The 57671-nt window shown below is 70.0% G+C and carries 43 protein-coding genes (1 of these 43 running past the window's edge); 26 read left to right on the top strand and 17 right to left on the bottom strand.

What is annotated here, in order from left to right; translation table 11 throughout:
- Positions 1–194 precede the first annotated feature (194 nt).
- From HUA78_RS25560 to HUA78_RS25605, 10 genes are all read left to right on the top strand, one after another.
- On the top strand, positions 195–419 hold the full coding sequence (locus HUA78_RS25560; protein ID WP_254623894.1) for a hypothetical protein: 225 nt from the start codon (positions 195–197) through the stop codon (positions 417–419).
- 138 nt (positions 420–557) lie between these two features.
- A complete protein-coding gene (locus tag HUA78_RS25565; protein WP_254623895.1) occupies positions 558–2696 on the top strand; it encodes a TonB-dependent receptor domain-containing protein in 2139 nt (712 codons plus the stop codon).
- A 27-nt stretch (positions 2697–2723) separates the two neighbouring features.
- Positions 2724–3446 carry an HmuY family protein gene (locus HUA78_RS25570; RefSeq protein WP_174454723.1) on the top strand — a complete coding sequence of 241 codons (723 nt, stop codon included), beginning with the start codon at positions 2724–2726 and terminating at the stop codon, positions 3444–3446.
- Between the two features lie 32 nt (positions 3447–3478).
- Positions 3479–4570, top strand: coding sequence for a hemin-degrading factor (locus tag HUA78_RS25575; protein WP_174462958.1), 1092 nt, complete (start codon positions 3479–3481; stop codon positions 4568–4570).
- Complete coding sequence (locus HUA78_RS25580) at positions 4567–5484, top strand: hemin ABC transporter substrate-binding protein (RefSeq protein ID WP_174466104.1); 918 nt, start codon at positions 4567–4569, stop codon at positions 5482–5484. The genes HUA78_RS25575 and HUA78_RS25580 overlap by 4 nt, the downstream gene beginning before the upstream one ends.
- Positions 5481–6578 carry an iron ABC transporter permease gene (locus HUA78_RS25585; protein WP_174477355.1) on the top strand — a complete coding sequence of 366 codons (1098 nt, stop codon included), beginning with the start codon at positions 5481–5483 and terminating at the stop codon, positions 6576–6578. The genes HUA78_RS25580 and HUA78_RS25585 overlap by 4 nt, the downstream gene beginning before the upstream one ends.
- A complete protein-coding gene (locus HUA78_RS25590) occupies positions 6575–7378 on the top strand; it encodes a heme ABC transporter ATP-binding protein (protein WP_174477356.1) in 804 nt (267 codons plus the stop codon). Before HUA78_RS25585 ends, HUA78_RS25590 begins: the two co-directional genes overlap by 4 nt.
- Positions 7379–7682: 304 nt before the next feature.
- Complete coding sequence (locus HUA78_RS25595; protein ID WP_254623896.1) at positions 7683–9350, top strand: hypothetical protein; 1668 nt, start codon at positions 7683–7685, stop codon at positions 9348–9350.
- Positions 9351–9830: 480 nt separating this feature from the next.
- Entirely contained in the window at positions 9831–10391 is a 561-nt protein-coding gene (locus HUA78_RS25600; RefSeq protein ID WP_174477357.1) for a hypothetical protein, read from the top strand.
- 455 nt (positions 10392–10846) lie between these two features.
- Entirely contained in the window at positions 10847–11695 is an 849-nt protein-coding gene (locus tag HUA78_RS25605) for an EamA family transporter (RefSeq protein WP_254623897.1), read from the top strand.
- A 63-nt stretch (positions 11696–11758) separates the two neighbouring features.
- On the opposite strand, the gene HUA78_RS25610 is transcribed toward HUA78_RS25605, so the two are convergent.
- From HUA78_RS25610 to HUA78_RS25645, 8 genes are read right to left on the bottom strand one after another with little or no spacing between them, the layout of a single operon-like run.
- Positions 11759–13678 carry a tetratricopeptide repeat protein gene (locus tag HUA78_RS25610; protein WP_174454729.1) on the bottom strand — a complete coding sequence of 640 codons (1920 nt, stop codon included), beginning with the start codon at positions 13676–13678 and terminating at the stop codon, positions 11759–11761.
- The gene (locus tag HUA78_RS25615) at positions 13678–14316 is read right to left on the bottom strand and encodes a hypothetical protein (RefSeq protein ID WP_141641922.1); all 639 of its coding nucleotides are present in this window, start codon (positions 14314–14316) and stop codon (positions 13678–13680) included. Before HUA78_RS25615 ends, HUA78_RS25610 begins: the two co-directional genes overlap by 1 nt.
- Positions 14313–14831 carry a hypothetical protein gene (locus HUA78_RS25620; protein WP_174454730.1) on the bottom strand — a complete coding sequence of 173 codons (519 nt, stop codon included), beginning with the start codon at positions 14829–14831 and terminating at the stop codon, positions 14313–14315. Before HUA78_RS25620 ends, HUA78_RS25615 begins: the two co-directional genes overlap by 4 nt.
- On the bottom strand, positions 14828–18103 hold the full coding sequence (locus HUA78_RS25625) for a tetratricopeptide repeat protein (RefSeq protein ID WP_174454731.1): 3276 nt from the start codon (positions 18101–18103) through the stop codon (positions 14828–14830). Before HUA78_RS25625 ends, HUA78_RS25620 begins: the two co-directional genes overlap by 4 nt.
- Positions 18100–19761: a hypothetical protein gene (locus tag HUA78_RS25630; protein ID WP_174477358.1), complete on the bottom strand. Its 1662-nt coding sequence runs from the start codon at positions 19759–19761 to the stop codon at positions 18100–18102. The genes HUA78_RS25625 and HUA78_RS25630 overlap by 4 nt, the downstream gene beginning before the upstream one ends.
- Entirely contained in the window at positions 19758–20393 is a 636-nt protein-coding gene (locus tag HUA78_RS25635) for an outer membrane beta-barrel domain-containing protein (RefSeq protein ID WP_141641918.1), read from the bottom strand. Before HUA78_RS25635 ends, HUA78_RS25630 begins: the two co-directional genes overlap by 4 nt.
- Before the next feature lie 53 nt (positions 20394–20446).
- Entirely contained in the window at positions 20447–22657 is a 2211-nt protein-coding gene (locus tag HUA78_RS25640; RefSeq protein WP_174477359.1) for an AgmX/PglI C-terminal domain-containing protein, read from the bottom strand.
- A 39-nt stretch (positions 22658–22696) separates the two neighbouring features.
- Positions 22697–23074 (bottom strand): hypothetical protein, encoded by a 378-nt coding sequence (locus HUA78_RS25645; RefSeq protein ID WP_246137093.1) that lies wholly within the window; start codon positions 23072–23074, stop codon positions 22697–22699.
- Between the two features lie 318 nt (positions 23075–23392).
- Between HUA78_RS25645 and HUA78_RS25650 the strand changes: the two genes are divergently transcribed.
- From HUA78_RS25650 to HUA78_RS25675, 6 genes are all read left to right on the top strand, one after another.
- A complete protein-coding gene (locus HUA78_RS25650) occupies positions 23393–25693 on the top strand; it encodes an MtsA protein (RefSeq protein WP_174477412.1) in 2301 nt (766 codons plus the stop codon).
- Between the two features lie 143 nt (positions 25694–25836).
- On the top strand, positions 25837–27432 hold the full coding sequence (locus tag HUA78_RS25655) for a thrombospondin type 3 repeat-containing protein (RefSeq protein WP_174477360.1): 1596 nt from the start codon (positions 25837–25839) through the stop codon (positions 27430–27432).
- Positions 27433–27602: 170 nt separating this feature from the next.
- Positions 27603–28928: a thrombospondin type 3 repeat-containing protein gene (locus HUA78_RS25660; protein ID WP_174477361.1), complete on the top strand. Its 1326-nt coding sequence runs from the start codon at positions 27603–27605 to the stop codon at positions 28926–28928.
- Between the two features lie 34 nt (positions 28929–28962).
- A complete protein-coding gene (locus tag HUA78_RS25665) occupies positions 28963–30951 on the top strand; it encodes a vWA domain-containing protein (RefSeq protein ID WP_174454737.1) in 1989 nt (662 codons plus the stop codon).
- The gene (locus tag HUA78_RS25670; RefSeq protein ID WP_174454738.1) at positions 30948–32696 is read left to right on the top strand and encodes a VWA domain-containing protein; all 1749 of its coding nucleotides are present in this window, start codon (positions 30948–30950) and stop codon (positions 32694–32696) included. The genes HUA78_RS25665 and HUA78_RS25670 overlap by 4 nt, the downstream gene beginning before the upstream one ends.
- A 14-nt stretch (positions 32697–32710) precedes the next feature.
- On the top strand, positions 32711–35116 hold the full coding sequence (locus tag HUA78_RS25675; RefSeq protein WP_174477362.1) for a hypothetical protein: 2406 nt from the start codon (positions 32711–32713) through the stop codon (positions 35114–35116).
- A gap of 334 nt (positions 35117–35450) precedes the next feature.
- Here the strand turns inward: HUA78_RS25675 and HUA78_RS25680 are convergent, their stop codons facing one another.
- Positions 35451–35888: a hypothetical protein gene (locus HUA78_RS25680; RefSeq protein ID WP_174462949.1), complete on the bottom strand. Its 438-nt coding sequence runs from the start codon at positions 35886–35888 to the stop codon at positions 35451–35453.
- Positions 35889–35936: 48 nt separating this feature from the next.
- Between HUA78_RS25680 and HUA78_RS25685 the strand changes: the two genes are divergently transcribed.
- Positions 35937–36425, top strand: coding sequence for a hypothetical protein (locus HUA78_RS25685; protein WP_246137092.1), 489 nt, complete (start codon positions 35937–35939; stop codon positions 36423–36425).
- Here HUA78_RS25685 and HUA78_RS25690 read toward each other — a convergent pair.
- On the bottom strand, positions 36422–38092 hold the full coding sequence (locus HUA78_RS25690; protein ID WP_174477363.1) for a GMC family oxidoreductase: 1671 nt from the start codon (positions 38090–38092) through the stop codon (positions 36422–36424). The two genes, HUA78_RS25685 and HUA78_RS25690, sit on opposite strands and share 4 nt — an antisense overlap.
- Positions 38089–38796 (bottom strand): gluconate 2-dehydrogenase subunit 3 family protein, encoded by a 708-nt coding sequence (locus tag HUA78_RS25695; RefSeq protein WP_246137091.1) that lies wholly within the window; start codon positions 38794–38796, stop codon positions 38089–38091. Before HUA78_RS25695 ends, HUA78_RS25690 begins: the two co-directional genes overlap by 4 nt.
- 81 nt (positions 38797–38877) lie before the next feature.
- Here HUA78_RS25695 and HUA78_RS25700 point away from each other — a divergent pair, with 81 nt between their 5' ends.
- Together HUA78_RS25700 and HUA78_RS25705 are read left to right on the top strand one after the other, a co-directional pair.
- The gene (locus HUA78_RS25700; protein WP_174477364.1) at positions 38878–40242 is read left to right on the top strand and encodes a hypothetical protein; all 1365 of its coding nucleotides are present in this window, start codon (positions 38878–38880) and stop codon (positions 40240–40242) included.
- Positions 40239–40793 carry a hypothetical protein gene (locus tag HUA78_RS25705; RefSeq protein ID WP_141641906.1) on the top strand — a complete coding sequence of 185 codons (555 nt, stop codon included), beginning with the start codon at positions 40239–40241 and terminating at the stop codon, positions 40791–40793. The genes HUA78_RS25700 and HUA78_RS25705 overlap by 4 nt, the downstream gene beginning before the upstream one ends.
- A 77-nt stretch (positions 40794–40870) precedes the next feature.
- Here HUA78_RS25705 and HUA78_RS25710 read toward each other — a convergent pair whose 3' ends face one another.
- Positions 40871–41515 (bottom strand): DUF3332 domain-containing protein, encoded by a 645-nt coding sequence (locus HUA78_RS25710; RefSeq protein ID WP_174454869.1) that lies wholly within the window; start codon positions 41513–41515, stop codon positions 40871–40873.
- Between the two features lie 96 nt (positions 41516–41611).
- Between HUA78_RS25710 and HUA78_RS25715 the strand changes: the two genes are divergently transcribed.
- Entirely contained in the window at positions 41612–42487 is an 876-nt protein-coding gene (locus HUA78_RS25715; RefSeq protein WP_254623898.1) for a M15 family metallopeptidase, read from the top strand.
- Positions 42488–42490: 3 nt separating this feature from the next.
- Here the strand turns inward: HUA78_RS25715 and HUA78_RS25720 are convergent, their stop codons facing one another.
- Positions 42491–43855 (bottom strand): sigma 54-interacting transcriptional regulator, encoded by a 1365-nt coding sequence (locus HUA78_RS25720; protein WP_174454871.1) that lies wholly within the window; start codon positions 43853–43855, stop codon positions 42491–42493.
- 128 nt (positions 43856–43983) lie between these two features.
- Between HUA78_RS25720 and HUA78_RS25725 the strand changes: the two genes are divergently transcribed.
- A complete protein-coding gene (locus HUA78_RS25725) occupies positions 43984–46674 on the top strand; it encodes an amidohydrolase family protein (protein WP_174477365.1) in 2691 nt (896 codons plus the stop codon).
- Positions 46675–46754: 80 nt separating this feature from the next.
- Here the strand turns inward: HUA78_RS25725 and HUA78_RS25730 are convergent, their stop codons facing one another.
- Entirely contained in the window at positions 46755–48335 is a 1581-nt protein-coding gene (locus HUA78_RS25730; RefSeq protein ID WP_254623899.1) for a hypothetical protein, read from the bottom strand.
- Between the two features lie 237 nt (positions 48336–48572).
- Here HUA78_RS25730 and HUA78_RS25735 point away from each other — a divergent pair, with 237 nt between their 5' ends.
- Complete coding sequence (locus tag HUA78_RS25735) at positions 48573–49271, top strand: bifunctional 2-polyprenyl-6-hydroxyphenol methylase/3-demethylubiquinol 3-O-methyltransferase UbiG (protein ID WP_174477366.1); 699 nt, start codon at positions 48573–48575, stop codon at positions 49269–49271.
- 15 nt (positions 49272–49286) lie between these two features.
- Here HUA78_RS25735 and HUA78_RS25740 read toward each other — a convergent pair whose 3' ends face one another.
- Complete coding sequence (locus HUA78_RS25740) at positions 49287–49979, bottom strand: response regulator transcription factor (RefSeq protein WP_141649042.1); 693 nt, start codon at positions 49977–49979, stop codon at positions 49287–49289.
- A complete protein-coding gene (locus HUA78_RS25745) occupies positions 49976–51508 on the bottom strand; it encodes a cell wall metabolism sensor histidine kinase WalK (RefSeq protein WP_141649041.1) in 1533 nt (510 codons plus the stop codon). Before HUA78_RS25745 ends, HUA78_RS25740 begins: the two co-directional genes overlap by 4 nt.
- A 259-nt stretch (positions 51509–51767) precedes the next feature.
- Here HUA78_RS25745 and HUA78_RS25750 point away from each other — a divergent pair, with 259 nt between their 5' ends.
- Positions 51768–53762: a c-type cytochrome gene (locus HUA78_RS25750; RefSeq protein WP_174477367.1), complete on the top strand. Its 1995-nt coding sequence runs from the start codon at positions 51768–51770 to the stop codon at positions 53760–53762.
- Positions 53763–53769: 7 nt separating this feature from the next.
- On the opposite strand, the gene HUA78_RS25755 is transcribed toward HUA78_RS25750, so the two are convergent.
- Positions 53770–54345 carry a hypothetical protein gene (locus tag HUA78_RS25755; RefSeq protein ID WP_174454746.1) on the bottom strand — a complete coding sequence of 192 codons (576 nt, stop codon included), beginning with the start codon at positions 54343–54345 and terminating at the stop codon, positions 53770–53772.
- A 186-nt stretch (positions 54346–54531) separates the two neighbouring features.
- Here HUA78_RS25755 and HUA78_RS25760 point away from each other — a divergent pair, with 186 nt between their 5' ends.
- The 3 genes from HUA78_RS25760 to HUA78_RS25770 form a co-directional block, all read left to right on the top strand.
- Entirely contained in the window at positions 54532–55470 is a 939-nt protein-coding gene (locus HUA78_RS25760; protein WP_174454747.1) for a hypothetical protein, read from the top strand.
- A 54-nt stretch (positions 55471–55524) separates the two neighbouring features.
- On the top strand, positions 55525–56526 hold the full coding sequence (locus HUA78_RS25765) for an NAD(P)H-dependent glycerol-3-phosphate dehydrogenase (RefSeq protein ID WP_141649486.1): 1002 nt from the start codon (positions 55525–55527) through the stop codon (positions 56524–56526).
- A gap of 77 nt (positions 56527–56603) precedes the next feature.
- A protein-coding gene (locus HUA78_RS25770; RefSeq protein WP_174466043.1) for an MFS transporter crosses the window boundary here: on the top strand, positions 56604–57671 show its 5' portion. The gene runs 171 nt beyond the window's last position; only the first 1068 of its 1239 coding nucleotides appear in the window; the start codon lies at positions 56604–56606; its stop codon lies off the right edge, out of view.

Consider the following 57671-nt stretch of genomic DNA (forward strand, 5'->3'; position numbering starts at 1 on the left):
GGGGCTCATCCGGCGCAGCGCCGGACAGGCCCGCAGCATTGAACTGCTGCTGGCCCCGGAACTTCTGCCCGTCCTACGCTGAGTCGCTCAAAACCAATCGGTCAGAACCTCTGTGCCGAGGTACTAGCAGTCCGCTTCCTGGCCGCCCCTGTACACCCCAGGACACTGCCCGTCTGAATGGTTTGACTTTGATAATGAGTATCAATATCGTCCGTCGCGTTTCAGACAGCGGAGCGGTGATGAGCGACGGGTGCCAGCAGGGCGGTGGAGCGGACGAGCTGCGGTGCCTGTGCGGGAGTCTGCTGGCGAGGTTGGTGCCGGAGGGTGTGGAGCTGAAGTGCCGTCGTTGCCACCGCACGCGAGTGGTGCCGCTGGAGCGACCGCCGGGTGGTGGGAGCGCGCCGAACACGGGCGGCTGAGCAGGTGGGAGTGCCCGGGCGTGACCAGGCCCGGCGTGTATCGAGAGTTGACTGAGGCCAGAGGCCCTTGAGCCCAGCGCCCCGCGGGGATTCCATCCGGAAGTGGAGTCCCACCGGCCATGAGCCGGAGGACGTTGAATGCGTGGGAGTTGGTGTCTCCTCGTGCTGGCCTGCGCCGCCCCCCAGGTGGCGTGGGGCCGCGCGTCGCCCGAACTGGCGCAGGCCGCGGCCCCGGGTGAAGCGGTGTCCGCCGAGGCGGAGCAGCCTTCTCCCGCGTCGAATCCGTCCCTGAATGAGCAAGCGCCTGTCGCGGCCGAGCCTGTCTCCGCCGAGTCGAGCGCTTCCGAGGATGCGGCAAAAGTGTCGAAGCAGGCCGAGGTCGTCGCGGGTCCAGGGGCCTCGACGACCTCGGCATCTTCGACACCCGCCGAGACCTCGCAAGACGAGGTGCCGGTGGCGCGCACCGTGGTGACGGCGTCGCGCACCCAGGAGCGCCTGGGTGAGACGCCCGTGGCCACCGAGGTCATCACCCGCGCGGACATCGTCGCGAGCGGCGCGCGGGATGCGTCGGAGTTGCTCGCAGCGCATCCAGGCCTGGAGGTGGTGCAGACCTTCGCCGGAGCGTCGCTCCAGGTGCAGGGCCTGGGGCCCGAGTACGTGCTGGTGCTGGTGGATGGAGAGCGCGTCGCGGGCCGTGTCGCCGGCAGCGTGGACCTGTCCCGCCTGTCGCTCGAGGACGTGGAGCAGGTGGAGATCGTCAAGGGGCCGTCATCGGTCCTCTACGGCAGTGACGCCGTGGGCGGCGTGGTGAACTTCATCACGCGACGGGCTCGCAAGCCGCTCGGCGGTGAGCTGCGCGTGGCCTATGGCGAGTTGGAGCGGCTGGACCTGGATGCGACGGGCGAGGCGCGAGGCGAGAGCTGGGGCTTGCGGCTCAGCGGTGGCTTGCAGCGCCGTGCGTCCTACGATTTGGAGCCCGCGGACGTCGGCACCACGGGCAGCAGCCTGGAGGGCTTCGACGTCTCCGCCAGCGGAGACCTGAAGGGCGAAGGTCCCCTGTCACTGGAAGGGTCCGCCGGCTTCTCCCGACGCACCCAGCGCGGCGTCGACCTGGGCGTCGCGGGCGCGGTGTTCGACAGGGCGAGCCGCGACACGTCCATCAACTCGCGGCTGGCGCCGTCCTGGAAGCTGAACAGCGGCGCGACGCTCCGGGTGGAGGGTTCGTATTCCCACTTCCAGCGTCGCTACCTGAGAGACCAGCGCCGCGCCTCCGCGCTGGACACGGTGGAGGACACGCGCGAGCAGCAGGGCCGACTGGGCACGCAGCTCGACGCGCGCGTGGGCGAACGTCACGCGTTCGTCGTCGGCGCGGAGCTCCTGGGCGAGTGGCTGGTGGCGGACCGGCTGGAGACGGGCGAGGGTGACCGGGGCCGCGCGTCGCTCTACGCGCAGGACAGCTGGACGCTGGCCACGGGTCCCAAGCTGGTGGTCGTCCCGGGCGCGCGCGTGGACGTGGACACGCAGTTCGGCACGGCCGTCACGCCTCGGCTCGCGGCGAAGGTGGACCCGCTGTCCTGGCTCACCGTGCGAGGCAGCTACGGCTGGGGCTACCGGGCACCGGGCTTCCAGGAGCTGCTGCTGGACTTCGAGAACCCCAGCGTCGGCTACTCGGTGCGCGGCAATCCGGACCTGAAGCCGGAGCGCTCGCGCAGCTTCAGTGTGTCCACGGAGGTTCGGCCGTCGGATGCCTCGCTCATCTGGGTGAGCGCGTATCAGCACGCGTTGCGCGACATGATTGGCACCACGCTCCAGCAGGGCGGAGAGCAGCAGCTCTTCACCTACGTCAACGTGGCGCGTGCGCGCGTGCGTGGCGGTGAGCTGGGCTTGCGCCAGCGCTTCCCGTGGCGCCTGTCCGGCGAGATGGCCTACACGCTCACCGACGGACACGACGAGGAGCTGGACCGGGCGCTGGAAGGTCAGGTGCTCCACCGGCTCACCGCGCAGGCCACGTGGCGTCACCGCGAGTGGGGCCTGGAGACGTGGGTCCGCGCGGCGCTCGTGGGCAAGCGTCCCTTCTATCCGGATACGGATGGTGACGGCGTCGCCAATCCCTACAAGTCGGAGGCCTACGTCACGGTGGACGCCCGCATCGCCTGGAGGGCGCGCGAGTCGCTCCAGTTCTTCGTGCTCGGCTCCAACCTCGCCGACGCGGGCAATCCCACGGACCTGCCCATTCCGCCACGCACCTTCCAGGCCGGCCTCTCGTTCCGGCTGTGAGTCACCCCAAACCTTCAAGGAGCCTGAATGTCCCGCCCCACCTTCTTCTCCGTGTCTCGTTTCGGCCGCGCCGCCGCGGTCCTGTGCCTGTCTGGCCTGCTGTCCGCCTGCGGTGACGACCTGGTCCCCACGCCTGGGGACGACGATGACAACACGCCGGAGCAGCCGGGCGTCGAGGTGCCGGCGAACGGCACGCACGTGCGCCACGTGGGCAACACGGACGGCTCCATCACCACCGTCGTCGACGCCACGAGCAAGACGGATTGGGTGGGCCTGGACCTGGACACCGGCCTGCAGGTGAGCGCGAGCGCGGACGCGACGTGGGACCTGTCGTTCCAGCGCTTTGGCATCCGCTCGCGCGGCGGCGTGAATGGCACGGGTGGCGTGGAGGTGGCGGTGCTGCCCTCGCAGGACTTCGCCCAGCTCACCCAGGCGCCCGCGGGCGGCTACTCGGTCGACGCGGATGACGGCGACGACGAGGGCGTGGACCCGGACACCGTCTTCCAGGCCAACGGCGCCTGGTACGCCTACGACGTGTCGACGCACAAGCTGTCCCCGCGCGCGCAGGTGTACGTCGTGCGCTCCGACTCGAAGGCGTACTTCAAGGTGGAGATGTTGTCCTACTACGACGACGCCGGAACGCCCGCGATGCTCAAGCTGCGCTGGACGAAGGTGACGGCGCCCGTCTCGGCTGGCGCGCTCGAGGATGGCGTCTCTCCCAGCGGTCTCCCTGTCGAAGCGTCTCACTGAAGTCGAAGTCTTCCTTTCCCCTGGTGTCTGCCATGATTTCCCAACCTGTTTCGCCGGCGTCTTCTCTCGAGCCCACCGCCCTCCGTCAGCGCTGGCAGTCGCTGCGCGAGGAACAGCCGCGCACCCGTATTCGTGACGCGGCGGAGCAACTTGGCGTGAGCGAGGCGCAGTTGCTCGCCACCGGTGTGGGTGAAGACGTCGTCCGGTTGGACCTGCGCCTCGACACGTTGTTGCCGCGCCTGGAGTCGCTGGGCAAGGTGATGACGCTCACGCGCAACGAGAGCGCCGTGCACGAGAAGCGCGGCCTGTACCGCAACGTCGAGGTGAACGGCGCCGTCGCGCTGGTGCTGGACGAGAACATCGACCTGCGGCTGTTCCTCACGCGCTGGCGCTTCGGCTTCGCGTTCCGAGAGGTCCGTCCGGAGGGCACGCGGCGCAGCCTGCACTTCTTCGACGGCACGGGCATGGCCGTTCACAAGGTCTACCTGGAGGACGAGTCCGGCGTCAGCGCGTTCGAGCGACTGGTGGAGGACTACACCCACGCGGAGCAGTCGCGCGGGGTGCCGGTGGAGGCGGCCACCGCGGCGGAGGCTCCCCGGCCCGATGGCGACATCGACGTGGAGGGTCTGGTGTCCGGCTGGCGCGCGCTCCAGGACACGCACGACTTCTTCCCGCTGCTGCGCCGCTTCAAGGTGGCGCGGACCCAGGCGCTCCGGCTGGTGGGGAACGAGCTGACCACGCCCGTGGCGACCTCCTCGCTGACGTGGGTGCTGGAGAAGGTGGCGGCCTCGGGCCTGCCCATCATGGTGTTCGTCGGCAACCCGGGTGCCATCCAGATTCACACCGGCCCCGTGCACACCGTGCGCGCCATGGGCCCGTGGATGAACGTGTTGGACCCGAGCTTCAACCTGCACCTGCGCACGGACCACGTCCACACGGCCTGGATTGTCCGCAAGCCCACGCGTGACGGCGTCGTCACCTCGCTGGAGCTGTTCGACGCGGCCGGTGAGAACATCGCGCTGCTCTTCGGCAAGCGGAAGCCCGGCATCCCCGAGCAGCCTGAATGGCGGGCGCTGATGGAGGAGCTTATCGCCGCGCTGCCCGCGACCGGGGTGGCGTCATGAATCGCGTGACAGTGCTCCTGGCCGCGCTGCTGCTGTCGCGGTCCGCGCTGGCTGCTGCTCCGGCCGCACCCTCCGCCGCGAAGGCGGCACCTGCTCCCGTCGCGGCGAAGACGGCCCCGGTCCCCGCCGCGCCCAAGCTGGTGACGGTGGGGCCCGCTGTCACCGAGACGGTGTTCGCGCTCGGCGCGGGAGCGCAGGTGGTGGGCGTGGACGACACCAGTCTGGCGCTGCCCGTGGCCCGGAGCCGGCCCAAGGTGGGTTACCAGCGCGCGCTGGCCGCGGAGCCCCTGCTCGCGCTCGGCGCGGCGTGGCTGCTGGCGTCGGAGGAGGCGGGACCTCCTGGTGTCCTCGAGCAGCTTCGCACGGCGGGAATGGAAGTCGTGGTGCTGTCCAACCTGCCCACGCTGGATGTGGCACGGCAGCGCATCCGGACGATTGCCACGAAGCTGGGCCGGGTGTCCGAGGGTGAGGCGCTCGTCGCGGAGCTGGAGGCGGACCTGAAGCGCGCCGCTGCTCGTGCCGCGTCGGCGAAGCAGGCGAAGCCCAAGCGCATCCTCGCGCTGTATGCCCGGGGCGCCAACGCCCTCATGGTCGCGGGCAAGGACACGGCCACCGATGAGCTCATCCGGCTTGCGGGGGGCGTGAATGCCGTGACGGGCTACACCGGTCACCGGCCGCTGACGGCCGAGGCCGTGGTTGGCGCGGCGCCCGACATCATCCTGCTTCCCGGCGGCTCGCTGGAGGCCGTTGGAGGTGAGGCGGGACTTCGGCTGGTCCCTGGCCTGTCCCAGGTCCAGGGCTGGAAGCTGACCACCATCGAGGATGTCCACTTCATGAGCCTGGGGCCCAAGCTGGGCAAGGCCGTGCAGCGCTTGCAGGACGGCATGGGACTTCCGGCGCAGGACGGGACATGAGCGCTTCGGACGTGGCTCCCGCTCCCGCGACGTATCCGGCGCGGGAGCAGGTGAGGGTGCCTGGTGGCCGTCCTCGCCCGTGGTTCGTGCTGGGCGCCGCGCTCGTGGTCGTCACGCTCACGTCGCTCTCGGTGGGCTCGTACCGGGTGCCACTGTTGGGGCTGTTCGGCAGTGCGCTGGAGGCGTTGGGGCTGGAGACGGGATATCGGCTGGAGCCGATGCAGCAGGCGGTGCTGCTGTCCATCCGTCTGCCTCGAGTGGTGCTCGGGGTGATGGTGGGCGCGGTGCTGGCCACCAGCGGCGCCGCGCTCCAGGCGTTGTTCCGCAACCCGCTCGTGGAGCCGGGCCTCCTGGGGACCTCCAGCGGCGCGGCCCTGGGCGCGGTGGCCGCCATCGTCATGGACGTGGCCCTCAGCTCGCGGCTGGGGCCGTTCCGGTTGCTCGTGGTTCCGGGCGCGGCGTTCCTGGGAGCGCTGAGCGCCACGTTGCTCGCGCAGCGGCTGGGCGGGGGTGGTGGGCGCACGGAGACGGCGCGCATCCTCCTGGCGGGCGTGGCGGTGAGCGCGGGCGCGGGCGCGGGGATTGGCCTGCTCACGCAAATGGCCACCGACGCGCAGCTTCGCACCATCACCTTCTGGACCTGGGGCAGCCTGGCCGGCGCCTCCTGGAGCGTGGTGGCGGCGTCCACGGTGCCGCTGCTCATCGCGCTGGTGTTGCTGCTGAGGGATTCCCGCTCGCTCAACCTGCTGCTCCTGGGAGAGCGCGAGGCATGGCACCTGGGCGTGGACGTGGAGAAGCTGAAGCGACGGCTCATCCTCGCGGCGGCGCTGGGCGTCGGCGCGGCGGTGTCCGTCACGGGCATCATCGGCTTCGTGGGGTTGCTCGTTCCGGCGCTGCTGCGGCTCGCGCTCGGGCCGGACCACCGGCGATTGATGGGGGCTTCGGCGCTCCTGGGCTCGGCGTTGCTCGTCGCCGCGGATGTGCTGGCGCGCACGGCGGCGGTGCCCCAGGAGCTTCCCGTCGGTGCGCTGACGTCCATGCTGGGCGTTCCTGTCTTCATCTCGATGCTGGCGCGCGGCAGGGGGATGTCATGAGCCTGGAGGCACGGGGAGTCGAGGTGTGGCGAGGCCGGGGACGCGCGCTGGGACCGGTGTCGCTGAACCTGGTGCCTGGCGAGGTCCTCGCCGTGGTGGGGCCGAACGGCGCGGGCAAGTCCACGCTGCTCTCGGCCTTCTCCGGGGAACTTCCCTGCACCGTGGGCGAGGTGCTGCTGGATGGGCGCCCGCTGTTGAAGTGGCCTCCCCGGGAGCGCGCGTTGCGGCTGGGCGTGCTTCCCCAGGAGTCGTCACTCGGGTTCGGCTTCACCGTGCTGGAGGTGGCGCTGCTGGGACGCAGCCCTCACGCCACGCGGGGCGAAGGAAGCGCGGACATGGCTGCGGCGCAGGCCGCGCTGGAGGTGATGGACATCCGGCACCTGTCGTCGCGGCCGTACACCTCCCTCTCAGGGGGAGAGCGTCAGCGGGTGCAGCTCGCGCGCGTGCTCGCGCAACTCTGGGAGGCACCCGAGCACGGTCATCGTTATCTGTTGCTCGACGAGCCGACGTCGAGCCTGGACCTCTCGCATCAGCACCTCGTCCTGGAGGAAGCGACGCACTTCGCGAGGGACGGAGGTGCGGTGCTCGCGGTGCTCCACGATTTGAATCTGGCCGCGCGTTATGCGCATCGAATCGCTGTCCTGGCGGACGGCAAGCTGGTGGAGCTGGGGTCTCCCGCCCAGGTTCTCCGTCCGGAGCTCATCGCCAGCACCTTCGGTCTGCAGGTCCGTGTCGTCGAGTATCCAGACTCACCCGCGCCTTTCATCATTCCCTCGGGCCGGGCCCCGCATCATCCATGAGCGGGTGTCTTCAAGTTTCGTGAGTTGCTTCTCGCGGGGGTGTGCGGCGAACCCGGCCTCCCTCCATGTCGCACCGCCGGGCGCCCGCCCCCGCGAGGAGTGTTTGTCGATGGGCCTGCCTGCCCCTGAGCAGACGAGCAGGCTGGAAACAGAGCCTGTCGTGTCGGATGTCTGACATTGCGACACGGTGAATGCGGGCAAGCAGGGGACCCCCGCGTCTCCTGCTCATGCTGTTCTTCGAGGGCACCATGTTGTCCTGCCGCGCACCCGTCACCAGTGTGGCGGACGTGGAGGTGGGACGGCGTTGGGCTTCGAGTCGGCTGTTCGCGCGAGTGGGTGGGCGCTCGTGTACTGGGCGCTGGGCGTGGGGTTGCTGGCGTGTGGCGCGGGCTCGGGAGCCGTTCCGTGTGATGCCGCGTGCGAGGCTTCCGACGAAGCCTGCCGGATGAGCGCGTGCTCCACCGGGCCCGAGGAAGCCGTGAGGGCCCAGGTCGACTGCGGCGCGCTTCCTGTCGGAGGACGGTGTCTGGGGCCTCGCGTGGTGGAGCGCTGTCACGACGGACAGCTCGCGCGCGAGGACTGCGCGGTGAGCGAGGCCTGCGTCGAATCGCAATCCTCCGATGGCGCGCACTGCGAGCCAGGCGCGGCCTGTGTGGAGAGCACCACGCGCTGCTCGGACATGGGCGCGCTGGAGCGGTGCTCGGCGGGGCGCTGGCTCGAACAGCGATGTGAGGCGGGCTGTGTCGCGGAAGGGAACCGGGGCTGGTGCGGCGCGCCCGGGCGCACGCTGAGCGGTGTCGCGCGTTACGAGCGCCGCTTGCCCGACGCGGCCTTCCACGACTGGACGCCGGAGACGGAGTGGGTGCCGGCCCGAGGCTTCCTCGTCGCGTCCTTCCATGCGGGCACGCTCATCGACCTGGGGGTGACGGACTCAGTGGGGCGCTTCACCGTGCGCCTGCCGACGGAGGTGGGCCCGGAGGACCTCGTCGTGGTGTACGCGGCGGGGCAGGGGAAGCCCGGCACGGTGGACTACGCGGTGGCGGACCCGGGCCTGTCTGGGCCACAGACGCTGCCCGTGACGCCGGGGGCTTCCGCGCGGCTGTGGAGCTGGGCGCGCCCGACGCGGGAGTTGATGGACGCGCCCGTGGTCGCCATCGAGGAGTCGGAGGGCTCGGGCGCGGCGGCGGTCTTCGAGGCGCTGAGCGCGGCGTGGAATGGCACGCGGGAGCGGTTTGGCCGGACGGGGTTGCCCGTGGTGGCGTGGTTGGGCTTCGGCACGACGTGGTCGTGTGGGGCGTGCTTCGCGCCGTGGCAGGTGACGGCGGCGGGGCGGCGCTGGGGCGCGCAGCTCTGGCTGCCGGGAGACTCCGACGCGGCGTGGTGGTCCGAGGCGATGGTGCTCCACGAGCTGGGGCACTGGGCGATGGCCAGCCACGGGACGAGCCCCTCCGAGGGTGGGCCTCACTATGTCGGGGTGCCCACCTTCCCGGGCCAGGCATGGAGTGAGGGCTGGGCCACGTGGTTCAGCTCCGACACGCGAGGCAATCCCCGCTACTACGACAGGCAGGGCGGGACGATGTTCTGGCTGGACCTGGAGACGCGTTCACCAGAGCTGGTCGCGTGGTCTCGGCCGAAGCCCGAGGACGGATTGCTCCAGTCCATCGAGGAGAACGAGGTGGCCGCCATGCTCTATCGGCTGGGCACCGGTACGCCGTCGCGGCAGGTCTTGTACGAAGCGCTCGCGGCTCCGGCGATGAACCTGGCGCCGTGGGCGCGGGGGTATCGCAAGCACACGTGGAGGATGGTGGAGGGAAGGCAGGTGGACGTGGTGGAGACGACGGAGGCCGCGCCGTGTCTCGCGGACTTCCTGGACACATTGATGTGCAAGGGCTACCCGCGTGCATTGATGGACGCGGCCACCGAGCCGACCCTGGCGTATCCGTATCCCAGCCATGAGCCCCTGTGCCGGTGAGGCTGTGATGCGCAAGTTGGAGCGGCAGGGGCCAGTTCTGGAGTCCGCGGTGTCGATGATGGAACGTGTCCGGCGGGATGGCCGGGAGGCCCTCGTTCGCCCTGATGTTGTGTCGGTGTTCGACGTGGTGGGGCTCGTTGCCCGAGCGCGCGTGGGGCGTGCCATTCGGGGAGCGTGCCCATGACGTCGCGACGACGCATCGCGGGCGCGGTGTTGGCCCTGGCGCTGATTGGAGCACTTGCGGCGGGAGTGGCTTCGGGGGTGGAGCGAGCCCGAGGCCGACTGCGCAAGCCTCCCGAACCTCGACCTCCCTTCTCCCAGAGAGACGATGTTCCGTTGAGTGATCCCGCGAAGAGGGAGGATGCTTCGCGCCTCGCGACGCGGACTCGAGCAACTCCGGTGTCCGCATCGAGGTCTGTGTCGGCGGTACGTATGTCGACCGCGTCACCGTCGAAGGGGAAGTCTGGAGGCGCCGGTCTGGTGCGCGATGCGGTCCACCGCGTGCATCCGCGAGGCGTGGCGGTTGGCGAGGAGCACACGGAGGAGTCCTCGGACGACAGCGCGGCCACCGCGTTGAGCGGAGGTTCATTGGCGGGGCTCACCACGCGAGTGCCCGCTCCGATGCGCGTGAACTGGCGCGTGGTGGACGCCGAGGGCGGAGGACTCCGGCTCGTGGCCGAAGTCGAGCGGAGGGCGGGGTTCAACGTGCCCATCGCGGTGAGCATCGTGCTGCCTCCAGAGGCACGGCTCATCGAGGGGACGACGGACTTCGTGCTGCCGGAAGGTGAGGGTGAGGATGTGCGCGCGGTGCCGTGCGTGGTGAGCGTGACGCCGGGGGTGGTGCCGCGGACGGACCTCGTGCTGGTGGCTCATGCGGAAGGCTCGGCCTTCGGAGCCCATGCGGAGGCGCGTTACACCTTCGGTCGACAGCACCTCGTCGAGCGGCGTCCTTCGCCCACGGGGCCTGTCCTGCCAGCGCGCTTCCTCTCGGGAGACGTGTCGGGGGACTCCGAGGACTCCGGTGAGGATGCCGCTCCCTGAGTGAGCTGTGATGAGGTGAGCGAAGCCTGTCGCGCTTCCGCCAGGCGCACCCTGCTCAAGTCCTTGCGGGAGATGCGAAGCCTCCTCGTGGGGGCTCGTCGCCCCGAGAGTGGAGCGAGTGGCTTGTGTGTCCTCGCCGCGCGCGAAGCACCGCTCCCCGAGAAGGGCACCGCTTCTTCGAGTGGACTGATGCTCCGCGCTCCTGTTCTCGCGGAAGGAGCGGTGCGCCTCTCTCCCGAGCAGTGGGCTCCTCACGCCACGCGGTGAGTCGCCTGCCGAGCCTTCCCTGTCTGCTCGCTTGTCCGCGGCCGACGCACCGACGGTTCGGGCGAACTCCGACGAGGACTGTGCTCCCCTCGCATGACGAGGAGTGTGCCTCTCCTCTCATGAGGACTGCGAGGCGCACGGCGACGCGCTAGATACGAGCCTTCGCCGCTGTCCAGGAGCCTCGTCCGTTGCAGACCGTCGCGTTGGGGTTGGTGTTGGTGTCCGCGTTCCTTCACGCGTCCTGGAACGCGATGCTCAAGAAGCATCCGAATCCCGAGGCAGGCGTGGTGGGCGTCATCACCGTGGCGGTGGTGGGCGGTGGTCTGTGGGCGCTCGGCATGAAAGGGGAAGCGTTCCCCTCCACGGTGGGGCTCGCATGGGCGCTCGGGGCAGGCGCCTGTGAGAGCGTCTATCTGGCGGCGCTGTCCCGTGCCCTGCACCGCGCACCGTTGGGCCTCGCGTACACGGTGTCGCGAGGTGGCGCGATGCTCCTGGTCTGGCCGGTGTCCGTGCTGGCACTGGGTGAGCCCATCTCCGCGTGGACCGTCACGGGCGCGGTGGTGTTGGGTGGTGGGCTCGCGGTGATGCACCTGTCGCGTCCCACGGGGCCCGCTGCGTCCGGAGTCGCGTGGGCCGCGCTGTCGGCGGTGGCCATCGCCGGCTATCACCTGAGCTACAAGATGGCGCTCTCGGACGGCGCGCAGCCACCCGCCCTCTTCACCACGGGCCTGCTCGTCGCGCTGCCCGTGCTGGTGCTGGAGCGGAGCCGGCAGATGGGGTGGGCCACCCTCCAGCGAGAGGCGTGGAGCCGTCCCGGTCTGGTCGTCTTCGCGGGGGCCATCTGCATGCTGTCCTTCGCGCTGCTGCTCTCGGCGCTGAACGACAGTGGGGCAGGGGCGGTGCTCACGCTGCGCAACACGTCCATCGCCTTCGCGCTGGCCCTGGCCGCGCTTCAGGGAGAGCGGCTGGGACGCCGCCAACTCGTGGGCGCGGCGTTCGTCTCCGTGGGCGCGGTGTTGCTCGGCATGCCCGCGTAGCAGTCGCCCAGCCTCGTCCGTCTGGGCCGAGGCTCCGCGCCAGACGGGGCGGAGCCGTCGCGCCTACTCCGCCTTGGCCGATGCACCCAGCCGCTTCAAGGACAGCTGCGCGTCCTCGTGGTTGGGCTGGAGCTTCAGCGCCGTCTCGTACTCCTGCTTCGCCTCATCCAGCCGCTTCGACGCTTCCAGCAACTGCCCCAGCGCGTTGTGCGGCTCGGCGAAGGTCGGGTCCACCTGAGAGGAACCCCGGAAGGACTTCTCCGCGTCCTTCGCGTTGCCCTGCTGGTACAGCGCGTGGCCCAGGTACAGCAGCGCCAGCGCGTTGCGAGGCTCCACCGCCAGCGCGTCCGTCAGCACCTTGCGCGCCTTCGCGCCGTCGCCGCCGCGCAGGTACAGGAAGCCCAGCTCGGCCCGCGCTTCAATCTGCGCCGGGTCCTTCGCCACCACTTCCTCCAGCTCCGTCACCGCCAGGTCCGGACGCCCGCGTCGCGAGTGGACGATGCCCAGCCGCGCCAGCGCCGCCGTGTCCGCCTCCTCGCCTTCCTTGGGCCGCAGGTACGTCTCCGCACCGGCGTAGTCCCCCATGGCCATCAGGAGGTCCGCCAGGGCCAGCTTCGCCACGCGGTGGTTCGGGTCCTCCTTGAGGACCGCCAGGTAGAGCGGCTGTGCCTTCGCCGACACGCGCTTCTTCGCGTAGGTGTCCGCCAGCGCCAACCGGTTCTCCACCGTGGGCGACAGCGCGACACATTCCTCGTACTGGGCAATCGCGCCGTCGAAGTCACCCTTGGCCTTCAGCGCCTCGCCGTAGCCCGCCCTCGCGGCCGCGTCCTTGGGGAACGCCTCCACCGCCGTCTTCAGCGTGGCCACGGCCTCCTCGGCCTTGCCCAGCGACAGGTACGCACGCGCGAGGCCCTGGTACGCCTCCGTCGTCTTCTTCCCGTCGTCGGTGCTCTTCTCGATGGCCTTCTTGAAGGCCTCCACCGCCTGCTTCTTCTTGCCCTGCTCCAGGTACAGGTGGCCCAGCTGCGTGTACGGCCCGCTGGCCCGGCGCGGCTCCAGCACCAGCGCCTTCTCGAAGGACTTGGTGGCGCGCACGTTGTCGCCCAACTGGTAGTAGGCGAGCCCCAGATTGAAGTGGGCCTCCGCGTACTTCGAGTCGGCGGCGATGGCCTTGAGGAACGCCTCGGTGGCCTTGCGCGGGTCGCCCTTCTCGTTGAGCGCCACGCCCAGGTTGTTCTGCGCGCGCGCGTGCTTCGGGTCCGCGGCGATGGCGCGCTGGTACTCGGCGATGGCGCCGTCGAAGTCGTTCTCGCGCAGCAGCAGGACGCCCAGGTTGTAGTGCGCCTCCGCGTCGCCCAGCTTCTCGCGAGTGGCCTCGCGCAGCGTCTCCTTGGCCTCGCCGTTGAGCCCCTTCTCCGCCAGGGCCTTGCCCAGGTTGACGCGGGCGACGTTCAGCTTGGAGTCCAGCTTCAGCGCCTCACGGTACGCCTCGATGGCGTCGTCCGTGCGGTTGGCGCGCTGCAGGGCCTCGCCCAGGTTGAAGCGCAGCTCCGCGTCCTTCGGCGCCAGCTCCACCGCCATCGAGTACTGGCTGATGGCCACGTCCGTCTCGTCCAGCACGCGGGCCAGCAGGCCCCGCTCCGAGCGCAGCGACGCATCCTCGGGAAACGCGGCGATGGCCTGGTCCAGCAGCGTGCGCGCGGCCTCCGCGTCGCCCGCGAGCCTCAGCGCCCGACCCAGTGCCAGGCGGGGCGGAATCAGGTCCGGCTCCACCTCCACCAGCTTCTTCAGCGGCTCCACCGCCTTCTTCGGCTTGTTCAGCGCGAGGAAGGCCGTGCCCAGGCGATAGAGCGCATCGGCGTCGTCCGGAGACGCGCGCAGCCGGGCACTCTCCACCGCCGCGGTGCGCTCGAGCGCGGCCGCGTCGGGTGGAGGCGTCTGGGCGGTGAGCAGCTGGAGGACTAGGACGCCGGCTTTCGTCATCACAGGTTCTCCACGTAGGGACTGGCACGCGCGTCGAACGTCTTCTTGGCGAGGGCCGTCTTCTTCGCCTCCCAAGCCTCCCGCGCCGTCTTCTCTTCCTTCTGGTCCTCGGAGAGGTCGGCGAGCTCTTCCTTCACCTCCGCGTCGCACTCGGCCACCTGCTCCTCGAACTCCTTCGGGTCCAGCTCCTCGCTGCCCTCCACCTTCGCCTTGCGGGCCGCCGTCAGCTTGGCCAGCTCGAACTTGGCGAAGGCGCAGTTGCGCGCCAGCTCCGACACGTCACGCAACCCCACCGACAGCCGCTGCTTCGCGCGCAGGTACTCCACGCGGGCCTCGGACTCCTCGATGGCCAGCTTCGCGACCTCGCGCGAGACTTCGTCCGTCGCGCGGTCCACCTCGTCCTCCGCCGCCTCCTGGCGGGAGCGGGCGCGGCGGATGTTGTCGCGGGCGCGGTCAATCTCGTTGTTGTTCTCGTCCACCTTGTCGACGGCGAGCGCCAGCTCGTTCTCCGCCTCCAGCAGCTCGATGCGGACTTCAAACGGGAGCTTCTTCACCAGCGAGCCAGGCACCTTCATGCCGTAGCTGGGGCCGCACGCGGCCAGGAAGAGCGGGAGGGTGAGCAGGACGATGTGCTTCATGGAACGGTCGCCTCGAAGCTGCCGAAGATGGTGCGGCCGGAATAGATGTCGATGCCGTTGACGAAGGTGACGTGGAAGTCACCGGTGACACGCTGGCCCTGCGCCGTGGGGAGGTTGTCCACCACGAGCGAGCCTCGCTCCAACTGCGGGAAGACGCGCGCCGGCTCGTCCAGCACGCTGCGGCCGATGACGCCGCGCTGCGCGCCGCCCTCCAGGGCCTCGGCCAGGTTGATGGTGAGCCCGCCGGTGTAGCCCTCGGGAATCATGTCCCCCACGCGCGCGCTGACCTTCAGCACGGTGTTCACCCCGGAGCCCTGGGGCGAGACGAAGTTGATGGACAGCTCTCCTTCGGCCAGCACCGCCTCCGCGCGCTTGTACTTCAGGTCCAACAACGGCGACACGCTGCCTTCCAGCGCGCCGCCCTCGTCGCCGCACGCGCACAGCCCGGCCACCAGCGCCACCAGCGCCAGGGTCCGGAAGCCGTGCGAGTGCGTCGGGTGGAGACGCGGGCTCACTTGCACGCCTTCCAGCCCGCGGTGTCCACGTCGGCGCCGTTGAGCGAGCCCACGTCCTTGAGGACGGCCAGGTCTCGCCGCGCCCCGTCCACGTCGCCGAAGCGGCAGCGCAGCGCGGCCAGGTTGAGGCGCGCCTTGTCGTAGGTGGGGTCGGAGTCCATCGCCTTGGCGTACGCGGCGCGCGCGCCCATGGCGTCACCCATGTTGAGCAGTGCCCAGCCCAGCGCCGAGTGCGCCGAGGCCTTGGTGTCCTGGAGCTCCGTGACGCGGCCAAACGTCAGCTGCGCCACGCCGAACTGGCGCGCCTCCAGGTACGCCATGCCCAGCGCTTCCAGCGACTCCACGCTGAGCGTGCGCTCGGCCTTCTTGCGCAGGTCATCCAGCGCGGCCAACTGCGTGGGCGCACCCGGCTGGGGCACCGGCAGCGCGGCCTGTTCGGCGCGCGAGCGGCAACCCACCACCGCCGCGCTGAAGACCTCCAGCGACTCCGCGCGGGACAGACACGCCTTGAATGCCTCCTCCGAGCGCGTCTTCAGCGGGCCGACCTGCTCCTTCACCGCCGCCTGGAACTGCTGCGACTCCGCAGCGGAGAGGCCGCCCGGCACCGGCGTGGACTCGACGACGTCCGCGATGTGCCCGTACGCCAGCGCCAGCCGCCACAGCGAGGCCACCGCCCACTCGGGGTAACCCAGCGACGCGGCCTGCGTGTAGATGCCCTCCAGGCTCTGGAGCGCGGCGACCTTCTCCTCCACCTTGTCCGCCGGCAGGTCCTTGTAGCCGCGGTAGAGAATCTCGCCCAGGAACCACAGGCCCCTGGCCGCCTCTTCCGTCTGGCCGTTGGGGCCCTGCACCGCCGTGGTGAGCGTGGCCACCAGCGCGTCCGCGGACGCCGTGGGCGCCGTGACTGCCTGCACCTCCGCCAGCACCGCCGCCGCGCCCGCGCTCCTCGGGTCCAGCTTCAGCGCCGAGTCGGCCGCGAGCTTCGCGCGCGAGTAGTCCTTCGCCTTCAGCCGCGCCTCGGCCAGCAGCACCAGCACCTCGGACTTGCGCGCGCCCGACACTTCCGCCGCCGTCTCGAGGTTCCGGGCCGCTTCCTTGTACTCACCCAGCGCCATGCGCAACCGCGCGCCAGCAAGCCACCCATCCACGCCGGCGATGTCCGCGCCCAGCTTCTGGCCCACCTGCTCGAACCACGTGGCCGCCTCGCCGAACGCCGCCGCTTCCGCCGCGTGCCGGCCGAGCGTCAGGAGCACGTCCGACAGGTACTGGCTCTTGGGGTAGTCCTGCACCAGCTTGGCGCCCAGGTCGCGCTCGGCCTGCAGGTCGCGCTTCTCGCGCGCCGCCGTGAAGGCGCCGTACAGGGCCTTCTCGCCGATGTCGCTGTTCTTGTTCTCGTCGGCCACCTTCACGAGGCCCTGGATGACGTCGCCCGTCTCCTGGGCGCTCTGCAGCGCCAGCTCGTCCAGCGCCTCGGCGCGGCTCTGGGTGAGAATCTTCTGCACCTCCGCGCGGAAGTTGCCGGGCAGGGGCGAGGTGAGGAACTTCTTGCCCGTCTCGTCCAGGCCCTTGAAGTCGTTGACCTGCCGCAAGCTGTCCAGCGCCAGGTTGCCGGCGACGGTGGCTTCCTTGTGCTGCGGATGGGTGAGGGCGAAGGCGGTGAACAGCTCCGCCGCCTTGGGGTAGTCGCCGTCCTCGTAGAAGGCGCGGGCGATGTTGAACTTCACGTCCAGGACGTTGGGGCTCTTGGGGTAGCGCGACACGTACTCCGCGCCCAGCAGCTTCATCGCCTGACGCGCGTCCGCGACTTCATACGCGTTGCGCTTGAGCGCCTCCTCCGGCTTGAGCGTGGAGAAGTGCGCGAGCAGCGCGGCGTAGAGGGCCTCTTCCTCGCCCTTGGCGTCCTTCGCCTTCGACTCGTAGCGGGCCAGCTCCTCGAACTGACGCGCGGCGCGCGTGTAGTCCTTGGCGGAGAAGAGCGCCTCCGCGCGGTTCTTCATCATCGGCCGCACGTACTGGTCGGGACGGAAGAGGCTCAGGTACGCCTCGTACGCCTCGGCGGTGCTCAGGTAGAGCTCCTTCTCCTCCTTCTTCTGCGCCGCGAGATGGAGCAGGGTGGCCAGGTCGCGCCCCATCTCCTCCAGCTCCACGAGCTGCTTCTTGCGGTCGACCTCCGACAGCTCCGGGTCGGTCTTGGACTGCACCGCCGCGCGCACGAGGATGCGCAGGTCCTCCGGCTCCGGCAGCACCTTGCCCTTGGACGCCTTGAGCGCGTCGTAGAGCTTCTGGCCGCGCTCCAAATCCAGCTCGGGGTCGTGCTGAATCTCCATCAGCTTGCGCAGCGCGGGGATGGCCCACTCGTACTGCTGCTTGATGAAGTAGCGGTTGCCCAGCTTGTCGAGCGCCAGCGCGTAGGTGGCTCGGCTTTCGCTGAGCTTCTCGAAGTAGTTGAGCGCGCCCTTGGCGGGCTTCGCCTCCGTGTAGCTGTAGACGAGGTCAAGCAGCGCCTCGCGCTTCACGTTGAGCGCCTTCTTCACGTCCATGCCCGGCAGGGGGGCGCTCGCGGCCGCGGCCTCGAAGAACGTGACGGCCTCCGCGTGCTTGGCCTGGTTGACGCGAATCCAGCCCATCTTGTAGCGGGCCAGGTCGTGCACGGGGGAGGGCGGGGCCTCCAGGATGGCCTGATAGTGGCGCTCGGCCTCGACGAGGTCGGCCTTGTCGAAGAAGTGGTCGCCGAGAATCTGCTCCGACTCCAGCCGCAGCGGGCTGTTGGGGAACTTGCGCGTCAGGTCGCCGAGCGTCTTGAGCATCTCGTCGAACTGCCCGAGTTCTCGCTGCTCGTGCGCCAGATAGAACGTCACCTGGTCCCCGTCCTTGAAGTCCGGGTACTCGCGCAGCAGCCGGTAGTACATCTGCACGGCCTTCTGCTTCATCAGCCGCGTCTCGGGGGAGACGATGGCGCCCGAGGCTCCCTCTGGCCGGGACTCGGCCTGGAGGTAGTACACGTAGCGGCTCTTCTCCACGAAGAGCTCGGCGAGCCGGAACTGGAGGTCCGGCAGGTACGGCGCGTTGCGGCTCTTGGAGATGAGCTTCTCCGTTTCGCCGATGGCGCGGTCGACCTTGAAGATGTCTCGCTTGAGCTTGGCGATGAACTCGTCGCGCTCCTTCGCCTTCGAGACCATCGGATTGAGGCCGGGGCCCGCCGCGCGGCCCGTGCCTCCAGGGGACGCCGCGAGCAGGGCGGCGGTAATCAGGCCGGTCAGGGGGCCGGTCATGGGGTCTCCTCGATGCAGCGGCTCTCGATGCTGACCCGGTACGACTTGAGCTCGTCGTTCCAGTATTCGCCGTCGAAGCGGAAGGCGACGCTGTCGGGCGTCAGGAGTTGTTCATCCTCGGGCGCCACGATTTTCGCGCCCTTCTTCACGCGCTCGTACAGCTTCAGTCCCACTTCGTATTCCATCAGTCGCACCTGCTCCGCGGCGCGCAGGAGCGTGTCCGCCTCCTGGCGCACGGCCTCCGCCAGTCGCGCGTCGTACACGCGCACGGCCTCGGCGCGAGACAAGTCGTACAGCTTCGTCAGGTGCGAGAAGAGCCGGTCGCCGAAGCTGCCGGCGTAGCGGCCCAGGCGCTCGCCCTCCAGGTCCAGCGTCTCCACGAAGCGCGAGGCGCGCTGGGTGCCACCGTGCGAGTTGGCCGCGCGGCGCAGGCGGAGGTCCTGGGTGAGGTCGTCGCGGTTGCGCACCGCCTCCAGCGAGTCCGCGAACCTGCGCGTCAGCTCCTTCGCCGCGCGCTTGGCGGGCAGGTAGTGGCAGAGGTCGCGGTAGATGAGGGCGCGCAGCAGGTACTTGTCCGGCAGGAACTCGTCGCGGAACGACGGAGCGTCCAGGGTGGTGAGGATGCCCAGCGACGCACGCGGCTCACCCAGCTTGTAGCGGGTCCACGCTTCCTCCAGGTAGAGGCTGGCGCGGCCCGGGTCCAGCTCCGGCAGCTTCACCAGGTTGTACGCCTCCAGCGCGCCCGTGTAGTCCAGCCGCTCGTAGCGCAGGCGGGCCACCGCGAGCGCCGCCTCGTTGCGCGCCTCGCGCGTGAGCTTCTCGTCCTTGGACAGGCCCAGGAAGTCCGCGATGAGCTCCTCGGAGGGCTCCTTCACCTGCTTGAGCCGGGTGACGAGCAGCGCGAACTTCGCGCGGCTGGCCTCGGCGCTCGTCTCCGACAGCTTGGCGAAGTGCGTGTTGGCCCAGCGCTCGTTGCCCACGCGCAGGTCGACGAGGCCCTGCTGATAGTGCGCGTACGCGCCCGTGTCTTCCGGGAGGAAGCCCAGGTCGAGCGCGCCGAAGACCTGCTCGTCGATCATCACGTCGTCGTGCGGCCGGTCCGTCAGCTCCTTCAGCGTGTCGAGCGCGCGGGGGATGACGTTCGGGTTGGAGCGCTCACGGGCGATGCGCGCCAGATACGACGCGCCCGCGTGCGTCAGGCCCAGGTCGATGAGGCTCCGGGCGAGGAAGTACTGCGCCCAGGCGTAGTTGTCGTCCGTCTTGGGCGCGGCCTGGAGCCACGCGTAGAGGGGACCCGCGGCGTCGCGCGGCTTGCCGTCGAAGTAGTCCTGCAGCGCCTGGTCGAAGATGGCCGGGTCCACCTTCTGCGGCACGGGCGGCGGCGCCTCGGCGGCGGCCTCCGGCTTCTTGTCGGACGCGGCAGCCGCGGGCGCGCCCTCGGCGCTGGCGGCCGGCGCGGGTGCACCGGACTCGGCGGGCTTCGCGGTCGGAGCGGGGGAGCCCGTCGCGGGTCTGGCGGCGGCGCCGGGCGTGGCCTTCGCGCCGGAAGGAGGTGGCGGCATGGGCAGCGAGCCACCGCCAGACTGGGCGGGAGCCGTCGCTGGAGACACGACGAGCGCGGCGCTGGCGAGCGCGGCGATAAGTGAGCGGGGGGTCATTCCGTGGCGCCGAAGTTGAACGCGGTACCGAGCTGGACCACGGGGACATTGATGATGCGGGAGGCACCCGCGAACACGACGTTGTTCGTCACGTCGAGCCGGAACGACAGCGTCTTGCCGGAGAACATGCGCACGCCCAGGCCCAGGTTGATGGCGGGGCGGAAGCCGTCCTGCCGGTCAATCTTCACCACCGTGCCGCCGCCGAGCAGGAACGCCTCGAAGTGCAGCACGGAGCTGTTGAGCACGGCCGTCTTGCCGTAGAGCGGGCTCCAGACGAGGTCCGAGCCCACCATCCACTGCACCTGGTCCTCGAACGCGGAGGCGGTGGGGGCCACGTCGAAGTCGCGCTCGAGCTGCCGGCGCAGCGACGTCTGGATGTTGTAGCTGTACGTGCCGCGGCCCACCTGCCACGCGAACGTGTCGCTGAAGTGGTACGTGTACGAGACGCTTCCAGTGAGGCCCTTGTAGAAGGCGTCGGCCGGCAGCACGCCGACCCCGAGGTACAGCTCGTGATTCATCCGGTACTGCCGCTCCTGGATGGCGGAGACGGCGCCGGGATTCTCGAGCGCCTCGGCCTGGGCGCGGGCAAGGCCGGGCGCCAGGAACAAGAGAATGAGCAGGGCGTATCGCACGGTGGGGGCTTCCTGGCGGATGAGCGGAACGAAACGCGGGTGGGGGGCCCGCGTCAGTAGCCGACGGAGTTGAAGAGGAACGGGTAGGTGATGATGACCACGCCGCCCTTGGGGGCGGGGAAGGTCCAGGACTTCAGATTGGTGAGGATGCAGGCCTCGACGGAGGCATTGCGCAACGTGGAGGACTTCGTCTTCGCCGCGGCCACGCGGCCGTTGGCGCCGATGGTCCACTCCAGCACCACCTTGCCGGCGAGGCCCGGATCCTTGAGCAGCGCGCGCTCATAGCAACCGTGCACTTCGTTCAGGTGGCTGTTGATGACGCGGGCCACGGCCTCGCGGTCCACGGTGCCCTGGGTGGAGGCGATGCTGCGAGCGGTGGCGCGCGTGACGGTGCCGCCGACCTTCCCCTTGCCCACCGAGCCCGCGCCCAGCGCGCCGATTCCGCCGCCGCCCTTGCCGCGCAGAAGCTCCGCGCCCAGCGTCGCGCCGCCGCCCTTGCCGCCGCCGCCCAGGCCGAACGTGCCCAGGCCCGCGTTGGCGATGGGCGCCTTTCCGATGAGGCCCGACAGCTTGTAGTTGGAGTTCTTCACGTTCTTGCTGCCCGGGCCGCTGCCCAGCTTGTCCACGGCGGCGAGCAGGTCATTGGTGGCGGGCCCGGCGGCGGACAGCTTCGCCAGCGCCTTGAGCGCCTTGTTCTCAGCGGGCGCGGCGGCCACGGCCTTGGGCTGCTCCTTGGGCGGAGGCGGTGCCTTCTCCACCGGCTTGGGCGGCGCCTTCTCCGCGACCTTCTCCTTCGGTGGGGCCTTCTTCTTGATGGCCTCCAGCTTCTGCTTCGCCTCTTCCTTCTTCTTCGGCTCGGGGGCGATGAGGCGCAGCGCGACGGGCGGCAGGCTCTTCTGGGTGAAGTCCGCCGTCTCCGGCGTGGGCGGCTTGAGCGCGATGAAGGCGCCCATCCCCGACGCGAAGAGCAGGAAGCACATCATCGCCAGCCACGGCAGGCCCTTGAGCGGGTTGACGAACACGCGCGTGGGGATGGGGGCGGCGTAGGCCACCAGCGACATCTGGCCCTGCGTCAGCCGGGCGCCCACGCCCTCGCGCAGCGTGATGAAGCGGCGGCTGCCGTCGGACTCCAGCGCCGCGCCGGTGACGGGGGTGAAGCGGCCGTCATTGCCGCTCTTCTCCACCTCGGTGCCAGGAGGCACGAAGAGGCGGAAGGCGCCGTTGGCCGACTCGGCCAGGGTGAAGGGCCCGGTGCTCTCCGGCAGCGTGAAGCCCCACAGCGGCATCGCGTCGGGGAGGTCCAGCGACGCCTTCACCGGCTGCTTCTTGTCCGGCTTGAAGCGGCGCGCGTCGCGGCGGATGGTGCCCCAGTAGAGCTCCAGGTAGAGCTGGGGCGTGCCCTTGCCCGGGTCCAGGCGCGGCGCATGCGTGGGCCTGGACGCGGTGACGCGCGGCTCCTGGAGCAGCGGCCCTTGCGGCGCGGGCAGCGGCTCCAACGCGACGTCCGCTAGCAGATCATCCGCGAACAGCATGCCCGTGTTCGCGGCCTGCGGAGGCTCCTGCGTCACGCGGCGGCGCACGGACGGCACGGTGCCGGCGGGCACGGGCTGGGGGGCCTGCATCGGCACGGGCCGCGGCGCGGCGGCCACGTGGGCCTGGGCGTTGACGGAGGCCTGCGGCGCGTGCGCGACGGGCGCCGGCAGGGGGACCATGGCGGGCGCGGCGGACTGCTGCGGATAGATGGCCTGCGTCGCCGCTTGCGCCGGATGGGCCTGCTGCTGTGGCACGGCGCGAATCGCGGGCACGGTGGTGGCCAGTGGCTGCGCGGGCGCGGTGGCGGGGCGGAGCTGGCGCACGGGCGCGGCCTGCTGCGCGGGGGGAGGCGGCGCGGGCTGCGGCGTGCCGAACAGCGCGGCGACCTCCGGCGGAGGCTGCGGCTTGGCCTCGTGGGGCTTCTGCGCCAGCACGCGCGTCTTGAGGACGAACGGTCCGCACAGCACCTCGTCCACGGAGCGAATCTCGCACGCGGTGACGCGGTGGCCGTTGACGAACAGGCCCGTGGCGGTGCCCGCGTCCTGGATGGCCGCGCGTCCGTTCTGGAAATAGAGCAGCGCGTGGCGCGGCTCCACGGCCGGGTCTTCCAGCCTCAGGTCCGCGGACGGGTCTGAACCGAGCGCATACGTGCCGGGGACGAAGACTTCCGTCCCAACGAGGAGTCCGTCGCGGAGGATGACGACTTGCAGGACGCTGGGCTGGCCGCTCAACGGTGACGCTCCCTTCAAGGGCTGGTGGGCGGTGCTGCCCTACTGGTCGTACACCGTGGCGAGCGTTTCGGCGCGGAAGCTGTCGCGCTCGCGGATCATCGACCGCGTCTTCAGCTCCTTGCGGTCATAGAGATAGACGGCGCCCGACTTGTTCGTCTGGCCCTGGATGAGCCGGTCGTCGAAGTCGATGCGGGACGGGCCGCGCTGCGGCGGCGCCGAGGAAGTGGCGGCCTCCGACTCGCCCGTCACCGGGTCCGTCACGGGCGCGCTCTTGGTTTCAATTTTCGGCGGGGCCTTGGCACTGGACTTCTTGCCAGCCTTCGACTTCGCCGATTTCGCGGAACGGCCGCGGCCCTGGGCCCAGGCGTCGCTCGGGATGAACAGCGTACCGATGCCGAGGAGCTGGGCGACGGCCATGCAGAGGAGGAAGCGTCGCATCATCAACAGGTTAAGCGATGCGTGTATGGACCTGTCAACGCACACTCCAGGGCTGTTCGTGAGACGTCGGTCAACAGGTGTGGGGGGCACTCCACCCCATGTGGGGCGCGTGCTCCACGACAGCACTTGCTCGTTGCCGGCCGAGCGGAAAGATGTCGTGCCGCTCCGTGTCTGAAGTCGCTGTCCAACCGGGCGGGCACGGGGAGAATCCTCGTGGCCTCGCGCGAGAGGAGGGAGGATGCTTTCTCGCGAAAGGCACCGGGACACGACGTGACGAGCGCGGCGCGCAAGTGGGCAATGCTGGCGGTGGGCGTGGCGCTGTGGAGCGCCGCCGGGTTTGTGGGCTACCGCCTGAGCACGCGGGGCGGACGCACATCCGCGCCTCCCGGGTCCTCCGCGCCCCCCTCCTCGGGAACGGCGCCGAGGCTCGATTCGGTGGGCCCCCGGCTCACCAGCAATGAGACCTCCCAGCCCCTGTCCATCCAGGGCGCGAGGCTGGTAGCGGGATTGCGTTTGTCACTCGGTCCACCACTGTCACGCGAGCTGCCGTTGACGGTGGTCGACTCGGGCCATGCCTTCGCCCGGCTGCCCGCGGGGCTGGCGCTGCCGGAGGACCTGCCCCAGGTGGTGGTGGAGGTCCGGCTGGTGGCGGACGGGGGCGCGCCTGTCGAGGGGAGCGCCCCCCTCACGCTGGTGAATGACAGCGCCTTTCCCGACCTGCTGGGGATGGTGGCGTCGCCGGATGGGCGCACGCTGTTCGTCGTCTCGCCGCCCACGGACACGGTGTACTCCCTGGACGTGGGCTCGGGTCGCGTGGAGCGGCTGGCGGTGGGGGACGGGCCCTCCGCGCTGGCGACGTGGAAGGATGCGCGCGGCCGGTCCTTCCTCGGCGTGGTCCATCGCTACCAGCCGGAGCTGCGCGTGTTCGCGCTGGACTCCAAGAGCGAGCCTCGGGTGTTGCCCGCGCCCCTGGGCGCCTCCGGCCTGGAGGTGGATGGCGCGCGTGGCGTGGCCTTCATCGCGGAGCAGGTGAGGGACACGGTGCGGGCTGTCTCGCTCGAGGATGGACGCGAGCGCTGGGCCGCGCCGGTGGACCCCAATCCGCGCGCGCTCGCCCGATGGAAGGACCTGCTGGCGGTGGGCAGCCTCCAGACGGGGCAACTGGAACTCTTGCGTCAGGAGGACGGCGCGCGCGCGTTCACCGTGGTGCCCGGGCCTGGAGTGGCCATCGTCGGCGGCAACACGGAGCGCTTCCGCGCGCAGGTGATGGGGGGAAAGGCGCCTCGCGCGCTCGTCGCGAGCCAGAAGCTGGGCCGCCTCTTCATGGCGAGCCTGGGCCCCAATGTCGGGCCCAATCCCCAGCGCATGGAGGTGAGCAACAACAGCGGCGTGGCCGTCATCGACCCGGCGCGTGGCGACTATGTGAGACACCGGGGCTTCGGCGCGGGAGTGACGGAGGGTCTGGCGCTCGACGAGGCCACGGAGCTGCTCTACGCGGCGGACGTGGGCATCGGCTGGGTGCGGGTGATTGACGCCCGGGCGCTGGTTTCCAGCGACGACACGGTGGCGCGCGGCGCGGTGCTTCAGAAGGTTTCGCTGACGCCGCCCGCGGACATGCCGCGCATCCGTCCGGCCGGGGACTTCTCGACGAAGGGACGTGCGGGCGAGGAGCTGCACTCCGGGCCGCGCTCACTGGTGCTCTCTCCCGACGGCGCCACCCTCTATGTCCTCAATCGCTTCAGCCGCGAGGTGGCGGTGGTGGACGTGCGCGACGCGCGCAAGGGGCGGCAGGGGGTGGTGACGCGGCGGCTCCCGGTGGTGGTGACGCGCGCGCAGGCCAAGCGCCAGTTGGGACAGGTCCTCTATTACGCGGACCTGGGACGCACCGGCATCACCTGCGACGGCTGTCACATCGAGGGACACACCGGCGGGGTCTTCTACGAGAAGACGCGGCCCAATCGCATCTACCGCTCGCCCACCGTGCTGGGCAGCCGTGACACGCCGCCCTTCTTCACGCCCGCCAGCCAGCACAACCTGGCGGAGACGGCGAGCTTCGTGGGCGGACGCAACCGCTTCCACAACCCGGACCCGTCCCCCTCCGAAGTCGAGGCGCTCACCCTCTATACGTCGCTGATGGTGACGCCACCCAACCCGTACCGGGGCGAGGATGGCGCGCCGCTGGAGTCGGTGACGCTCCCGGATGGACATGTGGGTCGTCCCGCGCGGGGGCGCGCGTTGTTCGAGGGGCGGGGCGGCTGTCTGGCGTGCCATCCCGCGCCGCTCTACACGTTGGACCAGGACGCCCGGACGCGAGGCCAGTACCTGGACGTGGGCACTCCCGTGGCCCTGCCGCTGCGCATCGAGCAGCAGGACCTGGTGGTGGGCGCGGCGCCGCCGTCGCTGGTGGGCACGTGGGACATGTGGCCGCTGCTCACGAGCGCCACCGCGGGTTACGCGGTGAAGGATGGCCGGCTGGTGGTGGACACGCGCTTCCCCTTGAGGACGGTGCTGGAGACGGCCGGGCCCGCGCACGGTGATGCGCGCGCCTTCAGCCCCGAGGAGCGGGACGACGTGCTCGCCTTCCTGCTCACATTGTGAGCACGCGTCGGAACGCGGCGCGTCCGGCGTTCCGTGGCGGGGCGAAATTACGGCCCGCGGTGTGTGCAGGCGTCTGAAGAATTCGACGCGGACACCGCTGTCACTTGCGTTGCCGTGGGGGGCTGGGGTCTACAATCCATCCGATGCGCCCCCTTCCGCGCTCCGCGTGGCCGCTGCTACTCCCGATTCTGCTCCTGTCCTGCTCCGACGCGGGTCTCTATGCCATCGACGGGCGTGGGGCCAACCAAGGTGACCGCGCCAACTTCTCCGGCACTGTCTGTGTTCCGCTCGCGGGCGGCGACGCGTTTCCCACCAAGGTCGTCTTCGCGCTGCAGGGAGGCGAGGGCGTGGAGACCGAAATCGTGGGCTATGCCACCGACGGCCTGTCCACGCTCTCCAGCCGCTTCTCCGGCCCGTTCGTGAAGTTCGGCCTCGTCGCCTACCACTCGGTGGCCACCGGCATCCTGGGCGGCTTCTCCGACGCGGCGGACTTCCAGGCCGCGCTCCCGCGCTACGCCACCTATCAAGAGTCGGGGCCCATCAGCGTCCGCTCCTCGCTGCGGTTGGGGAAGACGCTGTTGTCCGGCGACATGCAGACGGCGTGTCGCGGCGAGGTGGCCCGCACGCGTTACATGGTGGTCGTCGTGGTGCGCAGCCAGGACACCAGTTGCTCCAACCCGGCCTTCAACATCGGCCTGGACGCGGCCTGCAACGCGCTGACGGACAAGGTCGCCTGCAGCGAGTGCGAGCTCACCGCCGTCACCGGCGAAATCAAGGCGCTGGCCCAGCAGTACGGCGCGGGCGAGGTGGTGGTGCAGCCCATCTATGTCCGAGGCGCCGTGCCGGACCCGGCCACCCGCGCGCATGTCGCGGCCATCGCCCATGCTGGCGGCACCGAGCCCATCGAGACGGACGCCGCGGGGCTGCCCGGCACCCTCACCGGGCTGAAGTACGCCGCGCGCACGAACACCCTCAAGCTCAAGCGCTTCCTCGCCTTCAACCGCAACGTGGCGGTGCGTGCAGGCCAGGTGCTCGCCGACAGCGACGGTGACGGCCTGCCCGACGTGGACGAGGACGCGCTCGGCACGGACCCGCTGCAGCTCGACTCGGACCAGGACGGACTGATGGATGGCCTGGAGGTGCGCGTCGGGTTGGATCCGCTGATACCCGACGTCATCAACGGCTGCAGCATCTCCCTGGACGACGATGGCGACCGGCTCAACACCTGCGAGGAGCGCGTGCTGGGCACCAACCCCTGCATCGGCGACACCGACGGCGACACCCTTCCGGACCTGGTGGAGGCCCTGTCGCAGACCAACCCGCTCGTGCCGGAGGACCTGCTCGACTCGGACCGCGACGGGCTGACGAACATCGCGGAGATTGAAGCCCACGGAGACCCGCTCAGCGCCGACCTCGACTTCCACCGCGAGCGCGGCTACGGCTACGACCTGGTGGAGACGGACCCCACCGTCGACGGCCGCATCTGCTACGCGACGCGCGTGGAGAACATCTCCCTCGTCGCGACGCGCGAGCGGCCCCACCCGCTCATCCCCGGCGAGGTCATCCCCGCGGGCACCAACGAGGTGTACCTCTACCTCCAGGCCGGCCGGGACAATGACCCGCGCGGCGCGGGCATCGGCTCGCTGCTCATCCAGCCCATCCAGTACGACAAGGACGAGGGACGTACCCCCTCGGGCATCCTCCCCCTCGACCCAGAGGCCTTCATCCTCGGAACGTGATCCACCCGCGAATGAGGGGTCTACCCCTCGTTCGGACTGGGGAGTGCCCCCCACACTCTCCGGTCCACAGCCTGATGCGCCGCGCACAAGTGCCTGAAACTGTTGGAATTTACTTCAGGCAAGGGTGCGGATCGTCTCTTGCTAATGGCCCGGGGCTGAAAGGAGTCACCATGACACTCGTTCGTCTCGCTCCCGCGCTGCTGCTCGGGGCCTTCCTCGTCGTGAACCCTGGCACTGCCCAGGCGCAGAACAACGACAACCCTGACAACCCGGAATGCCTCGGCGATAGCTGCGGCCGCCCACAGGAGGTGGGTGGAGGTTGTGGCTGTGGTTGCGGCTCCGTGTGGGTGAACTACACGGATGACGGCGACACGCTGTCGTACACGGATGACGCGGACGGCGACGGCCGCGCGGACGACCGGGACAACTGCCCGTTCGCCTCCAACCGTGACCAGACGGACGGCGACGGCGACGGCGTGGGCAATGTCTGCGACAACTGCTCCACGCTCTCCAACTTCCAGCAGCGCGACGCCGACGGCGATGGCCAGGGCGATGACTGCGACACGGACCGGGACAACGACGGCGTGGCGAACGAGCAGGACAACTGCTCGCTGATTCCGAACGTGGACCAGTCCGACCTGGATGCCGACCGCGCCGGCGACGTCTGTGACTCGGACGATGACAACGACAACGTGGCGGATGGCGCGGACAACTGCCCGCGTCGGTCCAACCCGGACCAGGTGATGCCGACGGATGGCAGCCAGTGCCGCGTGGACGCGGACGCCGACAACATCTCCGACAACGGCGACAACTGCCCCGGGCTCGCCAACCCCGACCAGTCCGACAAGGACAACGACGGCCTGGGCGATGCGTGCGACCCGGACGCCGATGACGACAGCATCCTCAACGAGGTCGACAACTGCCGTGACGTCGCCAACCGCGAGCAGGCGGACGACGACCGCGACGGCCTGGGCGACGCGTGCGACCGGCTCTACTGCCTCGTGGTGGACCCCACCCAGAAGGACAAGTGCCTGGACCCGAAGTCCCCCTTCACGGTCAGCGCCGGCGGCACCATGCGCCTGTCGAAGTCGGGTGAGACGCTGCGTCCGCCGCTGTTCGCCAACCGCAACGGCGCGGCCATGGAGTACCGCTGGACGGTGACCCGGCGCCCCGATGGCTCCAACTCCGTGGTGGAGAACCCCCAGGGCGCGGTGACGCTCAGCCGCAACTGGCAGTACTCCTACGTGGACGGCAGCGTTCCCAACTTCGTGCCGGACACCGAGGGCACGTACGAGCTGACCGTGGAGGCCCGCCTGGCCTTCGCCGACCGCGTCTTCCCGGACAGCCGCGTCGCCACGTCCACCCTGGTGCTGACGGTGGGCGAGGGTGACGAAGACGGTCCGAACTGCAACTCCGTGCCCGCGGGCTTCAGCGCCACGGCTCTGGGCGCCGCGCTGCTGGGCGTCCTGATGCGCCGCCGCCGCCGCGAGCAGTAAATCTCATCGTCTGTTGCCAGGAGGTCGTTTCCCCATGCGCCGCCTTCTTCGTTTCCCGCTCTTCGCGGCGGGCCTCCTGGCCACGGGACTGCTGTCCTGTACCGACTCGATGCTCGAGCCTCGAACGGAACAGCAGTCCCATGTCGATGACAGGGTGATGCTCCAGGGGCGCGTCTGCACGCGCCCGCCCAACCCCGCCGGCTTCCCCGTGAAGGTGGTGGTCGTCATCGACGAGTCGGGCAGCATGTGCATCTCCGACCCGCCTGGCGCGCAGCTGGACAGCGGCTTCTGTCAGCAGGCCGAGGTGCAGGCCATCATCCCGCCCGGCGTCACCGAGCCCGCGCGCGTGCGCGCCCTCAAGCGCCTGGTCGCGCAGTTCCGGCAGGTGAACGCGGCGGGCGGCAACGTGCAGGTGTCCGTCGCCCCGTTCGAGACCAACGTCCGCAACGTCTGGCCCCCGGCGACGACGGGCGACCGCTTCGCCCGGCCGGACACCAACATCGACACCTATATCGACGGCCTGCAGAGCCAGCTGGGCAAGGGCACCGACTACCAGGGCGCCCTGTCGTACGCCTACAGCCTCATCGCCAGCGACATCAACGCCGTCGCGCTGTCCAATCCGGAAGTCCTGCCGCGCACCCGCTACGTCGTCGTCTTCCTCACCGACGGCACGCCGTATCCGCGCTGCTCCGCCACCGACAACCTCAGCGTCTACGCCGGCCCGGACAGCCCGGACCTGACGTGGGCGGACTCCCTCATCGGCTTCTGCAACGCCACCAGCACGACGGACCAGATTGACGGCTTCGAGATTGGGACGGACCGCAACCAGAACTACCAGCTCTTCAGCTACGTGCGCCGGCTGATGGAGTTGAAGGACCAGTACAACGTGGGCGACGTGCGCATGCACACGGTGCTGCTGTTCAACCAGGAGGCCGTGCGCGCCTGCGGCACCATCTGCGAGCAGATCTACGGCGTCTACCCGGGCGTGGCGCCAGCCGAGTACCCGGCGGCGGCGAAGAAGATCGCCGCCTGGCTGCTGACGCGCTTCGCGGAGATGGGCAACGGCGTGTACCAGGAGTTCAACGACACCGCTGAAATCTCCAACCTGGGCCTGGGCGCGCTGGACTACTCGTCCTTCGCTTCGCGCAACGTGATGAAGACGCTGCTGGTGGAGCCGCTCAGCTCCGGCCCGGGGCTGGAGGCGCGCATCGTGGACAGCGACGGCGACGGCGTGCCGGACGACGTGGACAACTCCTTCACGCTGAAGACCAACCCGTTCAACGCCGACAGCGACCGGGACTGCCTGAACGACGGCTTCGAGCAGCGCCGCGAAGACCAGGGCTTCAAGGCGGCCAATGATTTGGACGCGCGCGGGTGTGACCCGGACTCTCCGCTGACGCCGCGCTGCACGTGCCGCGACACGGACGGAGATGGCCTGTCGCAGTTCGCGGAGTCGTACCTGCGCACGCGGGAGACCATCGTCGACAGCGACGGCGACGGCATTCCGGACAGCCTCGAGGCGCGCTGGGGGCTCGACCCGATGGAGCCCAGCGTCGCGGGCCTGGACACGGACGGTGACGGCCTGCCGGACGAGGTGGAGCTGCGCGCGGGCACGGACCCCACGCGTCGGGACAGGGCCTTCTTCGAGAAGAACGGCTTCCAGTATGAGACGCGCATCGCGGAGGTGCTGTCCAACGGGAGCGTCTGCTACGACTACACCGTCTCCAATCTGCAGATGGTGACGACGCCGGACCGGGTGGGCGCCAAGCAGGGCTTCAACCTCTTCAAGCTGTGGTTCGCGGAGGCCCCCGAGAGCGGCGTGGCCACCGACTACGGCGTCTGGCGCTCGGCCTGTGCCTGGTCCCAGTACGCGCCGCCGAGCGTGCGCGTGCCGGTGGGTCCGGAGCTGACGCTGACGAATGACAACTTCATGATTCCCACGGACCTGAGCAATCCCTGGGAGAACCAGGGGCGGTGTGTGGGCACGACGCCGGCGGGTCAGCAGGGAGGAGTCAACCCGTGAGTGTGGCTGGACGTATCCTGGCGGGCCTGATTGTCGCGCTCGTGCTGGTGGTGGCCTGTTCCGATTCGTACCTGTATGACCCGCGCCGGGACGTGGATGTCCCCGTGGACCGGGCCATCTCGATGCAGGGCCGCTTCTGCACCGTCGGCTCCAACGAGGTGGTGCGCCCCATCAAGCTCATCATCGCCATGGACGCCTCGCAGTCCATGCGCGTCAGCGACCCGGATGGCACGCGCGCCACCGCGCTGGTGGAGCTGATTGAAAACCTGCCCAGGGACCCGGAGGTCTACCTGGCGGTGGTGGTCTTCGCCGGCAGCACCACGGCGTTCCTCACCCAGGCGCCGGGCAACCCCCCGCAGGACGGCTTCATGCAGGTGTCCAGCATGGACGACGCCCGGATGCGCCAGCTCACCGAGCAACTGCTCACCTTCCGCAACCCGGACAACTCACCGAACCGGGACTCGACGGACTTCGTCAAGCCGCTGTCGGACATCTACTCGCTCATCAACACGGACATCGCGCGCAGCCGGCTGGAGCCGGGTGGGGCGCAGGCGCTGGCGCAGGCGCGCTACTCGCTCGTCTTCCTGTCGGACGGCAAGCCCACCCTGGACCAGGACGACGAGCTGCTCCAGGGTGACGCGGTGGTGCGCATCCGTCAGCTCCGGGACTTGGTGGAGGACGTGCGCGTCAACACCGTGCACGTCTTCACTCCCACGCAACCGGTGTCGTCGGTGTGTGACTTGTCGGGCGACGGCGGCTGCCCGCTGCTCATCATCAACCAGAACGCGGACCGGCTGGATAAGATGGCCGAGCTGGGCGGCGGCAACTTCCGCGACTTCCGCAACAACGAGCCCATCAACTTCCTGGACTTCTCCTTCGGGCAGGTGCGGCGCACCTTCATCGTGAAGGAAGTGATTGCGACCAACTTCTCCGCGCCGCCGGGCAGTCCGTTGGACGCGGCGGACACGGACGGAGACGGTCTGTCGGACGCGCGCGAGGCGGAGGTGGGCTCGAACCCCAACCTCATGGACACCGACGGTGACGGCTTCAGCGACGGCGTGGAGGTGTACTTCCGCGACCGCGGCGTGGACTTCGACCCCATCCAGGTGGCGGACCCGGACGGTGGCGGCCTGGACAAGGGCTGTCCTCCGCTCTTGCGCGCCTCGGACACTGACTGTGACGGGCTGCTCGACTGCGACGAGCAGTTCATCGGCACCAACGCGACGCTGGCCGACAGCGACCGCGACGGCGTGCCGGATGGCATCGAATGGCGCGGCGGCACCCAGGGCGCGAGCAATGATTTGGACGAGGACCCGGACAACGACGGGCTCACGAGCCGCGCGGAGCTGCGCCTGCACACCCGCCCACTGGAGGTGGACACCGCCCACCTGGCGGCGGAGGGCTACCGCTACTCGTTCGAGGCGGACGGCCCGCCGGATGAGCTGGGCCGTCAGTGCTACACGCTGAGCGTGGGCAACGTGCTCCTGGCGCCCACCGTGGCCGCCGCGGATGACGCGGGTGTCGTCACACGCGGCGCGGGCTTCAACAACGTGGCGTTGTCCGTGGCGATGGTGCCCGCGGACGACCCGACCGCGCGCACCCAGGTGCGCACCTTCCGCGTGGACTCCGTGCGCTACCCGGTGGGCGGCATCAAGTCCCCCGCCGACGGCATCATCCGCGTAGCCCCCGAGGACTTCGTCGACGGCTGCCCCGGCCGCGCCGACGTCTCGCTTCCGACGCCGTGAGAATCGACGCTCCCATGAAGACCCAAGTCCGACTGTTGTCGCTCGCGCTGCTCGCCCTCACCGCCTGCTCCTCCGGGGGCGGTGACAAGGAGGACGCGGGCACTCCCCAGGTGCAGGACCTCTGCAACAGCCGGGAAGAGGCGCTGACGCTGGCCGAGTGCGAGCTCAAGCCCGGTGAACCGCTGGAGCGCCTGCTCGTCAAGGAAGGGGCGACGCGCGAAGGCGACCAGGACTGGTACCGCATCGTCCTGCCCGCCAACACCAGCGCGCGCACGCTGCTCAACCTCAACGGGCTCTACGTGGCCTCCAGCACCGCGGTGCAGCTGTCCATCAGCGTGCTGGAGACGCTGCCCGACGGGTCGGAAAGCTCGCTGGCGAAGAAGGACGACAAGCATGGCCAGGGCGCGCCGAAGCCGGTGGACATGGTGGTGCCGCTGCGCGACGACCTGAAGGGCAAGACGGTGCTGGTGCTGGTGCAGGACGCGCCGGACGTCGTCTCCCAGCCCAAGTTCGATGCGCGCAACCCCTACCGGCTGACGCTGCAGATCACCGAGAACCCGGACACGCACGAGCCCAACGACGCCCTCGCCGCCGCCACGCCGCTGTCGTTGGTGTCGCAGGGCGCGGGCGTGCAGGTGGGGACGGTGTCGGGCTTCCTGGCCACGGACAACGACGTGGACCGCTACACCTTCGACCTGCCCGTGGGGAAGGTGGCGTACGTGAGCGTGACGGCGCCGGACCTGGGCTTCGTGCCCAACTGGCGGCTGTCGTACCAGCTCCTGCGCCCCGGCTTCCTCACCAAGGAGGAGAAGGAGGACGAGGGCGAGGTTCGTCCGCAGGTGCGCCCGGGCGTGCTGGCGACGGCGCGCAAGGTGAAGGCGGAGCACGCGGGCAAGTGGATGCTGGTGGTGCGCGGCTACCGCGGCATCAGCGACCGGGACACGTCACAGGGTGATGTGCGCCAGGGGTACGACGTGGAAATCCGCGTCCTGGACGAGGCGGACGCGCAGGACCAGACGCAGCTTGGCAACGACAAGGTCGGCGACGCGCTGCTGCGAGACCTGGCCTCACCGTCGCCCGCGTCGTCCACGGCCTTCACCGGACGCATCGGCTACATCGGCGACCAGGACTGGTACGGGGTGCGCCTGCCGGCCTCCACCGTGCCCACGCGGCTGCGCTACCGCGTGGTGCCGCTGGCGACCGGGGGCCGCTTCCCCGCGCTGCCGGACACGCCGGACCGCCAGGTGCTCGTTTTCACCCTCGTGTCGAAGGGGGCGAACCGGGAGGAGTGGCGGACCGCGTGCACCAATGACTCGACGGCGTGCCCCAAGGGCTACGGGGAGAATCCGGACATCGTCGCGCTGGTGCAGGGGTACTGCCAGCGCGCGGACCTGCCGGCGCCCATGTGCCTGCACTCGCTGCGCGAGGAGACGTCGAACAACCCGCGCTTCACCAACCTGAGCAACTTCGAGGGCGTCATCCCGGTGCCCCCACGCGCGGCCTCGGAGCTGTACTACTTCAACGTCCAGGACGACGGCACCAACTGGGCGGATGACAAGGACTACCGGCTGGACGTGACGTGGGAGGCGGAGGACGCGGACGAGGTCAGCCGCTACGGCGGGACGTCGACGGAGTCGGCGGTGTCCAAGCCCCTGGCCTCCACCACGGCCTATCCCGTGCCGCCGGACACGGCGGAGTACACCGTCACCGGCCGGCTGTCGCATGGCTATGGACGGCTGCGCAACGGCGATGACCGCATCAACGGCCGGGGCGTACGCGGCCCCATGGACTACGACGCGGTGCCGTCCGACGTGGACTCCTTCATGTTCCAGCTCCCCGCCGTGCCGCCGCCGGAAGACCGCGCGTGGCTGGTGCAGTGGGAGGTGGCGAAGCAGCAGGACGGTGGCTCGGTGCACGGCCTCGCGCTGGACCTGACCTTCTGTGACGGCGACGCCGTGGCGGGCGCCGACGGAGGCACGGTGCCGGACAGTGGCATGGGCGAGGGCTGCGTGGCGGTGAGGGCGGGCAGCCGCAACCAGGCGCTGACGCTGGGCTACCGCTCGGACGCGCTGCGGGCGTGGCACACGCCGGCGAATGCTCCGCTGAGCAGCTTCCAGCCGCTGTTCAACCTGGAGGAGCGCCCCGACTCCACCGTCGTCACCCTGGCCCCGTACGCGTGTGGCTGTCTGGAGCCGCGCTTCATCCGTGGCGGGAAGATGCGCGTGGATGTGTCGGCGGCCGAGCGCACGTCCTACGAGCAGGTGGAGTACACGCTGCGCACCGGCTACGGCGACTATCCCCAGTCGTACACGCGGGATGGCGGCGTGACGACGCAGTGCCCGGGGCTGGAAGACGCGGGTACGCCAGACGGTGGCGCTCCCGGGCCGCGCGGGGGCTGTGCCTTCACCCGTCAGCCGTGAGTGGGCGCTGGGCCGGGTGACTCGCTCCCAGCGCAGTCACCTGGTTCGATGCGGTGTCTCGCGGTGTGTCTGACCCGCCTTCAACGAGGCGGGGCGGCTGGCGAGGCGGGGTGGATGGAACAAGGGGCGACGAAGCCGTCGCTCCTGCGGGGAGACCTGGCTTTCGCGAGGCCATCACCCGGTGTCCGGCGGAATGTGTGTGATTGTCGCGAGGCCTGGCGCGCGGTGTGGGCCAGCGACTTCGCGAGGTGCGCCACGGCGGGCGGGCGAGCGAACGACACCCACCTGGGTGGGGTGGCGGGTGGTGCCCGTCACCCTTCACCCTCGGGGAGGCTCAGGGAGGCGCGATACCCTGTCCGTTGAGGGCGATGACCTTCTCCGGAAGGTTCGCCGCATTGGACTTGATGGTGATGGTGCCCTGGTACACTTGGGCCTCGCGCGGCTTGAACGTCACCTCGATGAAGACGTGCTTCAGCGAGGGCACCTGCAGGGGCGTGCCGGCCGTGTAGTCATTGGAGACCTTCATCGTGAACACGGACGGAGCGTTGAGGGTGATGTCGGTGATTTCCAGCGTATCCTCCCCCATGTTCGTCACCATGACCGAGTTGAAGCCACTGGTTCCGACGAAGGTGCCCGCGTTGAACTCGCGGTCGAATGCCATCTCGTCGCGGTCCGAGACAAGCTGCGGGGTCTTGGGAAGTTCTTCGGCGCTCTCACCGCAGGCCGCGAGTGAGAAGAAGAGAATAGGGAGCCACGGGGTGTGCAGTCGCATGGACGTTCACTCCTCGCTAGAGGGTCGATGATGATGAATGTTGTAACAGTGTTCTGTCGTAAGGCCCAGAGCGCCGGTGCATTCCTGCTCATGTTGTTGGTGGTGGGTTGTGGCGACACGCGCGACGACTTCATCGGTCCGCGTGTGAAGGATGCGTGTGATGAGACCTGGCCCGTGTGTGGCAGCGTCGCGGGCTGCATTCTCGGAGCGGAAGGCTATGCGGAGGGTCGCTTCCCTGGTCGCAGCAAGTTCATCGTCCAGGTGCCGGAGGCGTCTCACGTCAAGGTGAGCTTCTACCTGGACGAGGTCACCGCCGCGGGAGAGGAGACGGTGGTCATCTTCCACGAGGAGGGGTGCCGGGCCCGCACGCGTCTGGCGGCGGATGGGCGCGCGGTGCTCGACTCGATGGAGAAGTTCAGCGTCTTCACGAAGGAGGCGGACGTCACCGGAGTGGGCGACCACCTCATCGAGTTCGAGTCCGACATGCAGGCGCGCTACGCCGTGAAGGTCGACGTGACGCCCCTGCGCAATCGCTAACCGCCGGAGGCGACGCCTTGCTTCAACGTTCGAACAAGGTGGTTCGCCACCCGGAAGCTGTTGGCGGCGATGGTCAGCGTGGAGGGCACGCTGCCGCCCGTGGGCATGAAGCTGCCGTCCACGACATAGAGATTGGGCACCTCGTGCGCGCGGCAATTCCTGTCCAGCACGGACGTGGCCGCGTCGTCGCCGAAGCGGCAGGTGCCGTGCTGGAGGATGGTCGTCTCTCCGGCGGTGGTGGTGCGCTTGAGTTCGTCCGGCTCCAGGCGCAGCAGGACTTCTTCACCGCGCTCGACGAGGAAGCGCGTGGCGACCAGGTCCGTGGGGTGTCGCTCCACGGTGATGGCGGCCACGGGGATGCCATGCTTGTCCTTCACCGCGCTCTCCACGCCGACGTAGCTGCCGGGCGTGGGGAGGAACTCTCCGTAGACCTCGAACAGGAGGATGCGCGAGTCCCGGTAGGCCCGCATCCTGTCCTTCAGCTCCTTGCCGAAGACGGCCGAGGAACCGCTGCCGGCGAGCCCCGTGGCGGCATGGATGGGATTGGGATGCGCCCACATGAAGCCCATGGTGCCGCCCTTGCGGAAGCCGAAACGCTCATCCGGCATCAGGTAGAAGTCCTGGATGCTGCGGTTGACGAAGGGGCCCGGGTCCTTGAGCCACGGGCGCTTCTCGGCCTGCTTCGACAGTCGGAACGTCGCCTGGGACTCGCCGAACGAGCTGAAGATGAGGTTCTTTCCCACCAGCCCGCTGCCGTTGGCCAGGCCGCTCGCGAAGCGGCTGGACGTGGAGTTGAGCAACAGCCGCGCGCTCTCCACCGCCGTGCACGACACGACGATGACCTTGGCGGGCTGCTCCTGGGTGACGCCGTCCGCGTCCAGGTAGATGACGCTGCGCGCGCGCCCCTTCTTGTCCACCTCCACGGTGCGCGCCATGCAGCCCGGCCGCACCTGCACGTTGCCGGTGGCCACGGCGGCGGGGATGAGGCTTGCGTTCGTGCCGCTCTTGGCGCCCATCTCACAGCCGTAGCTGCCACACAGCGCGCAGTACGCGCACGGCGCCCGGCCCTTGTAGGGACGGCTGATGATGCCGCGCGCGGTGGGCAGCGAGTGCCAGCCCATCCCCTTGCACACCTTGTCGATTTCCCCCGCCACCGGGTGCGCGTCCAGGGGCGGCAGCGGGTACGGCGCGCTGCGCGGCTCGGCGAAGGGGTGGGCCACGGCCTGTCCGGACACGCCCAGCTCCTGCTCGGCCTTGTCGTAGAAGGGCGCCAGGTCCTCGTAGGAGATGGGCCAGTCGGCAATCGTGGTGCCGGCCACCGCGCCCAGCGTGCTGCGCAGCCGGAAGTCCACCGGCTTGAGGCGGTAGAAGAAGCCGCTCATGTGCACGGTGCCGCCGCCCACGCAGTTGGCCGTCCACGCCGCGGAGCTGCGCTCGTACTTGCCCTTGGCGCCCTTGCGCAGCAGGTGCGGCTCCTCCCAGGGCAACGGCATGAAGAAGTTGCGGCGGCTGTTGAGGATTTCGTCGTGGACGAAGTCCTGGGGCCGGTAGTGGGGGCCCTTCTCCAGCACCACGACCTTGAAGCCCGCGCGGCCCAGCTCCAGCGCCATGGGCGCGCCGCCCGCGCCGCTGCCGATGATGCAGATGTCGACTTCGGGCAGGCTCACTTGTGAACCCCGCACTCGCGCAGGCACTTCGGTCCGTCGTAGCCCTCGGGCGGCGCCATGGCGATGGTGCCCACGGCGTCGAACCCCATCAGCCTCCAGCCCACCTTGCCCTTGTTTCCCCCGTAGGACGGGTCACCCAGGAAGCCCTCCAACGTCAGCACGGTGAGCAGCTCCAGGAAGTGCGCCTCGCCGCTCTGGGGCGGGCTGTCCTTGAAGAGCGTGAGCAGTTCGTCCTGCTGCGCGGGGGTGATGGCGGAGAAGCCCTTCTGGAACATGCGCTGCGAGCGGCGCTCCAGCGCGGCGAGCCCCTCCAGGAAGTCGTCGCGCATGGGCTTCATCTCGGGTGTCTGGAGGATGCGGTCGATGTAGACAGGCACGTCGGCGTCGAGCGCGCCGGGGTCCTCGTCGCGCGGGAGGATGCGCTCGGTGGCGGCGGTGACGACGGCCAGCTCGAACGAGGAGAAGGTGCGATGGTGTTGCCCGCCGGGCGCGGTGCCCAGGGGTCCGGGGTCCGTGGCGGGCTTGGGGGCTTCCTCGGAGGAGCGCTTGCAGGCCAGCGGCCCGAGCAGCACGACGCCGCCGCCCAGGAAGGTCAGCCGCCGGATGAAGGAGCGCCGCGACAGGCGCTGACGAGGGGAACGCGCACGGGGCATAGGTGCGCGAGCGTAACCCAGCGCGAGCCGCTTCGCCGCGTCGGGATGCATGGCTCGCCTGCTTCCTCGGGCGTGGTGGTGACGTAGGATGAAACGACGATGTGCAGGGCCGACAACGCAAGGAGACAGAAGATGAGACGGCATGTCTGGGCACTGGGATTGGCGCTGGCATTGGGATGCGGGAAGGATTCCAATCCGGACAATCCGGACGCGGGGCGCCCGGATGGCGGGCCGGGACCTTCGGATTCACCCTTCACCCGCTTGGAGGTGGACTCGGACCCGAGCGAGTTCAACCCCATCTCCAACATCGCCATGGCCGTCGGTCCCGAGGACCGCATCGGCATGGCGTACTTCGTGAACAACGGGACGATGACGGGCAGCGTGGTGAACTACGACCTGCGCTACCGCGAGTTCAACGCGGGCGTGCTCGGGCCGGCGGAGAAGATTGTCACCGTGCAGCGCGTGTACGGGGTGTCGATCGCCTTCGGTCCGGATGGGCAGCCGGCGGTGGCATACCTGGGTGGCGGCAGCGACGACTCCACGTTCTGGCTCCAGAGTGATGTGGCGGTGTCCTATCGCTCGTCGGCGGGCGCGTGGACGCAGCGGGTCGTCGGCACGCGCTCCAACGCGGCGGCCATCGGAAACCCGCTGAGCGACGTGGGCTTCCTCATCGGGCTCAACCCGTCCATGGTCTTCTCCGGCGGTCAGGCACTCGTCGCGTATCGCGATGGACACAACGGCAACTTCGGTCGTCAGGACTGGGAGTCGGCGGACCTGGAGCTGGCGAGCGGCGGGCCCGCGAGCTGGACGTTCCGCATGCTGGCCTCGTCGGGCGACACCAAGGCGGGCTACGGCGGCCACATCGGCCTCATCATGGCGGGCGCGCAGCCCGCGGTGGTGCATGACCTGGTGAAGGAAGCCGCGCAGGCGACGGGCGGGGGCATCGTCTTCCAGCGGCGCAACGCGGATGGCGCGGCCTGGACGGCGCCGGTGCTGGTGGCCACGCCGGAGAGCGTGGGCAACACGCAGCTGGGGCCGTCCATCGCGTACGACTCGGTGGCGGGCTTCGGCATCGCCGTGCAGAACCGCGGCTCCTCGCGAGGCGACGTGTTGCAGTACTACGACTGCCCGAGCCCCAGCGCGACGAGCTGCGCGACGACGGGCGAGTGGTCGACGCCGGACCCGGTGTTCGGCCGGGGGACGGGCGGCTGGTATCCGTCGCTCGCGTTCGACGCGGCGAACCACGAGCCGCACATCGCCCACTACGTCTGCTCGTCGGAGACGGGCCGCAACGACACGAGCTGCAACCCGAACGAGGACCAGCTCATCATCAGCGCGCGCATCGCGGGCAACTGGCGTGAGACGTTGGTCGACGCCAACGGCGGCTGGTCCCCGAAGCTGGCGTTCCTCTCCACGGGCAAGCGCGTGGTGCTCTACCGCACGCCGGTGGCGGCGCTCACGAAGAAGGGCGTCCTGAACCTCGCGGTGGAGCAATGAGAAGTGCGGTCCGCGCCCTGGCGGCGCTGACACTGGCGGGAATTGCGTCCGGCGCCGGCATGGTGGCGTGCAGCCGTCCGGACAACTCGCTGTCCGGAAGTGTGTCGGAGCTCTTCCCGCTGGAGGTGTCGCGCGTGGAGATTCTCCGCAACGCGGAGGCGCTCCAGGTGAGCTACTTCCGCAACAACGACCTGGACGTGGACCTGGTGGTGCGGCTCACCGTGTCCACGGAAGGGTTGGACCTGCGGCCGGGCGCGAAAATCAACCTGGCGGGCAACACGCCCTCGGGGTTGGCGCGTGCCACGGTGGTGCACCTCAACGCGGGCGAGCCGTCGCGCGTCTTCGCGCCGGTGGAGAAGGGGGACTTGCAGTTGGAGTCTGGAGGCAACCCGGGCGAGCAGACGCGCGGGGACTTCTCCATGTCCTTCAAGAAGGGCGACGGCTACGGCGCCGGTCGCAGCCTGGAGGGGACCTTCTCCTCGGAGGCGCTGGATGCGGGCTTCGGTCCGGAAGAGGGTGAGCCGCTCGACGGGAGTGTCATCATCCCGTAGCGAAGGCTCGCCGTGAGCCAGCGGTGACGCCCGGACGCTCGGGCGTCACCGCGCTCCAGCAGGAGGCTGACTTGGGGCTACGGCGTGGCGCACGTGTTGAGCGCGAGCCCATTCGCCACGGTGGACCGGGCCACGGTGTGCCGGGCGAGCGCCAGCACTCCACCGTCTTCGTACACGCGCCGAGCGAGCGCCACGGCCTCCGCGCCGTGGACCGTCAGCGTGGCACCCGAGGCGTCCGTCACCGCCACCGCGCCGTCCGCCGCGCCTTCCGCGCGAACGAGCAGCGCGCCCGTGTCGTCGCGCACGGCCATGCCGTTCTCCAGCGGCTCGAAGTAGCGGATGACGGGCTCCTGACCCGCGCGCTCCAGTGCCAGCTTCATGACGCCGCTCTCCGCGTCGCGCGACATGCGCAGCACGTCCGTGGGGCTCAGGCGGACGACGCGCGTGCCGTCGTCGGTGCCGTCCGCGCTCGACACGGGGTTGTTGCCGCTCCAGAACTCGATGCTGTTGATGATGAGCGCGTCGATGAGCGTGCCAATCCCATAGACGGGGACGATGACGAGCACGAGGAACATCAACCACTGCACGAACTTCTCACCGGAGATGTTCTTGTTGAACTGCCAGATTTTCTGCGTGAGCTTGAAACTGCCGAAGCACCCGGTCGCATGCATGGAGATGAAACCGGCGCAGAGCACAGCGAGCCACGGAGACGGACGCTTCATCATGGGCCCTCCTTGGGAGGATGGAAGGACTGCGGAGGCGGACCCACCATGCCACGGTGGATTTCCCCGGCGACACTTCGTTCGCATCCCAGTCCAATGCTCACCACTCGAAAATCCCCCGGGTGCGAGGATGCGCGGGTGACTCCCGTCCACTTCTTCATGAGGGCCTGTGTGCTGTGCCTGCTGTCCCAAGGCGCGCTCGCCGCGACACCGCCCGACGCGGGTCCGCCTGTCGAAGCTCCGCGCGCCGTGCGCGATGCCGCCGGCGCACCTCCAACCGCGCTGGCCTGTCTGGCGAAATGGTATCCGGTGCTGACGCCGGTGCGCCTCGACGCGGGCTGGGGCTTCACGCTGCCGGATGGACGCGCCCATCCGTTCGACGACGGCCAGCAGAAGTCCTTCCCGCGAAAGCTGGAGGCCCCGGACCTGGAGGACACGCTCTCCATCGCCTATGTCGCGGGCCCCATCGCTCCGGTGACTCGCGAGGACGAGGACCCCGGGCGCATCCGCTTCGAGCCGCTGTTCGAGGCCATGTACGGCGATGCGAAGGAGAAGGTGGACGTGGTGCCGCTCGTGTTCCTTGGTCAGCGGCTCAAGGTGCACCGCAAGGTGGCGCCCGCGTTCCAGCGCGTCGCCGCGCGGCTGGAGGCGCTGGTGGCGAAGGACGCCTCGCTGAAACCCTTCCTCCAGGGCGTGGGCGGGACGTTCGTCTGGCGCAACATCGCCCACACGACGCGCCGGAGCGCGCACTCCTACGGCGTCTCCATCGACCTGAACACCGCGCGCTCGCACTACTGGGAATGGCAGCGGCCCCGGCTGCCGGTGCGCTGGCGCAACGCCGTGCCCCAGGCGCTGGTGGACGCCTTCGAGGCGGAGGGCTTCATCTGGGGCGGTCGCTGGTACCACTACGACACGATGCACTTCGAATACCGGCCGGAGTTGCTCGATGCCGCGTGCGCTCCGGCGCGGTGACGCTCAGTCTCCCTCGCTCTGCACGAGGCCGTACTTGTGCAGCAGGGAGTAGAGGTGCTTGCGGTCCAGCTCGGCGTCGCGAGCGGCGCGGGCGATGTTGCCCTTGGCGCGGCCGAGCAGGCGCGTGAGGTACTCGCGCTCGAAGGCGCGGATGAGCTCGTCCTTGCAGACCTTGAAGGGCCCGGTGAACTCGGCGGGGAGGAAGTCGCCCGCGGGGGCGGGGGGCTCGCGGGTGAATTCGCGCAGCAGCGTGTCCCCGGCCAGCTCCGGGATATCCACCATGTGCCGGGCGCGCTCGAGCGCGTTGCGCAGCTCGCGCACGTTGCCCGGCCAGGTGTGCCCGTTGAACTGCTCGCGAATCTTCTCCGGCAGCCGCAGCCACAGCCCCTCGCCGGCGAACGCGTCCACGAGCAGGGGGATGTCCTCCTTGCGGTCTCGCAGGGGCGGCAGGTTGACGGTGAAGACGGAGAGGCGGAAGTAGAGGTCCTCGCGGAAGCGGCCCGCCTGCGTCTCCGACCAGAGGTCCTTCTTGCTGGCCACGACGATGCGCGCGTCGAAGGAGATGGGCGTGGACGCGCCGAGCCTGCGGAACTCGCGGTCCTCAATCGCACGCAAGAGCTTGGGCTGGAGGTCCAGCGCCAGGTCGTCGATTTCGTCGAGGAAGAGGGTGCCGCCGTTGGCGCGCTCCAGGCAGCCGATGCGCTGGCTGACGGCGCCGGTGAAGGCGCCCTTCTCGTGGCCGAACAGCTCGCTCTCGATGAGGGAGTCGGAGACGCTGGCGCAATCAAAGACGACGAGCGGCCCGGGTGCGCGCGGGCTGAGCTTGTGGATGGCCTTGGCGGCGGCGCCCTTGCCGGAGCCCGTCTCGCCGACGAGCAGGAGCGTGGAGTCGGTGGGGGCGATGCGCTGGAGCAGCGCGAAGATCTGCCGCATCGGCAGGCTGCGGCCCACCAGGTCTCCCAGCCGGTCCTCCAGCGTGGGCTCCACCTGGACGGGGGCGAGCTGGGGGCTGAAGCGCAGGCGCACGTCGCCCACTTCGAGCAGGGCGCCGGGGCGCAGGTACGCCTCGCGGATTTGGGCGCCGTCGAGGAAGGTGCCGTTGGTGGAGCCCAGGTCCTGGACGAGGAAGCGGTCGCCCTGGCGGCGCACCACCAGGTGATTGCGGCTCACCGTGGGGTGGTCGATGACGACGTCGTTGTCGGGCGCCTTGCCCACGCGAAGCGCTTCGTTGGCGAGCGGGAAGACGGTGCCGGCACGCTCGGTATCCAACAGGACGAGGTGGAACTGTTGCGCGGAGAGTCGCTCACCCTGTGCCCGTGCATTGATGACCGTGTGCGCGGGGATGGGGGCTGGGGGGAGAGGGGGCATGACCGGGCAGGGATTGTAGACGGCTTCTCGCCGCGAGGTGACTTCCTGTCGGGTGGGGTGGCGCCCGCCCTCCGGCCGACCGGGCATGGTTGGAGCCCCAGCGGAGCGTGATACGACGGGCAACCCCTATGCGCACCCGCTTCCTGCTCCTGATGCTGGCCTCCGCCTGCGCCACTGTCCCGCAGGCTTCCGCCCCCACCACCCCCTCTTTGGCGCCCCCCGCTCCGACACGTGTCTGGAAGCAGCCGCGCGCGGTGGTGGTCCGTCATGCCACGGTGATGCCCGCCACCGGCCCGGCCATCGAGGATGGCGCGGTGGCCTGGGTGGACGGCAAGCTGACGGCGGTGGGGCGTAACGCGGAGGTGACGACACCTTCGGGCGCGGAGGAGGTGGATGGCACCGGCCTCTACGTCACCCCGGGCATCATCGACGCCCACAGCCACCTGGGCGTCTACGCGACGCCGGAGACGTTCTCCACGGGCGATGGCAACGAGGCCACGGCGCCGGTGACGGCCGAGGTCTCCGCCGAACACTCGTTCTGGCCGCAGGACCCGGGGCTGCGGCGCGCGGCGGCGGGTGGAGTCACGGCGCTGCTGGTGCTACCAGGTAGCGCCAACCTGATTGGTGGCCGGGGCTTCCCGGTGAAGCTGCACTTCGGACGGTCGGCGGCGGAAGTCCGCTTCCCGGGCGCGAGGGACGCGCTGAAGATGGCGTGTGGTGAGAACCCCCGGCGCGTCTACGGCGAGGGCCGCAACGTGGCGCCGTCCACCCGCATGGCCAACGTGGCGGGCTACCGGCAGGCGTTCGCCCAGGCCCGCGAGTACATGTCCAAGCTGGAGGAGTGGGCGAAGAAGAAGGAGAAGACGCCGGACGACGCGGGCCCCGCGCCGCTGCGCGACTTGAAGCTGGAGACGCTGGCGGAGGTGCTGCGCGGCAACATCCTGGTGCAGAACCACTGCTATCGCGCGGACGAGATGGAGGTGATGCTCCAGGTGGCGGAGGAAGCCGGCTATTCGATTCGGGCCTTCCACCACGCGCTGGAGGCCTACAAGGTCCGCGACAGTCTGGCCGCGAAGGGTGTTGCCGTCGCGACCTGGGCGGACTGGTGGGGCTTCAAGCTGGAGGCGTGGGACGGAATCCCCGAGAACGCCGGGCTGGTGTCGCAGGCGGGGGGCAAGGCCGTCATCCACTCGGACTCGGGCTTTGGCATCCAGCGGCTGAACCAGGAGGCCGGCAAGGCGATGTGGCGGGCGCGGGAGTCCGGCGTCCCCATTCCCGAGGAAGAAGCGCTGCGCTGGGTGACGCTGAACGCCGCGTGGGTGATGGGCGTGGAGGGTGTCACCGGTTCGCTGGAGCCGGGGAAGATGGCGGACGTGGTGCTGTGGAGGAACCACCCGCTGAGCGTCTATGCGAGGGCGCAGCGCGTGTGGGCGGACGGCGTGGTGACGTTCGACGCGGGCGCGGGCGCGGTGGAGGCGAGCGACTTCGAGGTGGGGGAGCTGGCGGCGAGCGCCGCGAAGCTGGTGGCCGCTCCCGCGCCGACGCCGTCCCTGGCCGACCTGGGCCTCGTCGCGCGCTGCGATGTCTCGAAGGAGCGCGCGTGCGCGGAGCTGGTGCCGCAGGGGCAGGAGGCGTGCACGGTGTTCCAGGGCGTGACGGCCTTCACGGGCTCGGCCTGGGTGAAGGGCGCCACGGTGGTGCTGGAGGGCGGCAAGGTGTCGAGCGTGCGCTCGCAGGGCGAGGGCGGCGCGCTCCCCGCGGGTTGCCGGACGGTGGACGGCAAGGGGCGGTTGTTGACGCCGGGCCTGGTGGACCCGCTCACCTCGCTGGGGTTGGTGGAGGTGGGCGCGGAGGTGTCGACGCAGGACGACGGGCTGCGCGGAGACGCGGCGAAGCGGGACGTGCGCGCGGCGCTGGTGTCGGCGGACAGTGTCAATCCGGCCTCGGCGGTGTTCCCGGTGACGCGGTTGGGCGGCGTCACCAGCGCGGTGACGGTGCAGCACGGAGGGCTGGTGGCCGGGCAGAGCGCCTTCGTGGCGACGGACGGCTCGGTGCGCCGCGCTTCGCTGGCGATGCACGTCAACCTGGGCATGGGCGGACGGGATGCCGTATCGGGCTCGCGGGCGCTGGTGCTGGAGCGGCTGCGCGAGGTCTTCTCCGACGCGCGTGAGTACGGCCGCCGCAAGGGTGACTTCGAGCAGCGGCGCATGCGGGACGTGGCGGCGAGCCGGCTGGATTTGGAGGCGCTCCAGCCGGTGCTTGCGGGCACGTTGCCGGTGGTGGTGACGGCGCAGAAGGCGTCGGACATCCGGGCGGCGCTGGCGCTTTCGCGCGAGTACAACCTCAAGCTCGTCATCGCCGGAGGCAGCGAGGCGTGGATGGTGGCGTCGGAGCTGGCCGTGGCGAAGGTGCCGGTGATTCTCCAGCCCACGCAGAACCTGCCCATGGACTTCGACCGGCTCAACAGCCGGCTGGACTCCGCGGCGCTCCTGACCAGCGCGGGTGTGAGGGTGCTGTTCTCCGTGCTGGGCGAGCCCGCGATGGTGCGCACGCTGGCGCAGGAGGCGGGCAACGCGGTGGCCTGGGGCCTGCCGCACACGGATGCGCTGCGCGCGATGACCTCCAGCGTGGCGGATGCGTTCGGACTGCCGGTGGGGAAGCTTTCTCCCGGCGCGGTGGCGGACGTGGTGCTGTGGAACGGCGACCCGCTGGAGTCCGCGTCGCGGCCCGTGGGCATGTGGCTGGCCGGACGGCAGGTGCCGCTCGTCAGCCGTCAGCAGGCCCTGTTCGAGAAGCACCGCGTGCTGCCCGCGAAGTAGCGCGGGCCTGGACGTACGACGGCGGCCGCCCCCAGGTGAGGACGGCCGCCGCGTTCAAATCCATGGACCCGGGGGGGCCGCTAGTTGCCCTCGAAGACCCCGATGGCGCCCGCCACCCACTTCTTCGTGGTGGTGTCCTGGTAGCCCATGAAGCCCACCAGCATCCGCCGGCCATCGCCGGAAGCATCTCCCTGGATGTCGCTGATGCGGGACATGCCGTACTTGCGGCCGAAGTCCGTCAGGCCGTAGTTGATGATGCTCCCGCCCTTGAGGCGCGACAGGCCACCGCCCCACGACGCGCCCACCCAGATGCTGCCGTCGGACGGGTCCAGGCCGATGGCGGACAGGTGCTTGTCCACCAGCCCCGAGCCCGCGCCCATGTGGCCCAGCACGGTGCCATTCGCATCGATGTGCACCAGGCCGTTGCCGAACGAGCTCAGCCACGCCGTTCCGTCACGCGCCACCACCGCGCCGGAGATGTTGTCGGGCACGCGCTCATTGGGCTTCGAGTACTCGGGCTTGGCGTCCGGCCACAGGTCCAGCTTGTTGCTGCTGTCGTTCTCCGAACCCGTCTGCGAGCGCCAGAAGTTGCCGCCGTTGGTGCCGTAGCGGAAGCGCGTGGTGCGGTCCGAGCCGCCGAACCAGACGTCGCCGCTCGGGTCCACCGCGACGCCGTAGTAGGCGTCCGTCAGCAGAATCACGCCGCCCTGCGCGTTGTACGCGTTGATGTGCGGGTGCACGTGCTCGAAGACGCCGGAGCAGTTGAGCTGGCCGTTGCACATGGGCGCGCCGTCGAACTCCGCGTTGCCGCGCGCGAAGCCGTGATTGCCGCCGAACCACACGCTCGCCTTGTTGTTGCCCAGCGCGTGCTTGTCGTAGCGGATGCGCAGCACGTTGCAGATCTTCTCGCGCCCTCGGGGCTCGGCCGCCACCACGTTGGGGCCGGAGAAGATGTCGTAGTGCACCACGTCCAGCGTGCCGTCCGAGTTCAGCGTCACCTTGTCCGCGTCACCGCTCTTGTAGCGCGCCGGGTCCGGGCTCGGCCCGTCCCAGTTGTTCTCGCAGTGCTCGAAGCCCTTGCCCGGCATGCCCTCGTAGCCCACGAAGACGGTGCCCGACTTGCCGCCCGCCACGGAGATGACCTTCAGGTACTTGGCCCCCGGGGGCGTGCTGCCATCCGCCATGAAGCCGTAGGGGCGCAGGCCGTTCTCCATGCCGAAGCGCACGAGCCTCTCCGCGCCGCGCTTGAGCAGGAACAGGCCCTCCTCGCCGCCGGCCACCCAGACGTTGCCGCCCTCGTCGGCCGTCACGCCGTAGACGGTGACGGGGCCGCCCTGGTCCGCGCCGTAGAAGCGCCAGCCCGCCGGCGTCGGCAGCGGCGGAATCTCCACGTCCTGGCGAGGGTCCGGCGGAGTCCCGCCGTCCGTGGGAGTGCCGCCGTCCGTCGGAGTCCCCGAGTCCGGCGTCTCCGTGGGCGTGCCCGAGTCGGGAGGCTCCGTGGGCGTGCCCGAGTCTGGCGTCCCCGCGTCGGGGATCTCCTCCGGCGGGCCCGGGCGTCCAGGCGGAGGGCCCGGGTCATCCATGCCCGGGTTGTCCTGCTCCGAATCGTCGCCGCTCTTGCTGGAGCCGCAGCCCACCACGGTCCACATCGCGCCCGCCATGACGAGCGCTCCTGCCCAGCGCCATCCCCGCGTCATCCGAACTCACCCCACGAAAACCTGGGCCGCCCCGGATGGGCAGCCTTCCGGGGCCTCTGCATCGCAAGGCCGATGCCAGGGTTGGCTGCCGTTCCAAGCGGGACTCCGTCCGGTCCCGGACAGCCAGTGGGAAGCACAATCCCCAGTCTGGGAAAGTCGCTGTCCCGAAGACCCCCTCATTCGTGCTAGTGCCTTCCGGAAATGGGTGGGAACGACGCACGCGGTCGCACACCGTTGTCCTTGGTGGGGCAGGAGCCGGACCTCCTGTTCTACACACGCCAGGCGACCGAGCACGGTGCGCCCGTGTTGGTATTGGGCGCCGCCAACGGCCGGGTGGTCTGGGCATTGGCCGAGCATGGCTTCACCGCCGTGGGAGTGGACCCCTCGGAGGTGATGATTCGCTCCGCCGAGGAGCGCCGCGCCTCGGAGCCTCCGGAGGTCGCCAGCCGCGCCCGCTTCCTCGTCGCGGACCTGCGCTCCATCCGCCTTCAGGAACACTTCCCACTGGTGCTCGCCCCGCAGCACGCGCTGGGGCTGATGCCCGGCAATGATGACCTGGAGGCGTTCCTCTCCACAGTGCGCCACCACCTCACCGCGGGGGGCACCTTCGTGTACGACGTGCTCAACACGCCCCGCGAGCCGGTGCTGCCGCGCGATGACGAGGAGCCCAACGCGGGCCTGGAGCCGCGCCGGCCCCTGTTCGCCCTCCACCTGCGCGAGCGCAAGCAGCCGGGCGTGCCCAGCCCCATCCGCCGCCTCAAGCTGCGGCACTTCTCGCCGGAGGAGCTGGACGCGGCCCTCACCGGCGCGGGCTTCATCCCGCGCGAGCGCTACGGCCGCTTCGACGGCAAGCCCTTCGACCTGGAAGACTCGCGCCACATCGGCGTCGCCGGCCCGTGAGCACGGGCGGAGTGCTCACTTCTCGAAGCGGTAGCCCAGGCCCCGCACGGTGACGAAGTGGCGGGGCTCCTCCGGGTTCGGCTCGAACTTGAGGCGCAGCTGGCGCATGAAGTTGTCCACCGTGCGCGCGCTGCCTTCGTAGTGGTAGCCCCACGCGCCGGACAACAGCTCCTCGCGGGTGAAGGTCCGCTCCGGGTGCGCGAGGAAGTGCGCCAGGAGCTTGAACTCCTGCGCCGTCAGCTCCACCGGCGTGCCGGCCTTGGCCACCGTGCGCGCGTTCATGTCCACGCTGACGTCGCCGAACGTCACCGGCGGCGCGGCCCCGAGCGTCGGGTAGCGCCGGCGCAGCACGGCCTTGATTCGCGCCAGCAGCTCCTGGAGCCCGAAGGGCTTCACCACGTAGTCATCCGCGCCCAGGTTGAGGCCCAGAATCTTGTCCGTCTCCATGCCCTTGGCGGACAGCACGACGACGGGGGTGTCCCGGCCGCGCTGGCGCAGCTCCTTGAGCAGTTCGAAGCCGTTGAGCTCCGGCAGCATCAAGTCGAGCACGACGAGGTCCGGGGCCTCGTCCAGCGCGCGCTGGAGCCCCGTGCGCCCGTCCTGGGCCTGGAGCACCTCGTAGCCCTCGAAGCGCAGGTTCATGGACAGGCCGGCGAGGATGGACAGGTCATCCTCCACCACCAGGATGCGGCGGGTCGTCTCGCTCATGCCTTCTGCACCGGCAGGTGGATGGTGAACCGGCTGCCGCGGCCGGGCTCGCTCTTCACGGCGATGCGTCCGCCGTGAGCCTCGATGATACGCCGGGCGATGGCCAGCCCCAGCCCACTTCCCTCCGTCTTCCGGGTCAGCAGATTGTCCACCCGGTAGAAGCGCTCGAAGATGCGCTTGCGTTCCTTCGGAGCGATTCCCACGCCGTTGTCCTCCACCGCCAGGTCCACCCATCGGCCCGAGCGGCGTGCGCTCAGCTCGATGCGTCGGTTCGTTGGCCCGCTGTACTTGTAGGCATTCTGGAGCAGGTTGAGCAGCGCTCCCGCGACGGCTTCCTTGTCCACGTCCACGCGCGGCAGCCCCTCGGACACGTCGACCTTCAGGTCCACGCCGCCCTCCAGGCGCTGCGCGCGGAAGGCGGCCACGGCCGTGTCCACCACGTCCATGACGGGCATCGGCTCGCGCTGGTACACCTTGCGACCGCCTTCGATGCGGGACCAGTCCAGCACCCGCTCGATGAAGACGGACAGCCGCTCCGTCTCTCGCGTCAGCAGGGTGAGCACCTCCTGCATCTGCGCCGGGTCCTTCAGCCGCCCCAGGGCGAGCGTCTCGATGAACATGCGGATGGAGGTGAGCGGCGTGCGCAGCTCGTGGCTCACCAGCGACACGAAGTCCGTCTTCATGCGCGACAGCCGTGCCTCGCGGTAGAGCACGCGGCCCGTGTAGACGACTCCGAACGTCAGCGTCAGGTAGAACAAACCCAGCAGCACGCCGTACACGGCGCGGTTGCGCGCGGAGGCCCGGGCGACGGGGTCCTCGCCGGTGGGCAGCACCACCAGACGGAAGTCTTGAAGTGGAGGCGACAGCACGCGCTCGGCCAGCACTTGCGGCCCCAGCGCGCTGGCGCGAGCCTGCGCCACCTCCGACACCAGCTTGCCCATCAATCCGCCGCCCTCGCTGCTCTCGCGGGGCACGGGCATCAGCGCGAAGCGCACCGGCTCGCTGGACACCGCGCGGGGCTCCACACGCTCCGTCAGCAGCAGCTCCAGGGCGCGCACGGACAGGCGCACGCCGCGCACGATGTCGCCCTTGCGCTCGGCCACCACGACGACGGAGCGGCCTCCGGCGGACAGCGAGAAGACGGTGGGTACTTCAGGCAGCGAGCCGACCTCCGGCATGACCGCGCCCAGGGCCTCCATCAGCAGCGGGTCCTCCGTGAAGGTGCGGCCGCCCTCGAGCTGGAAGGTGCCGTCGGGCTCCGACAGGATGCGTCCATCCGGCGCAAGCAACTGGAGCCTGCCGCCTTCCTCCGCGAGCTTCGCGGCGGACAGCTCCTTGGGCAGCTCCTGGGACAGTGACTCCAGCGTGCCCCGCCACGCGGACTCCAGGCGCTTCTCCACCGCGGCGCGCTCATTGATGATGGCCACCACGCCGAAGCCGGACAGGCCCGCGGACGGCAGCACCACCAGGATGATGAGCAGCGCGAAGGTGCGTCGGAAGCTGAGGATGACGGAGGGGGAGCGGGACACGCCCCTCTCCTTTACTCCCACCCGGCGCTACACGCTCGTGGCGTTTCGCCCGGGCGGAGGGGCTCGACTGTTCGCCACCCGCACCCAGGGAGGGGAAGGAATCGACTTCGGAGGCCTTCTGATGCAAGCATGGCCGGCTCGTGGGGGCGGCGAGCGACCAGGGCCGGGCGCCATTTCCCCTCCACGACACGGCGCGGCATTTCCCAGCGATGAGAGCAGTGGGCGGCATTCTCGTCGGGAACCGCGAGGAGGACACTTCATGAGACGGCACGTTCTGGCCGGTGTGGTGGCGGCGCTCGGGCTGATGGCTTGCGAGGACTCGTCGACGGGTGGCGGGTGGAGCAACGCGTCGGGCTCGGTGGCGCTCAGCCGGGATGATGCCTTCCTGTACGTGGTGGACGCGGACACCGGGGTGCTCGCGGTGGTGGAGACCGCGCGTGGGGAGAAGGTGGGCGAGGTGAAGGTGGGGGCGGGCCCGGAGCGCGTGGTGGTGGGGCCGGACGACACCGTCTACGTCTCCAACCGGGCCGAGCGCAGTGTGTCCGTCATCCGCCGGGGTGACTGGCGCGAGGCGGCGCGTGTGGCGGTGGGCGTGGAGCCCATGGGGCTGGCGGTGTCTCCGAAGGGCGACACGCTCTACGTGGTGAACAGCACCGCGCTGGACTCCACCACGTACGGCACGCTGATGGCGGTGGACACGCGCTCGCTGGAGGTCCGCTGGGAGCTACCGGTGGGCGAGGAACCGCGCGGCATCGCCCTGGTGGACGATGGGCGGCGTGCGCTCGTCAGCCTTTTCCGGCATAGCGATTTGGTGACGGTGGACCTGGCGGACGCGCACCAGCCGCGCATGCAGCGCGAGGGCACGGACCTGTACGCGCGGGCCAACACGGACGACAGCTTCGCCGCCGACGAGCCGTTTCCGTTCCCCACCACGAGCGTGTCCTTCCGGCCTCGCGGGATGTCGGACGTGGTGGTGTCTCCGGACGGCAAGCACGCCTACTCGCCGACGCTGTGGGCGCGCGAGGATCCGCTCACCGGTTCGGGCTCGGGCCCTGGAGGTGGAGAGTCGCTGTATGGGGGCGGAGGGCCCTGCAACACGGCGGGCGTGGTGGCGCCGGGCATCGTGACGTTCAACACGGAAGACGGCACGCCCCGGGTGGATGACCTGGACCGGTGCCGGCCTCCGCCGCGCGAGGACCCTGACTTCCCGCCGTCCACCATCGTCAGCCCGGAGTCGAGCCATCCCATCCAGGGGCCGGTGGCGGCGGTGGTGGACCCATCGGGCCTGTGGCTCTTCGTGGTGAACCGCGAGACGGACAACGTGGCCGTCATCCCCACGAATCGTCGCGAGGGCGCGGACCTGGTGAACGTGAAGGGCAGCACGGTGCGGCAGTTGGTGCGAGTGGGCTCGGGGCCCAGCGGCATCGCGCTGACGCGGGACGGGCGCAAGGCGTACGTCTACAACGCGTTCGACCACACGGTGACGACGCTGGTGAACGACGCCTCTGGCAACGTGGCCAACGTGCGCGCGGAGGGAGTGCCCCTGCGAGTGGTGGGAGACGTGCTGTCGCCGCAGCAGGTGGCGGGGCGCAAGCTGTTCTACTCCGCGCTGGATTCGCGCATGACGAGCGCGGGCGTGGCGGCGTCCTGTGCGTCATGCCATCTGGACGGTCGTGACGACGGCCACGTGTGGGGCTTCCCGGATGGGCCGCGCCAGACGCCGAGCCTGGCGGGGCGGAAGGTGACGGAGACGGGGCCGTTCCACTGGAGCGGAGAGTTCCCCACGATGAGGGACTTCCTGGACGCCACGGTGCGTGGGCGCATGGGCGGCACGGCGCTGGATGGGGTGATGGTGGCGCAGTTGTCCGCGTTCATCGACGTGATTCCCACGCCGGACAATCCCTACAAGCGCGTGGCGCTCACCGAGTCGCAGGCGCGCGGCGCGCAGGTGTTCAAGAAGGCGGCGTGTGACAGCTGTCACGCGGGTGCGCACTTCACGAACAACACGCTGGCTGACGTGGGCACCTTCATCACCACGGGCGCGAATCGGGACGACAGCAACGTGGTCGCCAAGGGGCTGAACACGCCGTCGCTGCTGGGGCTCGCGCGCACGGCGCCGTACCTGCACGACGGCAGCGCGCTGTCGCTGAAGGGGCGGCTGATGCAGAACAGCCAGTCCAACAAGCACGGCACCACGGCGAGCCTCACGGAGACGGAGGTCGACGACCTGGTGGACTACCTGCGCACGCTGTGACGTGAAGTCACGGCGTGCCCGCGTCGGGCTCCGTCGGCACCACGGCGGGGTGGACCGTCTCCGGCCGGGTGGAGGTGAGGGCGAGGCGCGTCACGTCCAGCGCCTGCTCCGGGTCTCCTCCGAGCCACGTGACGACGAGCGCGCACGGCGTGTCGTCGTCCCACGCCATCACCTGCAACATGCCCTGCGCGGGAGCACGCCGCGCGGCGGCCCGGCCGAGCGCGGGAATCTCCTCGCCGCCCATGTTCAGCGACGGCAACAGCAGGGCATGCGTGTCCACCTGTGCGTAGTGCGGCTGGCAGTCCCACGTCACCGACACCGTGACGTCCTTCTCCGACGCGGAGCGGAAGGTGCACAGCGGCCCGCAGGAGGGACACGCGCGCTCCTCCTTCATCGTGAAGCCGGGCAGCATCGACTCGCGCACGTCCGTGGGCAGCAGCGCCTCGCACGCGGGCAGCGTCGCGTTGGCGACGGGCGCACGCGCCGGACCCGCGTCCGTCCCCGTCTCCGTCGGACGGGAGCGACACCCAAGCCCCAGGGCCAGTGTCACCAACAGCGCCGCGCGCCCTCCTCCTGCCCTCATCCCGTGGTCTCTCCTCAGGCGCCCGCCGCTGGCCGCGCGGCGGATGGTAGTCCGGTGCGCCGCCGTCGGTGACACGTTTCCCATCGCCTCCTGCCCGCTACCTGACGGGGCGCACGCAGGGTGGGGGAACAGCCGGCCCTGGCTCGTCTCCTTCCCTCTCCGTGGACTAAGCTGCCAGCCGTCTTCATGCCCTCCGTCCGCCTCATCCTGGTGCCGCTCGCCCTCGTGCTGGGCACGTCCGCCCGGGCCCAGCCGGCCCCCGCGGCGCGCAACCCCGCGCCCGACGAGTCCTGGACCACGCCCACCCAGGTGGACGCCCCTCGGAGGAGCGACACCCCGGACGACGCCGCGTGGACCGACTTCCCCGGCCGGACGACGGTGCCCCCGGACGCGGACGCCGCATCGCTGCCCCGGCTGCCGGAAGTGCCTCCCCTCATCCCCCTGGATGATGACGGCACCCCCGGAGTCACGGAGGCCCGCCCCCCCGCGCCGCCTCCGGGGCCTCCCCCCGTGCCGAACCGCGTCAGCCTGCTCGGTGCACACACCGTGGGCAGGACAGGCGGGGTGGCGGTCGGCCTCTCGCTGGGTTTCCCCACGCTGTCCGCTCGCGCCGCCGTGGGCGTGCTGCCCCAGGTCGATGTGCTGGTGGGACTCGACAGCCTCTACGGGATGATGAACGAGGCGCGGCTGGGCTGGCGGTGGCGGGTGCTGGATGGAGGCGCGCGCTGGAGCCTGGGACTGGTGATGGAGGGCAGTCACGCATTCTTCCTCCGGTCCGCGAGCCTGGAGGACCGGGGCGCGCGCTACCTCACCGGCCGGCGCAACTGGAACGTGATGCCCGGCATCGTCGGCTCCTTCCAGCGCCAGGGTGTTCGCGCGTCCAGGCTCTTCATCGACGTGCGCTACCTGGTGGCCCTGGACACGGAGCCCATCCAACGCACGCCGCTGGGCGGCCTGCCACCGGACCTGGTGGCCTCCAGCGCGTGGCCCGTGCGAGTGGGCGCCGAAGTGCCGCTGAGCGAGAAAACGTCCTACTCTGTCTCCCTGGGCGGCGACTTCCGCACCCGTGCCGAGGACGCCGCCTTCATGCCGGTGGTCTCCATCGGCATCGTCACCGGTCTGTAGCACCGGCAACTGGCACGACAACGTGCCCTTTCCACCCCCTCGAGCGAGGTCTTCATGCGTGGCAGTGTCATCGGCTCCGGCTCCTTCGGTACCGCCCTGGCGAACGTGCTGGCGGTGAACTGTGAGGAGGTCCGCCTCTGGGGCCGCGAGCCGACGGTGGTGGAGGCCATCAACACCCGGCACGAGAACCCCACCTATCTTCCCGGCATCCCCATCTCCGAGCGCGTGCGCGCCACCCAGGACTTGGAAGAGGCGCTCGCCGGCGCGGAGATGGTGGTGCTCGCCACGCCGAGCCACGCCACGCGCGAGGTGCTGGCCCGCGCCAAGGCCTTCCTGCCGCGCAACGTGCCCATCATCACCGTGTCCAAGGGCATCGAGAACGAGACACTGCTGACGATGACGGAGCTGCTGGAGGACTGCCTCCCGGAGGAGTTCCATCCGTACATCGCCGTGCTGTCGGGCCCCAGCTTCGCCAAGGAGCTGGCGCGGCGCATGCCCACGGTGGTGACGATTGCGTCCCACTGGGACAAGGTCGCGGTGCGCTGTCAGAAGGCGCTCCAGACGGAGACCTTCCGCAGCTACACGTCCACGGACGTGGTGGGCGTGCAGTACGGCGGCGCGCTGAAGAACGTCATCGCGATTGCCGCGGGCATGGCGGACGGCCTGGGCATGGGCCACAACGCTCGAGCGGCCATCATCACCCGCGGCCTGGCGGAAATCACCCGGCTGGCGGTGCGCAAGGGCGCAAACCCGCTGACGCTGTCGGGCCTGTCCGGCATGGGTGACCTGGTGCTGACGTGTACGGGCGAGCTGAGCCGCAACCGTCACGTGGGCATGGAGCTGGGCAAGGGCCGCAAGCTGCCGGACATCCTGGGACAGATGAAGGAAGTCGCCGAGGGCGTGAAGACGGCGCGCAGCGCTCGCGACTTGTCGCTCAAGACGGGCGTGGAGCTGCCCATCTGCCAGCAGGTCTACCTGATTGCCTACGAGGACAAGAACGCGAAGATGGCGGTGGTGGACCTGATGACGCGCCAGCCCAAGTCCGAGCTCGTCTGACGCGCGGGCTGCCTGGCGAGTGTGGGCCGGGGGCGGTGTTCCAGCGCGGGGTGGGGGGCTGCTAGAAGCGGGCTCCCGTGTCCACCCCGCACCTGGCGAGCTTGTCGTCCTTCCGTGCCTTGCGTCACAGGCAGTTCGTGGCCGTGTGGTTGGGGGCGCTCGTCTCCAACGTCGGCACGTGGATGGAGGTGCTCGCGCTGGGCGTCTTCGTCACGGAGGTGACGGGCCGCGCGGAGTGGACGGGCGGAGTGGCGGCGCTGACGTACCTGCCCTCGCTCGTGTTGTCCCCGCTGGGAGGCGCGCTGGCGGACCGCTTCGACCGGCGTGTCTTCATCTCGCTGTGTGCCGTGGCGCAGGCGCTGCTGGCGGCCTGTCTGGCGGGGCTGGCCTTCGCCGGCCACCTCACCGTGCATGCGGTGGCCGTCATCTCCCTGCTCAACGGCTGTGTGCACGTGCTGTCGGGGCCGGCCTACACGGCGCTGATTACAGGGCTGGTGCCGAAGGAGGACCTGCACAGCGCGATGACGCTGATGTCGGCGCAGTTCAACCTGGGCCGCATCCTGGGGCCGGTGTTCGCCGCGGCGCTCATGGCCTTCGGTGGTGTCGCGTGGGTGATGTTCCTCAACACGCTGTCCTTCATGGCGGTGCTGCTGGCGGTGTCCCGGGTGCACGCGGAGCCGCCCGTGGTCAGGCCCATCGAGCCCAAGGGCCTGTGGGCGGACATCGTCGAAGGCGCGCGCATGGCGCGAGGGGAGCCGGGCATCCGGATGGCGATGGTGTCGCTGTTCGCCCTGGCGCTGTTCATCTCGCCGTTCATCGCGTTGGTGCCGGTGTTCGCGCTCCAGGTGTTCGGCTCGGATGCGTCCGCCGCTTCCGCGCTCATCTCCATGCAGGGCATGGGGGCGCTGCTGGCCTCGGGCGTGGTGGGCGCGCTGGCGGTCCGTTGGGGCCGGGAGCGCGTGGTGGACCTCGCCGTGCTCGTGATGGGGCCGGTGACGGTCTTCTACTGGCTGTCCCCGACGCTGCCCGTGGCGATGGGGACCATGTTCGTGCTGGGCGCGGTGTACCTGGTGGTGATGACGGGGTTGAGCACCCGCTATCAGGAGCGCACGCCCAGGGAGCTGCAGGGGCGGGTGAGCAGCCTC

This window comes from Myxococcus sp. CA033 (genome assembly GCF_013336625.1).
Taxonomy (GTDB): domain Bacteria; phylum Myxococcota; class Myxococcia; order Myxococcales; family Myxococcaceae; genus Myxococcus; species Myxococcus llanfairpwllgwyngyllgogerychwyrndrobwllllantysiliogogogochensis.

Excerpts from the sequence above, each read along its gene's own strand:
- HUA78_RS25760 (WP_174454747.1), top strand. The coding sequence starts at position 54,532 with ATGCCCTCCGTCCGCCTCATCCTGGTGCCGCTCGCCCTCGTGCTGGGC.
- HUA78_RS25700 (WP_174477364.1), top strand. The coding sequence starts at position 38,878 with ATGAGACGGCATGTCTGGGCACTGGGATTGGCGCTGGCATTGGGATGC.
- HUA78_RS25590 (WP_174477356.1), top strand. The coding sequence starts at position 6,575 with ATGAGCCTGGAGGCACGGGGAGTCGAGGTGTGGCGAGGCCGGGGACGC.
- HUA78_RS25765 (WP_141649486.1), top strand. The coding sequence starts at position 55,525 with ATGCGTGGCAGTGTCATCGGCTCCGGCTCCTTCGGTACCGCCCTGGCG.
- HUA78_RS25730 (WP_254623899.1), bottom strand. The coding sequence starts at position 48,335 with ATGGCGGGCGCGATGTGGACCGTGGTGGGCTGCGGCTCCAGCAAGAGC.
- HUA78_RS25680 (WP_174462949.1), bottom strand. The coding sequence starts at position 35,888 with ATGCGACTGCACACCCCGTGGCTCCCTATTCTCTTCTTCTCACTCGCG.
- HUA78_RS25565 (WP_254623895.1), top strand. The coding sequence starts at position 558 with ATGCGTGGGAGTTGGTGTCTCCTCGTGCTGGCCTGCGCCGCCCCCCAG.
- HUA78_RS25585 (WP_174477355.1), top strand. The coding sequence starts at position 5,481 with ATGAGCGCTTCGGACGTGGCTCCCGCTCCCGCGACGTATCCGGCGCGG.
- HUA78_RS25665 (WP_174454737.1), top strand. The coding sequence starts at position 28,963 with ATGCGCCGCCTTCTTCGTTTCCCGCTCTTCGCGGCGGGCCTCCTGGCC.
- HUA78_RS25655 (WP_174477360.1), top strand. The coding sequence starts at position 25,837 with ATGCGCCCCCTTCCGCGCTCCGCGTGGCCGCTGCTACTCCCGATTCTG.
- HUA78_RS25735 (WP_174477366.1), top strand. The coding sequence starts at position 48,573 with ATGGGTGGGAACGACGCACGCGGTCGCACACCGTTGTCCTTGGTGGGG.
- HUA78_RS25560 (WP_254623894.1), top strand. The coding sequence starts at position 195 with ATGAGTATCAATATCGTCCGTCGCGTTTCAGACAGCGGAGCGGTGATG.
- HUA78_RS25705 (WP_141641906.1), top strand. The coding sequence starts at position 40,239 with ATGAGAAGTGCGGTCCGCGCCCTGGCGGCGCTGACACTGGCGGGAATT.
- HUA78_RS25575 (WP_174462958.1), top strand. The coding sequence starts at position 3,479 with ATGATTTCCCAACCTGTTTCGCCGGCGTCTTCTCTCGAGCCCACCGCC.
- HUA78_RS25610 (WP_174454729.1), bottom strand. The coding sequence starts at position 13,678 with ATGACGAAAGCCGGCGTCCTAGTCCTCCAGCTGCTCACCGCCCAGACG.
- HUA78_RS25615 (WP_141641922.1), bottom strand. The coding sequence starts at position 14,316 with ATGAAGCACATCGTCCTGCTCACCCTCCCGCTCTTCCTGGCCGCGTGC.
- HUA78_RS25660 (WP_174477361.1), top strand. The coding sequence starts at position 27,603 with ATGACACTCGTTCGTCTCGCTCCCGCGCTGCTGCTCGGGGCCTTCCTC.
- HUA78_RS25695 (WP_246137091.1), bottom strand. The coding sequence starts at position 38,796 with ATGCATCCCGACGCGGCGAAGCGGCTCGCGCTGGGTTACGCTCGCGCA.
- HUA78_RS25755 (WP_174454746.1), bottom strand. The coding sequence starts at position 54,345 with ATGAGGGCAGGAGGAGGGCGCGCGGCGCTGTTGGTGACACTGGCCCTG.
- HUA78_RS25675 (WP_174477362.1), top strand. The coding sequence starts at position 32,711 with ATGAAGACCCAAGTCCGACTGTTGTCGCTCGCGCTGCTCGCCCTCACC.
- HUA78_RS25725 (WP_174477365.1), top strand. The coding sequence starts at position 43,984 with ATGCGCACCCGCTTCCTGCTCCTGATGCTGGCCTCCGCCTGCGCCACT.
- HUA78_RS25710 (WP_174454869.1), bottom strand. The coding sequence starts at position 41,515 with ATGAAGCGTCCGTCTCCGTGGCTCGCTGTGCTCTGCGCCGGTTTCATC.
- HUA78_RS25580 (WP_174466104.1), top strand. The coding sequence starts at position 4,567 with ATGAATCGCGTGACAGTGCTCCTGGCCGCGCTGCTGCTGTCGCGGTCC.
- HUA78_RS25715 (WP_254623898.1), top strand. The coding sequence starts at position 41,612 with ATGCTCACCACTCGAAAATCCCCCGGGTGCGAGGATGCGCGGGTGACT.
- HUA78_RS25570 (WP_174454723.1), top strand. The coding sequence starts at position 2,724 with ATGTCCCGCCCCACCTTCTTCTCCGTGTCTCGTTTCGGCCGCGCCGCC.
- HUA78_RS25630 (WP_174477358.1), bottom strand. The coding sequence starts at position 19,761 with ATGACCCCCCGCTCACTTATCGCCGCGCTCGCCAGCGCCGCGCTCGTC.
- HUA78_RS25650 (WP_174477412.1), top strand. The coding sequence starts at position 23,393 with ATGCTGGCGGTGGGCGTGGCGCTGTGGAGCGCCGCCGGGTTTGTGGGC.
- HUA78_RS25750 (WP_174477367.1), top strand. The coding sequence starts at position 51,768 with ATGAGACGGCACGTTCTGGCCGGTGTGGTGGCGGCGCTCGGGCTGATG.
- HUA78_RS25645 (WP_246137093.1), bottom strand. The coding sequence starts at position 23,074 with ATGGCCGTCGCCCAGCTCCTCGGCATCGGTACGCTGTTCATCCCGAGC.
- HUA78_RS25720 (WP_174454871.1), bottom strand. The coding sequence starts at position 43,855 with ATGCCCCCTCTCCCCCCAGCCCCCATCCCCGCGCACACGGTCATCAAT.
- HUA78_RS25740 (WP_141649042.1), bottom strand. The coding sequence starts at position 49,979 with ATGAGCGAGACGACCCGCCGCATCCTGGTGGTGGAGGATGACCTGTCC.
- HUA78_RS25625 (WP_174454731.1), bottom strand. The coding sequence starts at position 18,103 with ATGACCGGCCCCCTGACCGGCCTGATTACCGCCGCCCTGCTCGCGGCG.